Origin of the sequence: Xanthomonas sp. NCPPB 2922, assembly GCF_041520885.1 — a bacterium.
In the GTDB taxonomy this organism is placed as follows: domain Bacteria; phylum Pseudomonadota; class Gammaproteobacteria; order Xanthomonadales; family Xanthomonadaceae; genus Xanthomonas; species Xanthomonas campestris.
On the sequence record NZ_JBGOFY010000023.1, the window covers coordinates 1 to 57671 of the forward strand.

Annotated in this window: 45 protein-coding genes, 1 other RNA gene and 5 pseudogenes (1 of these 51 running past the window's edge); 24 read left to right on the forward strand and 27 right to left on the reverse strand. The window is 64.9% G+C overall.

Going from position 1 to position 57671, the window contains the following annotated elements:
* Positions 1-416: 416 nt before the first annotated feature.
* From ACD584_RS18775 to ACD584_RS18785, 3 genes and pseudogenes are all read left to right on the forward strand, one after another.
* Positions 417-824 (forward strand): hypothetical protein, encoded by a 408-nt coding sequence (locus ACD584_RS18775; RefSeq protein ID WP_228438099.1) that lies wholly within the window; start codon positions 417-419, stop codon positions 822-824.
* A 34-nt stretch (positions 825-858) separates the two neighbouring features.
* Positions 859-2013: pseudogene (locus ACD584_RS18780) on the forward strand (XVIPCD domain-containing protein).
* Positions 2014-2239: 226 nt separating this feature from the next.
* Complete coding sequence (locus ACD584_RS18785; RefSeq protein WP_139328396.1) at positions 2240-2476, forward strand: hypothetical protein; 237 nt, start codon at positions 2240-2242, stop codon at positions 2474-2476.
* Between the two features lie 189 nt (positions 2477-2665).
* On the opposite strand, the gene ACD584_RS18790 is transcribed toward ACD584_RS18785, so the two are convergent.
* Positions 2666-3091, reverse strand: coding sequence for a GFA family protein (locus ACD584_RS18790; RefSeq protein ID WP_175611702.1), 426 nt, complete (start codon positions 3089-3091; stop codon positions 2666-2668).
* A 180-nt stretch (positions 3092-3271) separates the two neighbouring features.
* Between ACD584_RS18790 and ACD584_RS18795 the strand changes: the two genes are divergently transcribed.
* The 3 genes from ACD584_RS18795 to ACD584_RS18805 all read left to right on the forward strand — a co-directional run bounded on the left by ACD584_RS18795 (position 3272) and on the right by ACD584_RS18805 (position 5462).
* Positions 3272-4045 carry a DJ-1/PfpI family protein gene (locus tag ACD584_RS18795; RefSeq protein ID WP_175611701.1) on the forward strand — a complete coding sequence of 258 codons (774 nt, stop codon included), beginning with the start codon at positions 3272-3274 and terminating at the stop codon, positions 4043-4045.
* Between the two features lie 283 nt (positions 4046-4328).
* Positions 4329-4883, forward strand: coding sequence for a hypothetical protein (locus ACD584_RS18800; protein ID WP_076037274.1), 555 nt, complete (start codon positions 4329-4331; stop codon positions 4881-4883).
* A gap of 240 nt (positions 4884-5123) precedes the next feature.
* Positions 5124-5462 carry a hypothetical protein gene (locus ACD584_RS18805; RefSeq protein WP_175611875.1) on the forward strand — a complete coding sequence of 113 codons (339 nt, stop codon included), beginning with the start codon at positions 5124-5126 and terminating at the stop codon, positions 5460-5462.
* A 141-nt stretch (positions 5463-5603) separates the two neighbouring features.
* Here the strand turns inward: ACD584_RS18805 and ACD584_RS18810 are convergent, their stop codons facing one another.
* Complete coding sequence (locus ACD584_RS18810) at positions 5604-7190, reverse strand: SDR family NAD(P)-dependent oxidoreductase (protein ID WP_076037272.1); 1587 nt, start codon at positions 7188-7190, stop codon at positions 5604-5606.
* 381 nt (positions 7191-7571) lie between these two features.
* Here ACD584_RS18810 and ACD584_RS18815 point away from each other — a divergent pair, with 381 nt between their 5' ends.
* The 3 genes from ACD584_RS18815 (at position 7572) to ACD584_RS18825 (ending at position 10355) form a co-directional block, all read left to right on the forward strand.
* On the forward strand, positions 7572-8744 hold the full coding sequence (locus ACD584_RS18815; protein ID WP_228438093.1) for a hypothetical protein: 1173 nt from the start codon (positions 7572-7574) through the stop codon (positions 8742-8744).
* A 153-nt stretch (positions 8745-8897) separates the two neighbouring features.
* A complete protein-coding gene (locus ACD584_RS18820) occupies positions 8898-9869 on the forward strand; it encodes a glutathione S-transferase family protein (RefSeq protein WP_076037270.1) in 972 nt (323 codons plus the stop codon).
* Positions 9870-9962: 93 nt separating this feature from the next.
* Entirely contained in the window at positions 9963-10355 is a 393-nt protein-coding gene (locus ACD584_RS18825; protein WP_012437278.1) for a VOC family protein, read from the forward strand.
* Between the two features lie 165 nt (positions 10356-10520).
* Here the strand turns inward: ACD584_RS18825 and ACD584_RS18830 are convergent.
* The 9 genes and pseudogenes from ACD584_RS18830 to ACD584_RS18870 form a co-directional block, all read right to left on the reverse strand.
* Positions 10521-10986, reverse strand: a pseudogene (locus tag ACD584_RS18830) (DUF4126 domain-containing protein).
* Positions 10987-11265: 279 nt separating this feature from the next.
* A complete protein-coding gene (locus ACD584_RS18835) occupies positions 11266-12141 on the reverse strand; it encodes a CPBP family intramembrane glutamic endopeptidase (protein WP_228438091.1) in 876 nt (291 codons plus the stop codon).
* Positions 12142-12219: 78 nt separating this feature from the next.
* The gene (locus tag ACD584_RS18840; RefSeq protein WP_042597187.1) at positions 12220-12705 is read right to left on the reverse strand and encodes a MarR family winged helix-turn-helix transcriptional regulator; all 486 of its coding nucleotides are present in this window, start codon (positions 12703-12705) and stop codon (positions 12220-12222) included.
* A gap of 266 nt (positions 12706-12971) precedes the next feature.
* Complete coding sequence (locus ACD584_RS18845) at positions 12972-13952, reverse strand: alpha/beta hydrolase (RefSeq protein ID WP_175611700.1); 981 nt, start codon at positions 13950-13952, stop codon at positions 12972-12974.
* A gap of 108 nt (positions 13953-14060) precedes the next feature.
* Positions 14061-14987 (reverse strand): fatty acid desaturase family protein, encoded by a 927-nt coding sequence (locus ACD584_RS18850; protein WP_175611699.1) that lies wholly within the window; start codon positions 14985-14987, stop codon positions 14061-14063.
* Positions 14984-16138: a hypothetical protein gene (locus ACD584_RS18855; RefSeq protein ID WP_076037267.1), complete on the reverse strand. Its 1155-nt coding sequence runs from the start codon at positions 16136-16138 to the stop codon at positions 14984-14986. The genes ACD584_RS18850 and ACD584_RS18855 overlap by 4 nt, the downstream gene beginning before the upstream one ends.
* Positions 16129-16872: a hypothetical protein gene (locus tag ACD584_RS18860; protein ID WP_076037266.1), complete on the reverse strand. Its 744-nt coding sequence runs from the start codon at positions 16870-16872 to the stop codon at positions 16129-16131. Before ACD584_RS18860 ends, ACD584_RS18855 begins: the two co-directional genes overlap by 10 nt.
* Complete coding sequence (locus ACD584_RS18865; RefSeq protein WP_175611698.1) at positions 16869-17888, reverse strand: glycosyltransferase family 2 protein; 1020 nt, start codon at positions 17886-17888, stop codon at positions 16869-16871. The genes ACD584_RS18860 and ACD584_RS18865 overlap by 4 nt, the downstream gene beginning before the upstream one ends.
* A 228-nt stretch (positions 17889-18116) precedes the next feature.
* Positions 18117-18743, reverse strand: coding sequence for a YiiX/YebB-like N1pC/P60 family cysteine hydrolase (locus ACD584_RS18870; protein WP_116923821.1), 627 nt, complete (start codon positions 18741-18743; stop codon positions 18117-18119).
* Positions 18744-19049: 306 nt separating this feature from the next.
* Between ACD584_RS18870 and ACD584_RS18875 the strand changes: the two genes are divergently transcribed.
* Together ACD584_RS18875 and ACD584_RS18880 are read left to right on the forward strand one after the other, a co-directional pair.
* Positions 19050-19376 carry a DUF3817 domain-containing protein gene (locus ACD584_RS18875; protein ID WP_175611697.1) on the forward strand — a complete coding sequence of 109 codons (327 nt, stop codon included), beginning with the start codon at positions 19050-19052 and terminating at the stop codon, positions 19374-19376.
* A complete protein-coding gene (locus tag ACD584_RS18880; protein ID WP_016944768.1) occupies positions 19376-19513 on the forward strand; it encodes a hypothetical protein in 138 nt (45 codons plus the stop codon). The genes ACD584_RS18875 and ACD584_RS18880 overlap by 1 nt, the downstream gene beginning before the upstream one ends.
* Before the next feature lie 119 nt (positions 19514-19632).
* Here ACD584_RS18880 and ACD584_RS18885 read toward each other — a convergent pair whose 3' ends face one another.
* Both ACD584_RS18885 and ACD584_RS18890 read right to left on the reverse strand, forming a co-directional pair.
* Positions 19633-21957, reverse strand: coding sequence for a S9 family peptidase (locus ACD584_RS18885; RefSeq protein WP_175611696.1), 2325 nt, complete (start codon positions 21955-21957; stop codon positions 19633-19635).
* A gap of 160 nt (positions 21958-22117) precedes the next feature.
* A complete protein-coding gene (locus ACD584_RS18890) occupies positions 22118-23209 on the reverse strand; it encodes a DUF1615 domain-containing protein (RefSeq protein ID WP_076037262.1) in 1092 nt (363 codons plus the stop codon).
* Positions 23210-23735: 526 nt separating this feature from the next.
* Between ACD584_RS18890 and ACD584_RS18895 the strand changes: the two genes are divergently transcribed.
* The 3 genes from ACD584_RS18895 (at position 23736) to ACD584_RS18905 (ending at position 27783) form a co-directional block, all read left to right on the forward strand.
* Positions 23736-25616, forward strand: coding sequence for a diguanylate cyclase (locus tag ACD584_RS18895; protein ID WP_175611695.1), 1881 nt, complete (start codon positions 23736-23738; stop codon positions 25614-25616).
* Positions 25617-25744: 128 nt separating this feature from the next.
* Positions 25745-26191, forward strand: a complete 447-nt coding sequence (locus tag ACD584_RS18900) for an Rrf2 family transcriptional regulator (protein WP_228438101.1) — start codon at positions 25745-25747, stop codon at positions 26189-26191.
* Between the two features lie 692 nt (positions 26192-26883).
* The gene (locus tag ACD584_RS18905; protein ID WP_076037260.1) at positions 26884-27783 is read left to right on the forward strand and encodes an NAD(P)/FAD-dependent oxidoreductase; all 900 of its coding nucleotides are present in this window, start codon (positions 26884-26886) and stop codon (positions 27781-27783) included.
* A gap of 356 nt (positions 27784-28139) precedes the next feature.
* Here the strand turns inward: ACD584_RS18905 and ACD584_RS18910 are convergent, their stop codons facing one another.
* Positions 28140-28688, reverse strand: coding sequence for a hypothetical protein (locus tag ACD584_RS18910; RefSeq protein WP_042597172.1), 549 nt, complete (start codon positions 28686-28688; stop codon positions 28140-28142).
* A gap of 443 nt (positions 28689-29131) precedes the next feature.
* Here ACD584_RS18910 and ACD584_RS18915 point away from each other — a divergent pair, with 443 nt between their 5' ends.
* Positions 29132-29332, forward strand: a complete 201-nt coding sequence (locus ACD584_RS18915) for a hypothetical protein (RefSeq protein ID WP_227971606.1) — start codon at positions 29132-29134, stop codon at positions 29330-29332.
* 189 nt (positions 29333-29521) lie between these two features.
* Here ACD584_RS18915 and ACD584_RS18920 read toward each other — a convergent pair whose 3' ends face one another.
* The gene (locus tag ACD584_RS18920; protein ID WP_175611694.1) at positions 29522-30058 is read right to left on the reverse strand and encodes a hypothetical protein; all 537 of its coding nucleotides are present in this window, start codon (positions 30056-30058) and stop codon (positions 29522-29524) included.
* A gap of 154 nt (positions 30059-30212) precedes the next feature.
* On the opposite strand from ACD584_RS18920, the gene ACD584_RS18925 reads away from it, so the two are divergent.
* A complete protein-coding gene (locus ACD584_RS18925) occupies positions 30213-30503 on the forward strand; it encodes a hypothetical protein (protein WP_076037257.1) in 291 nt (96 codons plus the stop codon).
* A gap of 22 nt (positions 30504-30525) precedes the next feature.
* On the opposite strand, the gene ACD584_RS18930 is transcribed toward ACD584_RS18925, so the two are convergent.
* Positions 30526-31377 (reverse strand): MnmC family methyltransferase, encoded by an 852-nt coding sequence (locus ACD584_RS18930; protein ID WP_372357323.1) that lies wholly within the window; start codon positions 31375-31377, stop codon positions 30526-30528.
* Positions 31378-31777: 400 nt separating this feature from the next.
* Between ACD584_RS18930 and ACD584_RS18935 the strand changes: the two genes are divergently transcribed.
* Positions 31778-32653 carry a DMT family transporter gene (locus ACD584_RS18935; protein ID WP_012437301.1) on the forward strand — a complete coding sequence of 292 codons (876 nt, stop codon included), beginning with the start codon at positions 31778-31780 and terminating at the stop codon, positions 32651-32653.
* A 148-nt stretch (positions 32654-32801) separates the two neighbouring features.
* Here the strand turns inward: ACD584_RS18935 and ACD584_RS18940 are convergent, their stop codons facing one another.
* Positions 32802-33572, reverse strand: coding sequence for a transporter substrate-binding domain-containing protein (locus tag ACD584_RS18940; RefSeq protein ID WP_042597167.1), 771 nt, complete (start codon positions 33570-33572; stop codon positions 32802-32804).
* 172 nt (positions 33573-33744) lie between these two features.
* Here ACD584_RS18940 and ACD584_RS18945 point away from each other — a divergent pair, with 172 nt between their 5' ends.
* Complete coding sequence (locus tag ACD584_RS18945; RefSeq protein ID WP_011038628.1) at positions 33745-33969, forward strand: hypothetical protein; 225 nt, start codon at positions 33745-33747, stop codon at positions 33967-33969.
* A gap of 461 nt (positions 33970-34430) precedes the next feature.
* Here the strand turns inward: ACD584_RS18945 and ACD584_RS18950 are convergent, their stop codons facing one another.
* Together ACD584_RS18950 and ACD584_RS18955 are read right to left on the reverse strand one after the other, a co-directional pair.
* Positions 34431-36203, reverse strand: coding sequence for an expansin EXLX1 family cellulose-binding protein (locus ACD584_RS18950; RefSeq protein WP_076037255.1), 1773 nt, complete (start codon positions 36201-36203; stop codon positions 34431-34433).
* A 393-nt stretch (positions 36204-36596) separates the two neighbouring features.
* Entirely contained in the window at positions 36597-38243 is a 1647-nt protein-coding gene (locus tag ACD584_RS18955; protein ID WP_175611874.1) for a glycoside hydrolase family 6 protein, read from the reverse strand.
* 173 nt (positions 38244-38416) lie between these two features.
* On the opposite strand from ACD584_RS18955, the pseudogene ACD584_RS18960 reads away from it, so the two are divergent.
* The 3 genes and pseudogenes from ACD584_RS18960 (at position 38417) to ACD584_RS18970 (ending at position 41920) form a co-directional block, all read left to right on the forward strand.
* A pseudogene (locus ACD584_RS18960) lies at positions 38417-38776 on the forward strand (hypothetical protein).
* A gap of 688 nt (positions 38777-39464) precedes the next feature.
* Positions 39465-40844: a D-serine/D-alanine/glycine transporter gene (cycA, locus tag ACD584_RS18965; protein WP_076037254.1), complete on the forward strand. Its 1380-nt coding sequence runs from the start codon at positions 39465-39467 to the stop codon at positions 40842-40844.
* Between the two features lie 159 nt (positions 40845-41003).
* Positions 41004-41920, forward strand: a pseudogene (locus ACD584_RS18970) (CorA family divalent cation transporter).
* Positions 41921-41999: 79 nt separating this feature from the next.
* On the opposite strand, the gene ACD584_RS18975 reads toward ACD584_RS18970, so the two are convergent.
* From ACD584_RS18975 to ACD584_RS18990, 4 genes and pseudogenes are all read right to left on the reverse strand, one after another.
* Positions 42000-42662, reverse strand: coding sequence for a hypothetical protein (locus ACD584_RS18975; protein ID WP_076037253.1), 663 nt, complete (start codon positions 42660-42662; stop codon positions 42000-42002).
* 152 nt (positions 42663-42814) lie between these two features.
* A complete protein-coding gene (locus tag ACD584_RS18980) occupies positions 42815-43510 on the reverse strand; it encodes an AIM24 family protein (protein WP_175611693.1) in 696 nt (231 codons plus the stop codon).
* 354 nt (positions 43511-43864) lie between these two features.
* Entirely contained in the window at positions 43865-45538 is a 1674-nt protein-coding gene (gene treA / locus ACD584_RS18985) for an alpha,alpha-trehalase TreA (RefSeq protein ID WP_076037251.1), read from the reverse strand.
* A gap of 251 nt (positions 45539-45789) precedes the next feature.
* Positions 45790-46583: pseudogene (locus tag ACD584_RS18990) on the reverse strand (DUF72 domain-containing protein).
* An 85-nt stretch (positions 46584-46668) separates the two neighbouring features.
* Here ACD584_RS18990 and ACD584_RS18995 point away from each other — a divergent pair.
* A complete protein-coding gene (locus ACD584_RS18995; RefSeq protein WP_070689603.1) occupies positions 46669-47421 on the forward strand; it encodes a DNA-formamidopyrimidine glycosylase family protein in 753 nt (250 codons plus the stop codon).
* A gap of 154 nt (positions 47422-47575) precedes the next feature.
* A complete protein-coding gene (locus ACD584_RS19000; protein WP_014509064.1) occupies positions 47576-48586 on the forward strand; it encodes a hypothetical protein in 1011 nt (336 codons plus the stop codon).
* A gap of 889 nt (positions 48587-49475) precedes the next feature.
* Here ACD584_RS19000 and ACD584_RS19005 read toward each other — a convergent pair.
* The 3 genes from ACD584_RS19005 to ACD584_RS19015 all read right to left on the reverse strand — a co-directional run bounded on the left by ACD584_RS19005 (position 49476) and on the right by ACD584_RS19015 (position 53875).
* Complete coding sequence (locus ACD584_RS19005; protein WP_175611691.1) at positions 49476-50423, reverse strand: GAF domain-containing protein; 948 nt, start codon at positions 50421-50423, stop codon at positions 49476-49478.
* A 306-nt stretch (positions 50424-50729) separates the two neighbouring features.
* Entirely contained in the window at positions 50730-53609 is a 2880-nt protein-coding gene (locus ACD584_RS19010) for a pitrilysin family protein (RefSeq protein WP_076037248.1), read from the reverse strand.
* 191 nt (positions 53610-53800) lie between these two features.
* Positions 53801-53875, reverse strand: a non-coding RNA gene (locus ACD584_RS19015) — sX9 sRNA.
* Between the two features lie 154 nt (positions 53876-54029).
* Here ACD584_RS19015 and ACD584_RS19020 point away from each other — a divergent pair.
* Positions 54030-56627 carry a PAS domain S-box protein gene (locus ACD584_RS19020; RefSeq protein WP_076037247.1) on the forward strand — a complete coding sequence of 866 codons (2598 nt, stop codon included), beginning with the start codon at positions 54030-54032 and terminating at the stop codon, positions 56625-56627.
* 707 nt (positions 56628-57334) lie between these two features.
* Here ACD584_RS19020 and ACD584_RS19025 read toward each other — a convergent pair.
* Positions 57335-57671 carry the 3' portion of a methyl-accepting chemotaxis protein gene (locus ACD584_RS19025; protein WP_175611873.1) on the reverse strand. 1790 nt of this gene lie beyond the right edge of the window, so 337 of the gene's 2127 nt are visible here — the last part of the coding sequence; its start codon lies beyond the right edge, outside the window; the stop codon is at positions 57335-57337.

The window sequence follows — 57671 nt, forward strand, 5'->3', positions numbered from 1 at the left end:
CCTGCAGTTCATCCATTTGGCCTTCTTGGCACTATTACTCAGAAGATCGTGAACAGGTTCTTAGGACGCGTCGCTAGCACCGCCGACCGCATTCAGGTGAATGCCTGTGCGCCGCTGGTCGATCTTGCAACCGCAGACCACGTGAGGCGGATTGCTGCCGCGGCCTGATCCGAGGTTATTGACGTGATAAATTTCAGCGACACTCTTAGCGCAGGATCAGAGAGATGGCCCTTCACCTTGGGAACTCCCATGGCCGGCAAGTTAACCAAGGACGTAATGCCCTCCCTTGGGCAGCGTTTTTACCAGTTGCGCTGCTGACACTATGCACTTTTCATGCGGGATGTGCCCTCAGCACTCCACGCGATCAGCCAGCCGTAGCGGCTGCAAAGTCCTCCGTTGAAACCAGGAGCAAAGACGTGACGGAACGCCTCAAGCAAGATGTGGATCGTTTGATCGCAACTGACTTCCACGATATCGCAGCACTTAACGCTCAGCTTCAAACGCAACTGGGCCCAGGTGAATCGCAAGATGTGATGGTGATACGGGCCGGTGTAAGTGGTGTGCTGGCTGGTGCAGCCTTGAAGCGCATTGAGCTTCGCAGTAATCAGGATGCCCCTTCGCATGCGACTCTTGTGCTTGACTTTTCGCCGCCTGGGCCGATGTTCGAGGGTATGCCCTCGCCAGATGCTTCCCTCTACCCACCGCGCCCAGACGCGGCCGGCTCGAGCGCTTACTGGTCGATGCAGAGAGAAACGGCAACTGTCATCTTTGGATTGAACCAAGATCAGTCTGGTCTAAGCTACATCACAATCAGCAAGAAATAAGTTGCTGAGTTGGGTTCCCGCAACGGAGTGCATGATGGAAAATATCGACGAGTCGAAGTATCCGCAGCCGCAGCAATCGGTGTCAGGAGCCGCTGCAGTGAAGCCGTCCTCTCCGCTATCGGATCCTTCGGTCACGCCTTTCTTGCAGAGGTCTCCAACACTTCAGGCAGGCCTCGCGCAGCTGAATCGGGACAACATTGGGGTGGTATGGGGGACTGCCGGTGCCGGCACCTATCTCGTTCCTCGCACGCAAGTAGTTATTGACGAAAATGCAGTTGGAAACGGTGCGCGCATCGCTCGGTCGCTATCGCATGAAATTGGACATCATCGATTTTCTGAGCAATCCGATCAGTCCTCCAAGAATGGGTACGTCACGAGCATGCTACACGGCGAAGCTGCAGCAACGCTTAGCAACGCACTAATTCGGCGTGAGATTATAAATAATAAGGGACCGGATATCGGTATCTCTGGAAGCGGTACAAGGCCACAGCAGTACCAGGCAATTGCAGATCAACAAATGTCAGGTCGCATCACGCGCGATGCTGCATTGAACCAGATTGCTCAGGTCTTCAAGACGGAAAAACCTTCTGTTGGTCCAAGTAAGACATATGAACAATATTACGGAGATTACTACGATAAACATATTGCACCGCTGCAACGCAAACAGGGGCGACCGGAACCCGGAGTCGTTGGCGACATCACTACTTCTGATGTGAAGCAGGGTGGACTTGGTCCTGAATCACCCTCGGCGTCACCGAAGACCGCGTTGTTGCCCTCACAGCCAGGCCATGCGGACCACGCGCTGTACCAGCAGATCAAAGGCGGCGTGATGCAGCTCGACGCCCAGCACGGCAAAGAGTGGGACGGGGCCAGCCAGCGCATGACCGCCAGCTTGCTTGCGTTGGCAAAAGAGGAAGGGCTGTCGCGGGTGGACCATGTTGCACTCAACAACCCCACGCCTCAGCTGGCCGGCGGCTAGAAGGTCTTCGTTGTACAAGGCGCGCTCAATGATCCGGCACACCAGCGGGCACATATGCCAACGATAGAAGCCGTGCAGACACCTGAGACCCAGTCGTTCGACCGCCTGCAGGCACTCAACCAGACTCACGCCCAGGCGCGCGAGCAGCAGCAGGCATTGGAACAGTCGCAGCAAGCCGTTTCACAGGCCGGTCCGTCGATGACGCGCTGATATTTTTCAAGAGGAATAGGCAGAGCCAGTCACCGTACCAAGCTTGGCGTGCTGAACACACCGACGGGGTAGGAAGTGTATGCGGATGATGACCGGGTTTCTTTTAGCCCTACCGTTGCTGCTTGGCATCGGCGCCGCGTCGGCTACTAAGGTGCGCCAGTCTGTTGCGTATCCACAAGAGCTTCAGGGCATATGGGACCTAGGCCCTCACGCTTGCAAGCTACCCATGAATCCTGACTCCGATACGCCGATACATATCGAGAAGACCTGGTTGCGTGGCCACGAGCACCAGCAGACGCCCATATCGATCAGGCGTGTTTCTTCTGATCCACATGCTTGGCTGGTTTCCGCTAAGTCGGATATCGCGCCAGATATCATAACTGATGACCTTTACATTCTGAAAGGCGGCTATCTGGTGATCTCTGATGGCAAATCGGTTAGCCAGTATCGTCGCTGTCAGTGAGTTGAATGACAGCACGCTCAAGATGACAGACATGAACACGGGTGACACGATCGCCAACCGATCGCGCAATCCTTGGCCAACTGCAGTAACTAAATGGGATGCAGCGAAGGAACAAACCCAGCAGTAATGGCCAGATGCTTGTGCTTGAAATTCAGCCATCTGGCTCGCGAGTGAGTGTACTCACGCACCTCAGAACCATAGATGACGCACGCAACGGCCATCGGGCGGCAGGTCGTCAAAGCTGTCCAGACCATCGAAGTGGTCGATGGCCAAGTGCGCGACGGCGTCTGGATCGGCGAGCCTGATGTTGACTGCCATGCGCCGGCTTCCGTCGACTTCGAGGCGCAGGCCGCGCCAGCAGATCACGCAGGCGCAGGCAGGGCAGAAGTGAATCTCTAGCGTCGGGTCTTGCTTCCCGGCGCGGACATAGGTTTGCGTTGGCCCGTGTAGCGTTATGCGCCCGTGTTCAATGTCGTACGCCCAGAGTGCGCCGTAGCGCCGGCACAGCGTGCAGTTGCAAGCCGTGACCGCGCCTGGATCACCGGAGAGATGCCAGCCCGCGCTGCCGCAATGGTAGCTACCGCTGAGTGTGTCTGGTGTCACCTCGAATCCCATGTCCGTGCGCAATCGCCGCAATCTAGCAGGTTGGAATCCAGGCGTGCCTGCCCGTCACATCGCACTTCTTCCGGGTGAATACAGTGATTTGCGCCGTGAGACCCGCTGGGCTACGTCGCCAATACGAGCTCATCCGGCAGGCGCGCCGGCCCGCACCCACTGAATCATCAAGGAGCAGCCATGTCTATCGAAGTGGATCAGACACACACAGAGCGTGCGCGTCGCACTCTACTGCGCAATGCCCTACTGACGGGCGCGGCAATGATGGCGCCGGGCACGGCTGCGATGGCGAAAGACGTGCGCCCGGCCAGCGGGGTGCGCGGTGATGTATCCAAAGGCACCGCCCAGTTGACGTTGGGAATGGTGGTGTTCGATGGCTTCCAGCTACTGGATGTGTTCGGTCCGCTGGATATGTTCGGCAATCTTGAGGGCAAGGTCAGAATCGTCATCCTGGGTGAGCGCGCTGGCATGGTCGCCAGCAGCGCCGGTCCTGCGGTTGCCGTTGACCATGCGTTGGACGCGGCGCCGCACATCGACATCCTGATGGTTCCGGGCGGCATGGGCACACGGCGCGAGGTGGGCAACACCGCACTCATCGCCGGCATCACGCGCCTGGCGCGCTCGGCGCCACACGTCGCCAGCATCTGCACCGGGGCGGCCCTTCTGGCGCGCACCGGTCTGCTGGATGGGCGGCGTGTCACGACCAACAAGCACGCCTTCAACTGGGTAACGACGCAGGGGCCAAAAGTAGAGTGGGTGAAGCAAGCGCGCTGGGTGGAGGACGGCCATGTGTTCACCTCCTCCGGCGTCTCCGCGGGTACGGACATGGCGCTGGCCCTGATCGCAAAACTGTTCGGCCCCGATGCCGCCAAGCAGGCCGCCGACATCGCGGAGTACCGCTGGAATGCGGATTCCACCAACGATCCGTTTACTGCCGCGATCGACGCTGGGTGAGCAAAGCAGTGTTGCTGGTTCGGTGCCCATCACGCGCCGGCCAGCGTTACCGCGTGCAGCTGCAAGACATCTGTGTCTGCAAGCACTGCAGTTACGTACCGTCTGGGCGCCTATGGCCGGCGATAGAAGCGTTGCGGTTCTTTGTCTATAGATTTTCGTCCGGCTCTACGCAATGCACAGACAGTCGTCCGTAAATGAAAGGCGCCATTGACCACCGTCTTGGGCGCAGTTAGCGTCTCACTCAGCCTGGTACAAACGAGTAATCCATCCTTGCGCGCCATCTATGAATTTTTCGCTCCCTTTGCGAGCCACGCCAATAATCCTTAAAAAAAAAGAGCAAGGAGCCTCCGTGCAAGTAACTAAGCTTGGTTGCCTGACACTCATGTCCCTCGCAGCAACAGGATGTTTGTCAGCTTCCGCTGGCAGTGAAACGGGTGCCATGTCCGGTGGCTCGCTCTGTGACGAGTCTCGTCGCTGGGGACGTATCGGCGCAACGCACGCGCTGCAAGTGGTTCCACAGGTCTTCGAAGACGAGAATGGGCGCCTTTATCATTTTGACCTCAAAGGGCGAGGTGGCTTGGACTACCTGGATGCTCGCTGTGGCGTTGGGACCTATGCTGAGTGCGCTTTCACTGCAACGCGTTCAACAGGGGAGCGTTTCCAGTTTTCGGATATTTCGACATTTGGTCTTTGGGAAACCCAGTATGCGTATTATCTGCTTTACAGCGTCGTGACACCGAAGAGCGCGTCTGAAAGACGACAGCGAAGAGTCGTGCAGCTGGGCGATCCACCGGTGGAGATATGCAATCAAATTGGCGACTATTCGAATCTCATGTAATTGCTTGAGCAGATCTCAATGAATTCTTACGCACACTAATTTCGTAGGTCTATAGGAGGGACGTGCATCTTTCTTCAGCGAAGACAGAGGGTCTTCCAGGGGGGGGGGCAAGCGCTGCTTACTTCTGGTAAAAAAGCCGATTGCCGCAGCGAGGAGCCGCGCCGGATGCCATTCGCTATCTTCCGTCCCCACGTTTCAATAGCGGCCGCAGTGGTGTTTGCTACCTTTGCAGGATGCGCCGTGACGGAGGCGCCGATGGCGCAGAAGCAGTTCTCCGATCATGTCGCGACGCTGCTGGCAGGCAAGGATTCGGCGGTGGTTGAGGCGGGCAAGCTCACCGACTTCCAATGGGCGACGCTGTGCTTCGAGCGCGATGACAGCCTGGTGCTGAAGTTCGATCAGGGTGGGAAGAAATCAGTTCTGCGCTTACCGTACGAAGCGTTCTTCGTGGACGAGGGGCATGTGGAGCATTCTCTTGAGGGCGGCTGTGTCACGCCCTCCGATCACATCTTGATCAAAAAGAAGTATCCAGGTGATCACGGGCCGATCGAGTTTCAGAAGGCAGCGCACGGCGCCTGAGTCTGGCTGTATCGACTCACCCCAAGCGCTATGCCGGCGATCCCAGCGCGGCGAACACGTAGTTCGCCTGCTGCATGATTCAACAGCGTCCGTTCTGCACCGCTGGCAGCGCCGGCCGATGCGCTCCGCTACTGACCCGCCTCACCAATCCGTCGGCGCATAGTCCTTCAGGAACTGCCCCCAGACGTGCTCGCCGGTGTTGAAGCCGTGGATGATCGGGTCGACGATGCGGGCGGCGCCGTCCACGATGTCCAGCGGCGGGTGGAAGCGTTCTTGCTGCACCTTGAGCGCGGCGATGTCGGCCGGATCTTCGTCGGTGACCCAGCCGGTGTCGACGCTGTTCATGTGGATGCCGTCGTTTTGATAATCGGCCGCCGAAGTGCGCGTCATCATGTTCAACGCGGCCTTGGCCATGTTGGTGTGCGGGTGACGGGTGGTCTTGAAGTTGCGGTAGAACTGGCCTTCCATCGCCGAGACGTTGACGATGTGCTTGTCGCGCTCGGGCGTGCGCAGCATCAGCGGCTTGAGGCGCGCATTGATGATGAAAGGCGCGATGGCATTGACCAGTTGCGTCTCCAGCAATTCCACCGACGGCACTTCGGCCAGCAGCAGGCGCCAGGAATTGCGGCCGCGCAAGTCGACCTGCTGCAGATCCTGGTCGAGACGGCCTTCGGGAAACAGGTGCTCCTGGCCCACCAGCTCGTCGTCCAGCAGCGCGACCTGCGACAGCTCGGCGGCGCGGGTGAGGCCGTCGGCGCCGTCCAGGCCGCGTCCGTGCACGGCCGGCAGCGCAGTGGCCGAGGCGTCGCGCAGCAGTTCGGGTGTACGCAGGCCTTCGTAATGGCCCACCAGCTTGCGTACCGTCTCGGGCAGGTCATGCAGCGCGGCGGTCTCGCCGGCCATCATGTGCGCGTAGAACTGCGGCGGGCGGCGCACGGTCTGGCAGGCATTGTTGATGATGAAGTCCAACCGCGTGCGCGTGGCCAGCAACTGGCTGCAGAACGCTTCCACGCTGGGCGTGTGGCGCAGATCCAGGCCGAACACCTGCAGGCGGTGGCCCCACTCGGCAAAGTCGGGTTCTTCCGCATAACGCGCGGCCGAGTCGCGCGGGAAGCGCGTGGTGACGATGAGTTCGGCGCCGGCACGCAGCAGCTTCAATCCGGCCTGATACCCGATCTTGACCCGGCCGCCGGTGAGCAGCGCCACGCGCCCGCGCAGGTCGGTGGTTTCGGTGCGCTTGAAGAAGTTCAGCTCCGCACAGGCCGGGCACATCTGGTCGTAGAAGTGATGCAGCTGGGTGAACTTCTGCTTGCACACATAGCAGTGCCGCAGTTCCGGCGATTGCTGTGGCGCCTCGGCAGCGGTAACGCCTTCGCCATTGTGTGCATCGTGCAGGCCGGCGGCGTGCGGCGGGAAATAGTTCGGCGTGCTGAACACCGGTTTGCGTCGCAACGCGCGGATGCCGGTCTGCTCGAGCAAGGCCTCGGCCTTGCGGACCTTTTCCTGATGGCGTTCGCGCTCGCGCTGCTTGAGCAGTTGGCGGCGCGCCTTGGGCTCGGGGTGGTAGACCTTGGCCACCACCTGATGCAGCCGCACGCGGTCGGCCTCGGAGAGCGTATCGAGCACGCTGCGGTCCGCGTCGATGGCCTCCAGCACATCCAGCGCGGCGCGCAGGCGGTCGGTGAGCGGCAGGTCGTCGGCGGGCAGGGGTGAGGCGGTGGTATTCAAGGCAGATCCGGGCAGAAGCGGCTGAAAGCCGTGGGTGTGGCGGCAGGCGGCCGGTGGGCAAGACGGTGCTGAGCCCTTAGAAAACGCGGGCGTTGCCAGTGAGTTTCCAGGCTGGGCGCCATTTTCGCCGATTGGCGGCGGCAGCGCCAATCCGGGGCCCGGGGTGGTGTCCGAGCGCCCGAGGCGGCCGGCGTGTTGTGGCGTTGGCGGTCCGCTTCGGCGGAACACACGGGCGGGCATTTGCACCTGCTGCCGTGCAGCTGCAACAGCACTGAAAGGTCGATGCGCTTCGCGTGGATCCTGTGCGAGTCAAGACTAACAACGGGGCCAGTCAGAGGTGGGTTACCCTCATAGTCAGTTTTGCTACCGGAAATGCTGCTCATGCAGTCCGCAGTCGACAAGGATCAGTCATTCGCAGGTGCATTAGGGCGCCTGCTGCTTGATGCGGTTCTGGTGTTGGCGCCATTGGCTCTACCGCTTTTGCTGTCGCCACCGCTGGCATGGCTATACCTGAGCGGGACGCTGCTGTTTGAGTGGGCTGAAGAGCGCGTCTTTGGTCGTGTCGAGTGGATGCCGCTCTACAGATTGGGGGCCTGCATTGGCGTCAGTTATGCCGTCGCTCAGGCTGCTCCATCGCGCACCGTCGCGCTGCTGGCGGGGGTGGCCATTTTCGCGGTTCTTGTGGCGCTGCGAAAGGCATGGGAGAAGCTTGCTGGGCTTTCAATCGAACGCCCAAGCAAGGGCCCAAAATTTACGCGCATCGCAGGGCCCGGGCGGCCATCCGGACGCGCCGCTGACGATCCGGCACCGCTGACGCCGGAGGGTGGACAAATACGCATGATCGGTTGCCACGAAGTGCGCAATAGTGCTCCGCTGCAATACGATTATCTGTTTCCCGATGGCAGCGTGCTGTTTGGAGCGGGCGCGGCGCTGATGTTTTCTCCAGATGGCCGCTATTGCGTTTCACCGATGCCAACCACGGGTTTCTGGGGACTGCTGATCTATGACCGGCAGGCACGCATCCTGTACCGTTTCACGCAGCGCGAAAGTTTTGTTGCACTTCATGCCGTCACCGCGACCGAGATCCACGGCTGGGGTAGTCGCGTGCATAAGGATGGAACCATGCTGTGCGTGTTGATCGACGACGTGATCGCACATGCCCGTGCAGTTCCGATGGTGAACATCGGTGATCTCCTGGTGCCAGCGTACTATTTGGAACAGGTGCGTCAATTAGAAACGGGCGAATTTCCTCCTGCACCGGTTGGCGGACCGGTACTGACCGTGGCGCCCTACCTTCCGCAGCGCCTGATGGCGTTGGCCGATCCAGTGGCGCCGCTTGCAGACCCGTGGGTGGAGTTGATCATCAATGGCGCAGCAAGTGGCTTGATTGTTTCGCGCCGTTATCCCCGCTTGCTCTGGAGCAGCGATGCACGCGGGCTGGTGTGCATTGCCAAGCGCAAGGACTGCGACGAAGCGGCCAGCTTCTGGTACTGGAACGAAGTGGCGGGCTGGAGCTCGGTGGGCGGAGGCGGCCGCGTTATACCGATGCAGTAGCAACGTCATGCAGCGGATCGCAAGGCGCGGTTGGAGCAATGCGACCGCTCCGTGTGCTGCGGTGTTCAGTTGCGCCGCCGTTGTGTTCGCCGATCACATGTCTTTGGAATGGCGTGCGCTACGGTAAGTGCTGACCTATTTCCGGGAGACATCATGGGCCTGCTGGTCGAGGGCAAGTGGCAAGACCGTTGGTATGACACCGACAAGAGCGATGGGCGGTTCGAGCGTTCGCAGTCGCAGTTTCGGCATTGGGTGACGGCCGATGGGCGTGCTGGGCCGCATGGCGAAGGCGGCTTTCAGGCTGCGCCTGGGCGGTACCACCTGTACGTGTCGCTGGCCTGCCCGTGGGCGCATCGCACATTGATCTTCCGGCAGCTGAAGGGCCTGGAATCACTGATCGATGTGTCGGTGGTGCATTGGCTGATGGGCACGCAGGGCTGGACCTTCGAACATGGCCCCGGCGTGGTGAGCGATCCCATCCACCATTCCAAATACGTGTATGAGGTCTATCTCAAGGCCGATCCGCAGTACTCCGGCCGCGTAACGGTGCCGGTGTTGTGGGATCGCGAGCGCAATACGGTGGTGAGCAACGAATCCGCCGACATCATCCGTATGTTCAACAGTGCGTTCGATGCGGTGGGCGCGGCAGAGGGCGACTACTATCCGGAACCGCTGCGTGCGCAGATTGATGCGATCAATGAACGGGTCTACGACACCGTCAATAACGGCGTGTACAAGGCGGGCTTTGCGACCACGCAGGCGGCGTACGAAGAAGCCGTGGTGCCGTTGTTCGACACACTGGATTGGCTGGACAGGCGCCTGAGCACGCAGCGCTATCTGTGCGGTGATTACCTAACCGAAGCAGACTGGCGCCTGTTTACCACGCTGATTCGGTTCGATGCGGTGTACGTCGGGCATTTCAAATGCAATTTGCGGCGCATTGCCGACTACCCGCAATTGTCGGGCTTCCTGCGCGAGCTCTATCAGATGCCGGGCATCGCAGAGACGGTGAATTTCCAGCACATCAAGGGCCATTACTACCAGAGCCACGCCATGATCAATCCCACCGGGATCGTGCCGATGGGGCCGGTGCTGGACCTGGATGCGCCGCACGGCCGGGGATGATGGCGGCCAGGGTCGCTCGCGGTGGATGGGCGGTTTACCGTTGCGCGCGGGTTGCCCTATGCTGCGCGCCCTGCGAATACACCGGAGTGCTGCATGCTGAGTCACGTCATGGTCGGGTCCAACGACATCGCCCGCTCGAAAACCTTTTACGACACGCTGTTGGGAAGCGTGTTCGGCGCGCCGGCGGCGTTCGTCAACCAGGCCAACTCCGGACATACGCGGCTGTTCTATCGGCACGCGGGCAGCAGCTTTTGCGTCAGCGAGCCCATCGACGACGCGCCGGCCAGCCCGGGCAATGGCACCACGGTCGGGTTCGTCTGCGACTCACCCGAGCAGGTGCGGGCATTTCATGATGCAGCGGTCGCCGCAGGTGCCACCAGTATCGAAGAGCCGCCTGGCCTGCGTGACAGCACCATGGGGCCGACCTGGCTGGCGTATGTGCGCGACCCGGATGGCAACAAACTCTGCGCCATCCATCGGCCGTAGGCCCTCATGCAACGCGGGCCGCGTGACGCGCTGATGCGGCGCGGCCCTTGAGACAGGTGTTACGCAGGCAGGGCGGGGAAACGCATTCGGATCGACCGCGCGCTCGGCACCGGCCCCGCGCAGTCCCTCGCTAAATGATGCTTGCCGACTTGGCCTATCGGCCACTCACTCTTCAGCAGCGCTGCGCACGATCAATGTGGCCGCACCCACCGAGATGGCATCCTCAACCGCACCGGTGCTGGTCTGCCCGTAGCGTTCGATCGCGCGCATCCGCGCATTGAAGGTGAGGTAGGCCGCCGCGACCGCGGTGCTCGCGCCCAGCAGGGCTGCAATGCCGCGCTGATGGCGCGGCGCCAAGGCGGCGCCGGCAATGGCACCGGTGGCGACGCGGGCCATCATGCCGGCCAGCACGATGCGGTCTGGCGCGGTCTTCATCTTGTCGCCCGCCCGCCCGCTCGCCGCCTGCCAGCGCCAGCATGCCGGCAGACGCCAGTGGGTTGGCGAGCAGCCGCGGAGCGCCATTGTCGCGTGGCAGGGTGCCGGTGCGTGCCGCATTGGCGACCGCGGCAAGCGGGGTCATCGAGCGCATGCCAGCGACGGCGCCCATCAAAATCGAATGAATCAGAGCCATGTGCACCTCTGCAGGTACGCGTCGACGTGCTCCGCCATGGAGCCCGCAGGCGCGCATCAGGTTATTGGTGCTCAGAGCCTAGGAGGTCAGATGTGTGCGAGATGGCAAGGCAGTGCCAGGGCGATGCGACACAGGTGATGTAGGACAACGCTGTGTCCGCCTGGCCGCTGATGTCTGCCGCACCATGGTGATGCCGTGCAGGCACCGCGCCATTGTCATGCGTGGCAGGCGCCACCACGCTGCATCACCTTGTGGGCGCTGCAGCGTGGCGGATGCGTATCAGGGCTGCTTCGCAAACCGGCCTGCGCGCCACGCCATTGCCATCACGGCAAGGCCGACCGCCAGGCAGACCAGCACGCCAGGCAACGACGCCTCCGGGCCGAACGCACCGCCGGTGAGCCATTCGGGAAATCCCGGGCGGGCCGTGCTACGCGCGATGGCCGGGCCCATGTCGGTGCCGGAGACGGCTGCGCCAAACAGATAGCCCTGGGTGAAATTCCAGGCGATATGCACACCGATCGACATCCACACGCGGCCGGTCAGGGCATAGAACGCGCCCAGCAAAATGCCGGCTTCCAGCGCGATGCAGATCGCTGCGAATGCCGTGGCGTGCGGATTGGCGATATGGCCGAAACCGAACAGCGCGGCGGACGCGGCGAAGGCGATCCACGGTCCGAACGCACGCCAGACCAGGCGCAGGAAAATCGCGCGGAACATCAGCTCTTCGATCACGCCCGCCTGCAATGCCTTGCGCACCGCAGTCCATGCCGGCGCCAGGCCCAAGGACTGGATGTCGTACAGCCCGAACACCGCCATGATGCCCATGACCGAGGCGAACATCGCCGCGCCGATCAGCAGGCCGAGGAGCACGTGCGGCACCATCGGCCGCACCGCGAGCTCGCTAGCGCGTCGCCCTTCGGCCAGGCGCACCGCAAGCACGTACACGCCCAGGCCCACCGCGATGCCTATCAGGCTGGCCAGCAACTGCAGCGGGCCGGACTCCTTGGGCAGCAGGCCGCTGACGAACCGGCCGCTCATGGGTGCCAGCGTGGCGACCACCACCAGCAACACCACCGCCCAGGCGATGGCGCGGAGCCAGCGCAGGCGCCCGGGATGCAGGAACTTGCGCTCACCCAGTTCGATCGGGCGGCTCATCTGTCTGGTCGTGGCCAAGGACTGTCCGGCAACCGATTGCGTTGATGCGTGCATGTATGACTCCATGTGGTGTGGTTGCTACCGGGTGGTGGAGCGGGATAACGCGTTGGATGCGTCTGCAATCCGGGTGGAAAACGCACGCTGGTTCAGCGCGTCGATGGCCTCGCTGAGAATGCGGGACAGTGGGACGGACAACTCTGCATCGAGTTGCGCGGCGGCGGCATTGGTCGCGGCCCATTGCCGCTCCAGCGCGGGAATCATCTTTTTCGCCTTGGGCGTCAACACGACGATGCGTTCGCGCGCATCCGTGCCTGGTTTCAAGGCAACGAGACGGTGCGTGGTCATCTGCGCCACCGTCTGGCTGGCGGCCGAATGGCTGATGCCGATCTCCTGCGCGAGCACCTTGATGGGAACCGGGCCCACACGCAGCAGGGCGCGCAACACGGGGGTGTAGCGTGGCCGCCAGGTTAGCCCCGCAGCCGCGTAGACACCTTCCAGATCACCATCGAGTCGCTCGATGAGTTGCCGGACCAGGGTGCCAAGGGTAGGTGCAGGTGGGGTCATGACCGAAATGTATAAGCGCTGTTGTAATTGCGCCTGTGCCAGAAGTATTGGCATCTGCAAGCGCTAGCGGCGGCTAAGGCTTCGGCGCTGCCGCTGCATGACATTGCGGGATGGCGCGAAACCAATGGGGGCGAGTCGATGGACCGGCTAATCGGTCATGGACTACCAGCTGCGGAGAGGGCTGGCGCGTCGCGCGCATCACATGCTGGCGGCTCCGCACCACGTGGCTCAGCAGCGATGCAACGATCCAGTGAGTCCCCGATGTGTCACTGCTTGCTCCGATCAGCCGTCTTGATCCCGAGCAAGACCTTCAAGCCGTGGGTGGTGCCGCGTGGCCCGATGGTCAGGTGGTCCTCGTCATTGAGAACGTCCAGCGTGAGATGCAACGACGGATAGTGCCGCGCGCGTAGTGCCTGCGCCATGTTCTGTGTGTCGACGACCATGTCGTGATTCTGGTGGTAACGCACTTGCTCGTACTCGCCAACGTATAGATAGACGAGCGCTGGCAGGTCTGTATGCGAGGCGGCAAAGGTTTTTTCCTGCGCCACCATCGCGTGCTCGCCATACCAATACGATGGGCTGCCCAGGATGTAGCCGGCAAACATGTCCGGTGTGCTCAACAGGATCTGCGTGCCCAGCAGGCCACCGTACGAATGCCCGAGATACAGACGCCGCTGCTCGTCGGTTCGGTAGCGGCTGGCAACGAACGGCAGCACGCGATCGCGCAGGTAGCGGATGTAGTCGGCGCTCTTGCCATGGGTCGCAACCGGTGCCGCGCCTGGGCCATCTTCCGGTGTGGGCGTGTAATCGCGCCGCCGGCTGGGCATGGGCTCGTCGCCGACGGCGTAGGACAGGCCGACCAGGATGAAGTCCTCGATCGCCGGGCCTTCGCCATTCAAGCGCCGCGCGATCTGCTTGACCAGGGGAAACGCATAGTCGCCATCGGTGGCGTACAGCACCGGGTAGCGGCGTTGCGGATTGTCTGCATAGCCACGTGGCAGGGCGACGAAGACTTGATACGTGCGACCCGTTGCCGGGTCGGGCACGTCCCAGACCTCGCTGTCGACCAATTCATAGGGCTTGCCGCCACCACGTTGCCCGCCCAGCGGCGTAGCCTGTGCCGGCGCTGCAATGGCCTGACTGGTGACTGCAGGTGCTGTTGCGGCGGGCGGCGCCTTGGCGGTGTTTTCGCACGCACTCAGCAACAGCACGAACAACCCGATCAATCCGATTCGATTCAAAGACATTCCCAGCCTGACGTTGCGTGTGGTCCGTCGTACGGACATGGAGTGATGATTGCATGCGTGCAGATCATGATGGGATCGCCAGCGCAGCGCGTTGAGGAGGCTGCATCGTCAACGCTGATTTTCATTGCGCGCACCCCGGCTCACCTCCCTGAGTACGGCGCCGTAGCCATGGTAGAGATTCGCGGCGGGCAGCTGGTTTTGCGCGTGCATCCAGCGATGCAAGGCCGGCAGTTGGTAGAACGGCACGCGCACATGCTGGTGGTGTTCGATGTGGTAGTGGATGCCATGCGGGCCGCAAAAAAAGGTTTGCCAGCTGCGTGCGACGATGGTGCGCGCGCTGTGGCGCTGGTCCTCGCAGGCGGCGTAGCCGGCATGCTCGGTGATGGCACGGATGCGGGCGAACAGCTGCAGCAGCGTCAGCGCCGGCAGCAGCCACAGGCCCAGGTACAGCAGCGGGTGACCAAGGGCGGCGAGAACCCCGAACAGCAGCCCGTTGCTGAGCAGGATCGTGCCGGCAACCAGCCCCGCGCGCTGCGGCACGGTACGGGTGTGCGCATTGGCTGGTTGTGTACGGCGCCTGCGTAGCGCACCACGGATGGCGAGTACGTAGCCGATGCCGGTCACATCGCGGAGCAATCGCAGCGTCAGCTCGCGGCGCGAGACAGGGTAGTCGGCAATGCCGAACATGATGGCCACCGGATCATCCGGCGACATCGGTGCGCGGTGATGCTGCAAATGCCCTTGCCGGTAGGCGAACAGCGACAGGAACAGCGGGCCGGCGGCCAGCGCCTGCGCGACCAGGTCATTACGTGACTGGCGATGCGCCAGCAGGCGGTGGGCGCCCTCGTGCATCATCACCGCGAGCGCAAGCTGGGTGCGGGCAATCACCACGATCGCCAATGCATAGATCGCCGGATGCGGATACAGCATGGCGGCGCCAAAGCACAGCGCGATCACGGCCCAGTCGGTGGCCAGTGCCATGCCGCTGCGCCAGGGCTGCAGACGGGCAAGCGTGATCGGCACCGTGGCGCTCATGCGTGCTGCCCGGTGGCTGTGAGTGCCACCCACGCGTGTGCAGGTGCGCCGCGTGCCAAGGCCAGGATCAGGCTGACCCACAGCTGCAGCCGCTGTGGCGCATCCAGCGTGGATGCGTCGTGCCCGGCGACGGGCGGGGTTGTGCGCAACGCGTCGCAGGCGCGGTGGATGGCGTGCGCGAAGGCGTCTGCATCGCCCGTCCACGCAACGATTTGATGCGCCAGGCCGCAGGTTGCGGCATGCGCGGCATTGCGTTGTTGCTCCGGCTGCCCGGTGACGATCAGCAGGATGGGCCGCCGGTATACCTGTGCAATCGATAGCGCGGCCATGCCGGGTGCCGAGATCAGCAGCGTGCTGGTTGCGGCGTGGTCGATCCACTGTGGGTGGTCGGCCTGCCAGCCGGGGCGCTGCGCATAGCCCTCGCCGACACACAGGCTGCCCAATCCCGCGCGTCTCAGTCCTAGCTCCAGTGCCTGCGCGAGCGCGGGGTCACGGAAGTGCGGGTTGAGGTAGACCGCGGCCGTCGGCGCCGTGGCGGTGGCAGATGGGGATGCAATCGCTACCGGGGTTGGCAGCCGCATGCGTCGTCCGCTGGCGTGCGGTTGGGCTTGCGCGAAGTCGTGTTCCAGTTGCGCGGCGGCGCGGTCGATCTGCCAGCCGATGGCGCGTGAGAACAGCGCAGCCAGCACGCGCGGCAGCCGGCCTTCGAAATTGCCCTGCAGGGCGGCGCGCAAGCTGCCGCCATAGACGTGCACGATCTTGTGCCGCCAGACCGGCAGCATGCCCATCACCAGCAGCGCCGGATGAAAGGAATCGTTGAGGACCAGGTCGACCTCGCGCAGGCGCCGCTGCAGTTGCAGGACATCGCGCAGCAGCCGCGCCGGATGCAGCAGATAAGCTGCCACGTTGGCATCGGTGGCGGCCGCGCGCATGTTCTGGCGCGCATCGAACTGCACGGCGTAATGCGGCGACAACACGCTTGCCTGGATGCCAAAGGTGTGGAGAAACCGTGCGCCGGCTGCCGAGGTGGTGATGACCTCGACCGCGGCGCCCTGCGCATGCAACGCATGCGTCAGCAGCTGTGCGCGCATCAGGTGGCCGCGTGCGTCGGCCGTGGCCAGGTACAGCAGGCGCGGGCGCTTCACCGCCACAGATAAGCCCGTACACGCAGCACCACACCGGCGGCATACATGCCGAGCGCACCACTGATGCCGAATGCACGGTCGATCCGCCGCACCTTCGCCAGCAGTGCCTGCAGTGCTGCCTGCTCATCTGCAGGCACCAGCCGCTGCAGGATCCTCTGGCACTGTTGCACGTGGCGTTGCTCATCGCCGAGCACGCGCGTGAGCAGCGGCTGCAGCGCGTGGCCGTCAGGCAACACGCCGCAGTGCCGCTGCAAGACGCGCGACGCCATCTGTTCGGCACACAGCCCGATTGCAAACGCAGGCACCAGCAGGCCCTGCCGGAATTCACCCGCATGATGTGTTGCCAGCCGATGCCACTGCGCAATCTTGCGCCTGCTCAGGGCATCGGGCTGCGCGGAGGGCCGTGCGGCACCGCGTGCGGCCAGTGCGGCGGCGAACGCCTGTGCATGCCATTGCTCTTCCTGCAGATGCTGGTCCATCAGCGGCACCAGCCACGCAGGCCGCTGCACCGGCACCTCGCGCTGCAAGGCCAGCTCGGTGGCCTCTTCGCCAACCAGATACATCCGCAGCAGCAGGCACTCGCCGGCGACGCTGGCATGCAGCTGACGTAATGCGGCCGCCTTGATCCGATCGACCAGCCACGCCTGGGTGTGCGCCCAGCCATGCAGGGGCGGTGGCTGCAGCGCCAGGAGCGGCACGCCGCCACCGGTGCCGGGGTCAGCTGGCAGCGTGCTGCTCACTGCGAGGAGTGGTGGTAAGACAGCGCCTGCGCATCGGCGCGGCGGCGGCGCCAGCCCAGGCCGGCGGCCAGGCTGCCGAGCATGTCCACCGCGGAGAACGCGGCGATCAGTGCCAGCGCGGCGCCCCGGCGCAGCCCGCGGACGGGCGGCAGGTCCTGTGTGTTCAAGGCGCGCGCGCTGAACCACAGACGCGATGCCAGCACGCACAGCGGCCCGACCGGCCCGCTGCGCGCCAGCCAGTGCAGCGATGCCGGCAGATACGCCTTGACCAGGTGCGGGGTCAGGCCCAGCGTGTCCTGGCCGCGCCACCAGCGCAGCTGCAATGCTTCGCCACGGGTGTCGGGCAGCTTGTGCACCGTGTGCGCACGGGGTGCGTAGTGCACCGCGATGCCGCAGGCCTGCAGATGCAGCCCCAGCACCTGGCAGTGCGCGCGGTACACGCCATCCAATGGCTGGTAGGCATGCGCGGCGAAGATCTCGCGCCGGAACACCACGTTGTTCGCATAGAAGTTGCGCGTGGCCTGCGGCTGCAAAGGGCTGGGGAAATACATGAAATCCAGCGTGGTCAGTGCGGTGCCCACCAGCGTGGCGGCGTAGCTGGTACGCCCGGCAACCGCTGCCAGCTGCGGCTGTGTGCTGAAGGGCAGCAACAGTTCGGCCAACCAGTCCGCCGCCGGCAGGCAGTCGGCATCGGCAAAGATCACGTAGTCGCACAGCGCCGGATCGGTGGCGGCAAAGCCACTGTTCTTCGCATCGTAATAGCCGGTGGTGGGCGCAATGCGGACAAAGGTCACCGGCCGCCCGGCGATGCCGCTGAGCGCGGCGCAGGCGGTTTCGCTCAGGCCGTCGTGGGTCACGATCAGCTGCGCCAGCGCGGTGAGCGGAACCGTTTGCGCGGCCAGTGCGGCCACTGCACGCTGCAGGCTCTCCAGCACAGCGTTGTGTGCTGCGTCGCCACCGCGCAGGTTGTTGGTCTCCAGGACCAGGGCGCAGCGCGGTGCAATCGGCGTGGACATCGTACGGATCCCTGTGACGTCGTGATCTCCCGGCAGCTGCGCCGTTGGACGGAGCGCAGATGCCATCAAGTGCCGAGAGTTGCGCGACTATACCGGGAAAGCGCGGGTTGGGACGGCTGGCGGGTCCTGGCGCCGAGTCACGGCGTTCGACGTGCAGCCTGGTGTGCAAGTAGCCGCGACGCCAGCGTGCCGCATCAGTGCGACCGCAACGGTTGCGCTGTGGTCAGCTCAATCCAGTGGCCCAAGCGCCTGCAACGCTGGTGCGCGCGCCATATCGTTGGGGTTGGTGCCGGGCAGGCCTTGTGGCACCTCCATGCCCTTGCTGCGGTAAAACTCTGTCCAATATGCAGACATCTGCCCGCTCTGCGGGTTCTTGAAGTTCATCGGCTGCAGCGCGAAGACCTGATGCGCGCGGAAGGCGCGCTCGATGAAGTCCGAGCAGTAATAGCTGTTGTCGTCCTGCACGTAGGTCAGGTTGTAGGGCTTGCCGAGCATGCGCCGCGCCTGTGCGATGGCATCGGGAATCGCCGCACGCTGCGCGGCGTTGAGCCGGTACACGAAGATCTGCCGCTGTTTGGCACGCGCCTGCCGGATGAAGTCGGCAAGCGGTTGCTGGCGCGAGCCTTCCTCATCGGCATGCAGCACCGCGCGCGCGCGGCCGTCATGGGCCACCAGGCCCACATGGTCGAAGCTCGGTGCGCCCTGGGTGGCGGTGGCATCGTCGATGGCGCCGCTCAGGCCGCTGCGCGCGGCGGTGACGAACAGCAGATCGCCATCGTGCAGCCGCACGGCCAGCGCCGAGGTCGGCAGCAAGGCCAGCAGGAGCAGGGACAACAACAGCCGGAACGTGTGCATGTGTGGATGCTTGGCGGTGGCAGGACGTGCCGATTATGGACAACAACGCCTGTCTCGGCGCGTGTGCCGAGGACGGCGCGGTCTGGGGCGAGGGCAGCGGCTGTTGGCCGCGTGGTGCACGCAGCGATGCGTCTGCTCTGCTGACGATCGGGAGTTCCAGCCGCACGGCTTGCAAGAAGCGGTGGCTTGCCCTGGACCGCAACAACGAAAGCCCAAGCCTGGCCCGTGTTTTGTAGACTACGCAGGCCAGCGGGCGTCGCCGTCGCCATCGTGTCGCGGCATTGCCTTGGTCGCCTGGAGTGTTGCATGCGTTCGTCTGCTGCGTTGTCGCCGATCGGCCGGCTGTTTGCCGTGGCCGCTCTGATCGAAGAAATCACCTGGGCCGGTCTGCTGATCGGCATGTGGCTCAAATATGGCCTGCAGACCACCGAGACGGTGGTCTGGCTGTTTGGCCGCCTGCACGGCGGTGCCTTTCTGTTCTATGTGGTGGTGAGCGTGCTGGCCGCGCTGCGGCTGCGTTGGCCGTGGTGGGCCTGGGCGCTGAGCCTGCTGGCCGCACTGCCGCCACTGGTGACGGTGCCGTTGGAACTTTGGTTCCGGCGCATTGGTTTGTTGGGTGTGCGGATGCGTTGATGCGGTTCGTCAGCGAGAGAGTGCGTTTCCCCAACGAAAGCCACGGCTTCTACACCGAAGCGCATCGGCGCGAGTACTACACGCGCTTGCTGGCGTTCTTGAGCAAGCAGCTGGGTGGCAGCACTGCGGACCAGTAGCTGTGCTGGTCATGCGCTGGCGCGCGGCGCGGACGTGAGTGCAGTACCGTGCCGCGGCGCCATCGCGCAACGCATGAACCATCTGCGTTGCGCGATGACATCAGCTGCGACTGGTGTGCTCAGTGCTTCGGCACTGGCTGCATCTGGTATTGGACTGGCGGCGTAGCACCGAGCAGATACTGCACGAAGTAGTCCCAACGGCGGCGGGTGACGTACGGGGTCAGGTCGCCATAGCCATGCTTGGCATTGGGCAGCATCAGCATGTCGAAGTTCTTGTTGGCCTTGATCAGCGCGTCGGCCACCAGCAGGGTGAGATACGGCGGCACGTTGTCGTCGAGCGTGCCGTGCACCAGCATCAGCCGGCCTTGCAGCTTGCTTGCATGCGTCGCGTTGGCCTGGTCGTCGTAATTGGAGGTGCCGTCCTTGTTGACGATGTGCTCGCCGTGGTACTTCTCGGCCCAGTCGTCTTCGTAGCCGCGGTTGTCGTGGTTGCCGCTTTCCGACCAGGCCACCTTGAACAGTTCGGGGTAGCGCAGCATCGCGCCGGTGGACGCATTGCCGCCACCGGAGTGGCCCCAGATGCCGACGCGGGTGGTGTCGAACCACGGGTAGCGCTGGCCGAGTTCCTTCACCGCAGCCACCTGGTCGGGCAGGGTGTTGTCGCCCATGTTGGCGTACCAGGTGTCGTGGAAGGTCTTGGAGCGCCAGGGCGTGCCCATGCCGTCGATGGCGATGACGATGAAGCCCAGTTCCGCCAGCGATTGATTGTCGCCATGGCCGGCGTAGAAGCCGCGCCCGCGCACCGAGCCGGTCTGCGGGCCGGGGTAGATGTAATCGATCACCGGATATTTGCGTGCCGGGTCGAAGTGGGTGGGCTTGAACAGCAAGCCGTACAAGGTGGTCTTGCCGTCGCGCGCCTTCACCGTGATCGGTTCCGGCGGGACCCAGCCGGCGGCCTTCAGGCGGGTGATGTCGGCGGTGGCGACGGTGCTGAGCGTGCGCCCATCGGCTGCGTCGCGCAGCACGCTGACCGGTGGGGTGAGCGTGGTGGAATAGGTGTCGACGAAGCGCGCGCCATCGGGTGAGAGTGCAATGCTGTGATCGGCTGCTTCCGGCGTCAGCAGCACCGGTGCGCCGCCGTCCAGGCTCACCTTCCACAGTTGCTGGTAGTACGGGTCCACGCCCGGCACCTTGCCCACGCCGACAAACCACGCGGTGCGGCTCACCGGGTCCACGCGCAGCAGCTCGGTGACATTGCCTTCGCCGCTGGTTATCGCGCGTTTGGGCTTGCCGGTCTGCAGGTCGTACAGATACAGCTGACCCCAGTCGCTGCGTTCGGAGAACCACACCGCTTCGTTGCTGCCGGGCAGATAGGCCCAGTTCGCGGCGACCTGGCCGCTTTCGTAATAGGTCTTGGCGGTTTCGTCGAAGGCGGTGCGCACGGCGCCGGTGCCGGCATCGGCGATGCGCAGCCAGACCTGCTTGTGGAAGCGCGAGGTCGAGGCGAACGCCAGGGTCTTGCTGTCCGGCGCCCATTTCACGTCGTCCCACAGACCCGGCGAGCAGCTGACGTCGTCGCACAGGGTGGAGCGGTGCTGGTCCGGCGGCAGCTTCAGGCGCACCACGCTGGCGGTGGGCACGTCGATGATGACGCGCTCGATCATGGTCACGTCCTTGTCGCCGGCCAGCGGGTATTTCCACGACTGCAGTTGCGGATGCCCAAGCTTGGTGCTGACCAGATACATGTCGCCGGTCTTGCGCTGGTCCTGCTGGAAGGTGGCGATCTTGCGCGAGTCCGGCGACCACGCAACGATGGCGTTATCGCTGTGCTGCCAGCCGGCGTTGTCGGTGGCGTAGCCGAAGTTTTCCACGCCATCGCGGGTCAGCTGGGTCTCCTTGCCGGTGGCCAGTTCACGCACCCACAGGTTCCAGTTGCGGATGAAGGCCTCGCGGGTCTTGTCGGGCGAGAGCACGCCCGGTTCTGCCTTGTCGCTGGCGTAGACCTTGCTGCAGGCGGCGCGTGCATCGCAGATCACGTCGGTGTCGCGGATCTCGAAACGGTAGCGGCCATCGGCGGTGAGGCGGACCTTGGGCGCCAGCGTGGCGGCCTTGAGCGGTTTGTCGCCGGTCTTGAGCAAGCTGTTGAGCGCGGTGGCCAGCCGGGCAGGCTTGAACAGTGGCGCGGTCTTGCCGGTGGCGGTGTCCAGCTGCAGCAGGCGGTCGCCCTTGGCGTCATGGTCCACATACACCACATGCGTGGGGTCCAGCCAGGTCACCTGCGTGGCAGCGTGGTCCACCAGCGGCTGCGCCAGATAGCTGACCAGGCGTTCGGCGCGCGCGTAATCGGCATCGGTCACGCTGGGCGCCTGCGCGCTGGCCAGTGCGGGCAGCAGGGCAACGGCCAGGGCGGTGAGCAGGTGGCGCATCGGCAACGGTGTGGGCATGTGGACCTCATCAAAAGGACGCGCGCCGAGCAGAGTGGCGCAACCCGGCAATGCTACGTGCACGGGCAGGGCCTGCGACCCTGCCATACGTCGTGCTTTGCCACGGCGCGCAGCTGCGGGCGTGGTGCCAGACGCGGCGCGCGCCGCGCAGCGGGTGCTGCTACTTGCCCATGCAGCGCTTCCAACGGTCGTTGACGCGTTGGGCGAACCAGGCGGTGGTGAGGGTGCGGGTGATCTTGGGGCTCTCCAGGGTGATGCCCGGCAGCACCGCGCGTGGCAGCGCCGCGTGGCCGTCGCGCTCGGCCACCGCGAAGACCTGGCGATACAGTGTGCTGTCGCCGAAATCGGCGCGGTTGCCGTCTTCGAGTGCGGCGCGGATCTGGCGGTCAGTCATGCCCAGCTGGCTGGCCAGCGCCCGTGCGGCGCGTTCGGTGCCGCCGGGTGCGTCCAGGCTGGCGCCCGGGGTGAGCAGGTCGCCATCCAGCGCCAGCGCGATGCCGCTGGCCTTGCTCAGCGCGGCCTGGAACGCAGCATTGCGGCTGGCGTACCAACCGGCATTGAAGTCGGCAAAGCGGTAAAGCAGCGCGTCGTAGCGGGCGGGGTAGCCCAGCAAATGCCGGGTGCCGAACCACAGCCCGCCGCGGCGGCTGAACACCTCATGCCGGATGGAGTCGTCAGGCGGGTAGGGGTAGCGGTCGGCATGCTTCTCGGCGAAGGCGATGCTCACCTGCATCGGCCCGCCGGTACGCACCGGATTGAGCCCGCCAAACAAGCGCCCACCCAGCGGCACGCTGCCGGCGAAGTCTTCGAAGATGCCGCTCAGCTCCTGCTCGGTGCGCGCAGCGGCAATGCGGGTGGCATAGCTGCGGCCATCGGGCGAGGTGATGCGCAGCGCGGCATCGACCATGAAGCCGGGCAGGTGGTGGGCGCTGGCGCGGCGGTCGATCTCCGCGCGCGAAATCTTGCCCAGGTTCGGCAGCGGCGGATTGGCCTGATAGGTGGACTCCTGCTCGGTGACCGCCAGCACCGCACAGATGTGTTCGGGCGTGGTGGCGATGTCCTGCGAGGCAAGCGCCACGTAGACGTCGGTGGCCCAGCCGGCGCGGTCGCTGAGCGATGCCGGCAGGCGGCGCGCGATATCGGCCTGCACGGCCTGTGGCGAGCGTTGCGGCGCGCGGGGCGCCTGCGTCGCACAGGCCGACAACAGGGCGAGCACGCCAAGCGCCAACAGGCGCGGAATCGAACGGGTCACGGCGTCTCCGGGAAAGGCGAGGGGTACTGCCGGGTGGCAGTTTACGTGGCGCGGTGTTGGTGGGCTGCGGAGGGCAGATGGCGGTCGTCTGCACGGCTTGCGAATTGCCTGGCGTGGTTCACCGGGACAGCGCGTTTGCTACTGGCCATTTGGCCTGTCACACGGGCGCCGATGGCCGCGGCGATGCGCTGCGTGCGGGGACAGGTGCAGGACCGGCGCGCGCCACAGCTCGAGCGGCGCTTCGTAGAACACGCATCGTAGAGCGCGGATCGCTGCCACGTTCAGCGGGCGCCATTCAAGACCCTGGCCACCCGGCCGATAACGAGCTCGACCATCTGCGCGATCGCCTGGTCGGGTACTGCGCGCGACCACCATCGTGCGCCGTGCCGCTATCGCGCGCGACTGCAGCATCGGTTCCATCACCTACGACGGAGGACTGCGCCATGCCACAGCAATCAGTACCTCCTCACCCAGGGCCACCTGCGTGCCATGGCCGCGATGCCATGGTGATTGCGATGCGTGTGCGATGAAGCGTCAGCGCACGGCGTGGTGGCTTCCGCATCTGTGCACTGCACTGCTGTGGGTCAGTGGCGCGGCCTGGAGCCAGCCGCAACCCTGGGCCAAGACCGAAGCCATGCTGCTCGACGACCCCACCGCCGCGCTGCAGGCCACCGAGCGACAGCTGCGCCAGGCGCGCGCAAGCGGGCAGGCCGATGCCACGTTCTGGGCGGCCTTGGCACAGGCGCGGGTGCTGACTTCGCTGGAAGACAGTGCACGCCGCACACAGGCGCTGACGCAGGCACGCGACGTGCTGGACCAGCTGCATGGCAGCGGCGCACAGGCGCGGCTGTGGCTGGACACGGTGCAGGCACTGAGCGATGTGCGCGAAAACCCCAATCGCTCCATGGTGGCGCGGCTGGAAGAGTTGCGCCGACAGGCGCGCGCGCTGGGCCGTCGTGACCTGCTGTGCGAAGTCGACGCGGTGGACATGTGGAGCATGCTGGCGTCGGGCAGCAGCGATGAGGCCTGGAATGCCGCGCAGGCCAGCTACCAATGTGCGGTGCGCGAAGGATCGCTGTCGCTGGAGCTGGATGCGTTGACACAACTCGGGTCACTGGCCAGCCGCGTGGGCGGGCGCACCGCCAAGGAAAACGAAGCCGAAGCGTATCTGCTGCGCGCATTGACGCGCCTGGGTGACCTGCCGGCACGCTTCCAGCGCAGCCTGATCGAATACGAATACGGTGCCTCGTTGGCGCTGCAGCAGCCGGACGCGGCGTTGGTGCATTTCCGCCGCGCACTGGCCTTGAGCCGCGCGCTGGGCGATCAGGCCGGCGTGGCAGCGGCACTGACCAGTGCCAGCGAAGCCTTGATCGAGACCGGCGATGCCGCCGCGGCGCTGGTCACCGCCAACGAAGCGCTGCCGCTGATGCAGGCGCAGGGCAACATCGGCCGCGTCGCGGCCTGCCACGCGGTGTTGTTGAAGGCGATGACCGCGCTGAAGGATGCGCGCCTGGGCGAGGAGATCGCCGCGGCCAGGCGCGCCGATGGCCCGCAGCTGGCATCGAGCCGCCGTGTGGACCTGGCCGATGCCATTGCCGCGGCGCTGGCCTCGATGGGCCAGCACGCGCAGGCCTATGCCGAACTGCAACGTGCCAACGCCTTGCGTGAGCGTAGCCAGGAGGGCCAGCGCGACACGGTGATGCTGCGGCTGCATGCGCGCTACGAAGATGCACGCCGCAGTGCGGAAACCGCGGAATTGCGCCGCCGCAGCGAAACCGCGCAGTTGGCGCTGCAGGCGCGCGAAGCTGGTCAGCGCACCTTGTGGATCGCGCTGTGTGCGGCCTGCCTGTTGCTGATCGCCGCGCTGGTGGTGGTGGCGGTGGGCTGGCGCCATCGCCGCCAGCTCTCCACTCTGGCCATGCGCGACGAACTGACCGGCCTGCCCAACCGTCGCGCGATCCGTACCGAGGCGCAGCAGCAGATCGAGCATGCGCTGCGTACACGCACCTCCTGCATGCTGGCCTTGATCGACCTGGACCACTTCAAGCAGATCAACGACGTGCACGGCCATGCCACCGGCGACGCGGTGCTCAAGGCGCTGGCTGCCGCGTCCCGGCGCGCCCTGCGCGAGCGCGACCAGCTCGGCCGGTTGGGCGGCGAGGAATTTCTGCTGGTGTTGCCGGGCTGCACCGCTGACGAAATCGGCAACGTGTTCGCGCGTCTGCGCAGTGCGGTGGCGGCGATTGCCATCGCAGGCCTGCCGGCAGATGCGCCGGTGCGCTTCTGCCTGGGCGCGGTGCGCGTCACCCCGGCGACCGGGCTGGACGTGCTGCTGAGTCAGGCCGACCTGGCGCTGTACGCCGCCAAGACCGCCGGCCGCGACCAATGGGCCGTGTACGGCGCGTAGTGCAAGTGCGCACGCTGGTGGAGTGCGACAATGGCGCCGCAGTGCGGCACACTTTGCGCGCGGCGCTGCCGCACCTCTTGCCTGCTCAGCGATGCCATTCCGTGCGAACCGATAGCCGCCTTTCCCGCATGCTGCATGTGCTGTTGCACATGGCCAGAAGTGCGCAGCCGATGACCTCCGAACAGATCGCCCGCATGCTGTCGACCAATGCGGTGGTGGTGCGGCGGACCATGGCCGGCCTGCGCGAGGCCGGCTATGTGCAATCGTCCAAGGGCCACCACGGTGGCTGGCAGTTGGCGCGCGATCTTGCTCAAGTCACATTGCTGGATGTGCACCGCGCTGTCGGTGGCCCGCATCTGTTCGCAATCGGCACCGACCAGGACCACCCGCAATGCGGTGTGGAGCGTGTGGTCAATGCCGCCATCGCCGACGCGCTCACCGCCGCCGAAACCTTGCTGTTGGAGCGCCTGGGAACGGTGACCCTGGCGGACCTGGCCAGTGACTTCGATGCCTTGTGCAAGACCGCCACACCCGTGCAAGCCGCGGGAAAAGCCAAGCGCGCAAAGCGCGACTGAGTGGTTCGGCAGTGCCGGTGGCCTTGTGGTGGGTGCGCTCGGTTGCCGGGGTCCTTGCTTGCCAGCGATGGTTGACTGATCTGTCTGCTTGCATGCAGCCTGATGCTGCTTCAACGCAATGAGTAGTTCAATCGCTGCGCGTCGAATGAGGTGACGGGCGACGCATGCACTTGTGGTCTCTGTAAGCCTTGCTCATCGCAGTGCTACGCATTGCAGGCAATCACGCGTCAGGCTGCACGCTGTGCGTGGCGCGGCGTTGGCCATGTGATCAGCGCGGTGCGCGCAGTCGCCTCGCAACCTCCGCAATCTCGCAGTGCTTAGCGTTGCAGGGCATGACAGATCGACGCCGTGGATCACCAGCTCGCCGGCACGCGTGTTGAGGTTGGCCACGTGCTGCACCGCCTTGATCATCCACGAATAGCGCGCATTGCCGGCGTCGTCCAGCACCTTGAAGCCATAGAGCTGCGTCCCCGGCTGGCTGCACTCCAGGCTGTCGCCCTGCAGTGGCCATGCGATCAACGCGGCACGCACAGTCGCTTCAAGTGCTGACTCCAGTCTCGACAAAAACGCAGCTGCTGAGCTCGCTGATAAGCGCATGCACAATCACATAGCCCTCCGGTAACCGCTTGAACCGCTGCCCCAATCATGTAACATCTAAAAGTGCATAAAGAAGCAAAAGGCAAGGCAGCGCAATGCACTACGACGTGATCATCATCGGTGGCAGCTACGCGGGACTCTCGGCCGGCTTGCAGCTCGCGCGTGCACGCCGCCGCGTTCTGGTGGTGGACAGTGGTCTGCGCCGCAATCGCTTTGCCGCAACCTCGCATGGTTTTTTGAGCCGCGACGGCGAGTCTCCTGCGCAGATTGCCGCGCACGGGCGCACGCAGGTGCGCGCGTATCCCGATGTGCACTGGGCCGATGCCGAGGTGACGCAGGTGGACGGCACCGCAGAGGCATTCCGCGTGACGCTTGGCAATGGTGGGGCCCACACGGCGCGCCGTCTCATCATTGCCACGGGTGTGGTGGACCGCCTGCCGGATATCCCGGGCCTGGCCGAACGCTGGGGCAAGCAGATCTTCGTTTGCCCGTATTGCCATGGCTACGAACTGGAGCAGGGACAAATTGGCGTGCTGGCCACTTCTGCGTTTGCGGTGCACCAGGCCGCGATGCTGCAGGATTGGGGCGCCACCCGCTTGTTCTTGAACGACGCGCTGGCCTTGGACGCCACGCAGAACGCCCAACTACAGGCACGCGGCGTGACCCTGGTGCCAGGCGCGGTGGCCCGCATCCAGGGCGACGACGCGCATGTGGAGGTGGTGCTGCGCGATGGGCAAACCACACAATTGGACGGCCTGTTCATCACCACGCAAACCCACATCAGCCCTGTGGTGACGGCAATGGGGTGCGCCCTGGCGGACGGGCCACTGGGCAGCCATGTAGCGGTGGATGCAATGCAGGCGACTTCGGTTCCCGGGGTCTTTGCATGCGGCGACATTGCCAGCCCCGCAGCCTCGGTGACCTTCGCGGTGGCCAGCGGCGCCATGGCCGGCGTGGCTGCGCATCGCTCGCTGATCTTTGGCTTGCCGGCGTGAACTGAGCTGGCGCGGTGACCGCGAAGCGGCGAAGAGAGAACTCGCGCGCGTAATCGGTGTTATCGCCGCCATTTTGCACCGGATCCAGCTAATGAATGTTGGTCGGCGGTAACAGCCATGTACCGCGATCTATGCCGAAGCGTGCGCTCGCCCTCTGCATTTACTGACGAGTGCGCGCAGCATTGCGTCAGCCGCTGCAGTGGTTTGCGAATCGCCCGCAGCAACACCGTTGCGCCTGCGCATCGGCCGCATACAAATACGCCCGGTGCAGGGAGATCGGCAGCAAACCGTAGTGTCTGCCGATCTCCCTGCACCAGGCGCGTGGAGACGACTGCAGTGCGCAGTCGTCTCTGCTGTTACTGCTGCACTTCCTGGAACGGCACGTTATGTTCCTTGGAATACGCGCGCTGCGCCGTGTTCAGGGCCTGGATGTCGGCCACCAGGCCGTTGGCGGTGGTCTGCAGCTGCTTGCCCAGCGGTGCCAGGGTCTCGTTGGTGTAGCCATCCGGCAACGCGGCAATCTGCTCCATCGCGGCCATGGTGGCGTCGGCGCTCTTGAGCGTGGCGACCAGCTTGGCATCCAGCTCCTTGGCGTTATCGGGCACGCCCGAGGCCATCATCGTGTTGGCCTGCGTATTGGCGGCCAGGGCCTTGCGCTGGCCGGCCAGTGCAATCTTGTACTGCTCCAGCGGCTTGTGCGCGATGGCATCGGCCATCAGCGACTGCCCGCGCTCGCCCGACACCCATGGGTCGACGATTTGGACCACGCCGTTCCAGACCGAGATGTTATGCAGGAGATAGTCGCTGGAGGACATCTTGGCGGCGCCGCTGGCGATATCGCTTCCGCCACAGGCAGACAGCAGCAGGCTGAAAGAAAGCACGACAAACGCGGTGAAAGTCTTCAAAGCAGAGTCCTTGGTACGGGTTTTCCGCGGCAGGGCCGCAGCGAACAGGAGAACACCAAGGAAGCGCCAACGGCCTGCAGCATCGCGACCGATGCGGACGATCTTCCTTGATACGAAGCAGCGCTTGGGTCCATCCCGCGATGCGGGTGCGCTACGGCACGTAGTATAGCGGCCGTCGTCAGATGCATGCGGCATTGCCCGCTCAAGCGCGATCTGCACGCGCTCAGCCACGCATCGCGCGCTGTGCAGCAGGTGTTGCTATTAGCGGCGTGGAGCTGTGTGAGCATGCGACATCGGTAAACTGGCGAACTATTCGTTGCAGTGGCACTACGTTGAAACCACCCCGTCGCCGTGCAGTTGTACCAGCACCCAACTCACGCAAGGAGCGCATCGCTGCGGTGCTGCAAGGTGCAGGCATGCTACTGGTGGCGGCAGCCTGCTGCATGCGGCTGGCGCTGCTGGTCGAGGCCGTGGTGAAGGGGCGTTATGTCAGCGTCATCCGTGGGCGGCCGACACGCATTTTCCTGCTGGAGGCGGATCCGCAGCGTTACTGGATCGCCATTGGCTGGGATGCGGCGTTGACAGGTGGCTTGTTGGTGCTGCTGCTGGTGATCGCCCGCATGTGGTGGCTGCAGCGGCGCTGATGCCGCGTGTAGCCGACTGTTGTGCAGCGGTGCGTCTTGCGCATCGCAGCGCTCTACCAGCGCTACGCATTAACGCAGCGCTGTTCTGAGACGTGACGTGCATTGCGCATTCCGGCGCGGCATGACGCTGCATCGAGCGTATGGCTTGATGATCAAGCGCCATCACGGCTGCAGTTCGGCCGCCCCCGCTCAGCGTGCGGGCTGCCCGGCCGCTGGCTTCTTCGGTTTGAGATTCGGCCAGGTGTCGTAGCCGTAGACTAAGTTCTTCTGGTCGGTGCCCTCGGTGGGGTCGCAGCGTGGCGAACTTCCGCTAGCGGCCATGCCGGGTTCCAGCTTCCCGCCCACATCGCGCACGGCCTGCGCGGCGTAGTCGCAGATCGGGCCGTCGGTTGCCACGTTCCAATCGGTGCGCGTACTGGGCTTGGCATGCTGGATCAACACGATTGGCGTGCCGTTGAACACATGCACTTGTGCAGCGTGATCGCGCCCGGTGCTGAAATAGCAGGGCGCCGGAATGCCCAGCGGCAGGGTCTCGGCATCGCGCTGGACCACGCATTGCCCATCGCGTTCGCCCAACTGCAGGACCCGGCCCGCCAGGGTGGCGGTGGTCACCGGATGGCGCGTGGTCACCGGTGACGATGCGGCGGCGGAAGTCTGTGCGTCTGCCGGCAGGCAGGCGAGCATCAAACCGAGTGCAAGGGTGCTGGCGGCAACTGGCAGGTGCATGCAACGTCCGTGTCGATGGCGCCGCAGTATGGCAGATGCGCCGGCTGCTCCTTCCTTTAGATCATCCAGCCCAGGGATGCAGCGGCCCACGTGTTGGGCCGCGCGCCTGCATTGCTAGACTCGTGGCACTGCAAACGGAGCGCACCGCGTGGAGATGGAAACCCTGAAGGCCGCGCGGCGGCCGCCGGTGTTCGGTGGGCTGTCGTTGCTGGCGGTGCCGGTGGGTGGTGGTGTGGGGATCATCGCCGCCGCCGGCTACGGCGGTTACGGCGCGGCGATTGCCGGGCTGATGGTCGCGGTCTGCGTGGCGGCCGTCATCGGGCTGGCGTGCCTGATGCTGTCGCGGCTCAACAATGAGCGCTATGCGCCGCTCGCTTGGGCCGGTGCGGTGCTCAGCGTCATTCCCCGCGTGATGCTGCTGGTTGTCATCGTGCTGCGAGGTTGACGCTGATTGCATCAGGCCTGCATCACCGCCGTGGCGGCAGCACCGCCAGCACGCCATCGAGCGCCAGCTGGGTACGAAACCCGGCCTTGCTCAGCCGCTTGCTCACTTCGTTGGGCACGTCGCGGCCGCTGGTGAGCTTGTTGGGCGCGCCGGTGTAATGGAACAGGCGCCCACCCGGACGCAGCACGCGCGCCAGCTGGTCGTAGAACACTTGCGAATACAGCTCCCCGGCGATGCCGAAGCGTGGCGGGTCGTGCAGGATGGCATCGAATGCTGCATCGGCCAGCGTGGTGATGTGCTGCGCCACATCGCCATGGGTCAGGTGCAGGCGGCCGGCCGCTGCTGCCGCGTCCGGATCCGGCGACCAGGGATTGAGCGTGCGCAGCCACAGCACGTCGGCGTTCTTCTCGAACGACTGCAACTGCGCGACGCCGGCCTCCAGGCAGCAGGCCGCGAAGTAGCCGAGGCCGCCGCAGGTGTCGAGCACGGTCTTGCCGTGCGGCTCCACCAGCGCCACCTTGCGTTGCGCATCCTCGAACGGCGAGAGCTGCGCGGAGGGCAGCATCTTGATGCCATCGATCTCGAAGGTGGGCGGGCCCCAGTCGGTGGGCACCAGCTTGATCAAGCTGCCGCCGAAGCGCGAGATGGGTTCAAAGTCGTCGCCATCCCAGAAATACAGCGTGCGGTCCTTGAGCTTGCCCGGATACGGGTAGCCCTTGCCCCGCCACTGCCAGGTCTGCGCATCGAGCTCGGCGGTGGCCGTGGTGCGGCCCAGGTCCAGCGAGCCGGTCCAGCGTGGGAGCCCCTTATCGCGCGCGGCAAGCAGGGCGAGGGCGTCGGAGCGGGTCAGCAGGGGGCCGGAGTAATGGGGCACGATGGCGGTCTGCACCGGGCCGCGCCACACGCACGACCAGGCTGAAGGGGAGGGACCGGCATCGTACCTGAGCCATTGCGCCGCGGCATCGGGGCAGTGCGTACGTGTTGGAGGCCGTTGTGCTGGCGTAGCGCTGGCGGCTTGGCCACCCTTGGGTGCGCGCGGCCGACGACCCGGTATGCAAGATGCGCTTGTGCACTGCGTGGCATGCACATTTCGAAGCGACTGCGCTCCGCAAGCGGGCCGCGCTGGGCCAACACACCGCCGTGTCGCTGCTATCGCGGTACTACCGTGCCCGGATTCACCGCGCGCCAATTCCGCTTGAGCGCATCGCACCGCATACTTGGCCATGCCGGCATCGACACCGCGTCGGATGCAGCGCCACTGCGGAGTGCGGTCCATGCTGAAGGGTGTGTTGTTGGGGTTTGCGTGCTACGCGGCCTATTCGATCAGCGATGCGTTTGTGAAGCTGCTGGAAGGCACGCTGCCGGCCTATGAAGTGCTGTGCCTGGGCGCACTGCTGATGCTGGTGGCGGTGCCGTTCCTGAAGAAGCCCGAAGACCGCTTGCGCGAGCTGGTGATGGCCAAGCAGCCGGCGCTGTGGCTGTTGCGCGCGCTGACCGGCGCCATCGGCAACCTGACCTCGGTGATCGCCTTCACCACCTTGCCGATGGCCGAAGCGTTCGCGCTGATCTTCCTGATGCCGATCTTTGTCACGGTGCTGTCGGTGGTGTTCCTCAAGGAGGAAGTGCGCTGGCGGCGCTGGTCGGCGGTGATCGTCGGCTTTATCGGTGTGCTGATCGTGCTGCGGCCGGGCTTCCGTCACCTCACCCATGGGCATGTGGCCGCGATCGTGTGTGGCCTGGTCGGTGCGATTTCGGTGATCACCTTGCGCATGGCCGGGCACAGCGAAAAACGCCTCACCCTGTACGGTGCCGGCGTGATCGGCCCGCTGGTGATGGGCGCGATCTTGATGCTGCCGACCTTCGTGTGGCCCACGCTGTACCAATGGGGACTGCTGGCGGGCTACGGCCTGTTGGCGGGCCTGGCGGCGATCTGCCTGATGTACGCCACGCGCATGGCCCCGGTCAGCGTGGTGGCGCCCACCCAGTACAGCCAGATGCTGTGGGCGATCGCTTTCGGCTACCTGTTGTTCCACGACCACCTGGATTGGCCAATGGCGGTCGGCATTGCGCTGATCCTGGGCGCCGGGCTGTTCACCCTGGTGCGCGAGGAGCAGGTATCGCGTTGGTGGCGACGCACCAAGATTGTGTGAGGTGCGGCGTGTAGTGCCGCTGGGAATGGGGAATCGGGAATGGGGAATCGCAAGAGCAGCTGCTGGCGCTGATCATTACGGCGCAGCGCCTTTGCGATTCCCGATTCCCGATTCCCCATTCCCCATTCCCGACATCACAGCGTGATCGTCAGCGCCCCCGCCAGTGCTCGACGATGCGCGCATAGTCGCCACTGGCCTTGCTCAGATGCAGCCATTGATCCACGTACGCCTTCCATGCCGCGTCGTCGCGTGGGAGCAGGAAGGCTTTTTCGCTGTATTGCAGGGGCTGCTCGGGTGCGACCGCGCACAGGCCGGGCAGGCGCGCCTGCTGGAACGTGGCTTCGGAGGCGTCGGTAATCATCACGTCGGCGCGGCCCTGCCGGAGTTCTTCGAAGATGGTGGTGTTGTCTGCAAACAACCGCAGGTTCGCCTGCGGCAGTTGACGCCGTGCGAACGCCTCGTTGGTGCCGCCGGGCGGTTCGATCACACGCACCTCCGGGCGATTGATCTGGGCGACGCTGCGATAGCGCGCCTGATCGGCGCAGCGCACCAGCGGAATCTTGCCGTCGACATCCAGCACGCTGCTGAAACTGGCCTGGCGCTGCCGTTGCAAGGTCACCGAAATGCCGCCCACCGCCAGGTCGCAGCGATCGGCCAGCAGGTCGTGCATCAGCTGTGGCCAACTGGTACGGACGAACTGCACCCGCGCATCCAGGCTGTCTGCCAACGCCTGTGCCAGCGCGATATCGCTGCCCTCGAACTGCCCATCGGCGCGCAACAGCGAATACGGGCGGTAGTCGCCGGTGGTGCAGACGCGCAGCACGCCGGCGCGCACCACCGCATCCAGGCGCGAGGCCGGCGCTGCTGCCGTAGCGGTGCCGCACAGGAGCAGCAGCATGATCAGAAGACGTGGGCGCATGACAGCGGCCTGGAGGGCGGAGCCCCATGATAGCCACTGACCCGCAGGCAACCGCAGCGCAGCAGTGCGCGCCCAGCGTCAACGGCAGGTCAGCGCGCACGCGTTGCGGCTCACGGCCTGCTAGCACTGCGCACCCTAGCGTCGGGTACAGATTCCCAGCCGGAGATGTCGCATGATCCTGTATTCGCTCAACACCGATCCGCCTGCATCGGTTGTCTCGCAGTTTCGCTTGCACGGCACGCCGGGGCCGCAGCGCGACGACGACTTGCCGCCCTCGAACGACCCCTCGCCACGGCGCGGCGGTATCGACGATGAAGTGGGCGATCTCGACAACCCCGAGAACGACGACGATCAGGCATTGCCCGGGCGTGTTGGTGGTGGCCTGGCGGGTGGTTGATGCACCTGGATCACACCGGCGAAACTACGCAAGTAGATGCCGGTGCGACGTTGCTTAGAGGCTGCGCCGCCGCTCGCGGCGGGAAGCGCGTGGTGAATAACCGCATGCCTGACTGCTGCTTACAACAGCGCCAGTTCGCGCATGCCGCTGTTTGGTCGGTATTGCTGGCGATTCACGGTGCTCTACTCGAGCGGCCAAGCGCTGGCCACACGCGCGCAACTGCGTAAGGCTCGCTCGCTGAAGCTGATGACTGTGTCTCTGGCAATGCATGCGTGAAGCACTTGCACGCGCCGTAATTTGCGCGGCGACGGCCGGTGCGTGCAGCCGGTGTGTGACAGCGACCCGCACGCACCGGACTGACCCGGCGAGATCAACTAGCGGCGCTGAAAGCGCTTGTCGCTCTAAACAAGCAAACGAGCTAAACAAGCCCACGCCCAGTTCAGGCAAACCTCCTGCTCGCGCTACGGAAACTGCACATGCCCCGGTTCGAAATACGCCGGCTTGCTGCCGTCCTCCGGTAGGCGTGGCAACGTATCGGTGAGGACCTTGCCGCGAATGTCGGTAATGCGCAGGGTTAGCGGTTGGTCGCCCAGTTGCTCGCCCAGGAAATGGTTGTAGTCCATCTTCTGCAGGTTCTTCCAGGTGCTGCCTTGCTTCACTTCCAGCTTCACCACCGGATAGGCGTGGTTGCGCACCTGGATCGCCGCCCACCAGCGTGAGCTGCCTTCCTTGATGCGGTATTGCAGATTGCCGGTGACCGGCGCGCGTACCACTTTCCAGCTGATCGGGATGCGCCCCTGCACCATGTCGCCGATCGCCGCGAACGCGTTGTGCGATAGATCCAGGCCGCCGGATGCGCCCTCCGGATATAGATCGGTCACGTAGACCGTGGTGGTGCCCTTGGGGCCGGTCACCTTCAGGTACGCGCCGGCAAGGGCAGCCTTGACGCCACCGAAGTTCAGCTGCACCGGGTTGAGCGCGGTGATGAAGGCATCACTCGGAATGGGGTCCAGCAGGAGCGCGCCGCCAGAGTAGCCGGAGCCGGTCACGGTGGCGGTGCCGGTGAAAGTACTATTCCACGGCTTCTTCCCACTCGCATTCTTCGTGCTGTCGCCGGTTGCTGTCGCAATGGCGGGCATCACGGGTAACCTGCCCCAGGCATGACGCAAGATCAGCAGTTTGTCTGCGCGGGGGCTGCCATCCGGCGCCAACAGGCCGCCGTTGTTGGCATTGCCCGTTTCCCAACTGCCGAGAAATGCGCTGCGTATTCCTGCGTTTGCCAAATAACCGCTCAATGCGGTTTGCCATGCCGGGTCACGCGGGTCGCCATCGCCCAGTCCACCGCCGAGGCTGACGGGTACCACTGCATGGTCGATTGCGAATTGGCCGAAGTCGCGTTGCCACATGGCGGGCAGTGCCTGCGCAAATCCGGGTGCGGCGAAGGCATCGGTCGTATCGCGATCCGGGCCCGCCAACTTCGGCATCAACACCAAGTGTCGGCGAGCGATGTCCAGCGGCACGCACGCGAACGGCTGAAGATTGCTGCCAGGCGCCTTGCGCTCTGGGTCACTGCACACCGCATTGCTGCCCACACCTTCCACACCGACGACCCAGCGCGGTGCCTGCGCCAGCACCCTTGCAACTGCGCGCGACGCTACCCGGTTCCAATCCTGATCCGCCGCGTTTCCTGCCCAGCTGGCATTGCGATAGCCGCTGCTGCCAAGGTCGATGCCCAGGACATTGGCGTTGCCGCCATAGCGGCGTGCCAGCGTAACCAGGCCGCGCGTCCATGCTTGCTGCTGTGCGCCCAGGAGCGGTGCGCGGTCATCGCAGCCTCCATCTGCAAACGCGAACATCACCTGCATCCCGCGCTGGCTTGCGGCATGCACCACTGCGTCGAGCAGTTGCAAGGAATCTAATCCGCGCAGCGTGGAATCGCCGGCAACTTCTGCAGCTGCCACAGGGGCGCGTTGCAGAACAGCGGCGCAGACCGGCACACGTACGGCATTGATGTCTGACGCCTGCATCCGATCCAGCAGTTGCGCCAGTGTGTTGTTGCGCATGCCGACGGCCGCCAACCCGGCGCGATCGAAGCCGGGCCAGGTGACCCCGCGAATGTGCAGCGTCTGACCTGTTGCATCGACAAGGGGAGCTTGCGTACTGACCTGCATCGCCGGCGCGGTGACCGGGATGAGCGTTGCGAGCGCGATCAAGAAATGGATATGTGATGGCATGGACGTCTTCTGGAGTGTGTTATGTACGGTTGCGTGCGAAGCGGCCTGTGCGGGTGGAGACAAAAGGGCGCAGCTCCCCGGCAACGCGCGCGATGCAGTCCCGGCATGCCACAGGCCGGGTTGGCCGTCAGCGGCACGGAGTGGACGCTGCGCCGCTTGCCGTGGCGCTACCGAGCCTGTGCCATGCAGCGCCCGTTCCGCCAGCGACGGCATCTGCTCCGATGTCATCTCATTCGAAGCGCATGCCGCGCTCCAGACAGAGGTAGAGCAGCACGACAGCGATTGAAATGGCGGGCGCAAGGCGCCGCCATCGTGGTTGCAGCGCTCCTCCCGCGGCCGAGGAGCGGTAGAGCACACTAGCCTCTACCGCTCTGTGGCAACGCAGTTATCGCATCACCGATGCGGTGTCGCGCTCACGGTGACCGAGCTCGCGTCTGCACCCGATGCGCCGTTGGCCGTTACCTTGTAGTAGTACGTGGTGCCGTTGGTGAGCGTCTGGTCCACATATGAGGGCGAGGTCAGGCCCGATGCGACGGTGATGGGAGCAGCGGTTGCGTCGGCGACACGTTGCACCGTGTAACCCGTGGCACCGGCAACGGGCGACCAGCTGAGCCTGACCTCGCCATCCGCTGCATTGGCGGTCAACCCCTTGGTCGCCGTCGGCCGACTGGCGGGCACCGCGTCGGTCGACGCCGACTGCAGCGCCGCCTTGGTCGAGGTGCCGATGGCGGGATACGCGTTGGCGACCAACTGGAGGAACTGCGCGTGGAACCAGTTACCGGCGATCGGCGCGTTCGGCAAGGCACCCGTCAACGTGCCGTCCGGCGTCGTATAGGTCGGGTCGCAGTATCTGTCGAAGCCCTTGCCCTGGTTGTTGGGGATGGACTTGCTGGCGCCGTCGGATTCGCCTGCTCCCTTACCCCACACATAGGCATGGATATGCCCGCCGGGTGCCGCGGTCGGCGGCATGCCGATCCCCGCACCACTCTGATTGCACCAGTTGCCGCGATGGAGGCGACGGTCCACGCGTCCGGAGTCCACGTAGGTGTTGATGTCATTGCCGCTGGCAGATGCAGGGCGCGCTTTGCCGCCCCAGCCGTTGCGACCGGTGTCGATCAGAAAGCCGATCTTGCTGGACCAACCCGCGCCGACGAAGCCGTTGTAGAGCGCTTCCGCATAGGTCGATTCGTCGAAGAAACTGTTCCATTGATAGAAGTTGGACGAGCGAATGGGCTGGCCACCGATCGTCAGGTCCGGATTGGGCAGGTTCGGCTCATGAAGCGGCGTGTAATTGGCGGTGTTGGTGATGAAGCCATCCGCACTGGCCAAACCGGCTGCCGTTCCCTGCACGACCCGTGTGTATAGCGAAATTGCCGGGCTACGGTTGCTATCCCACCCCAGCCAGCCGGAATGGCCGATATCCAGGTAATTGTAAAGATTGGGAGTGGCATGGAGCTTGTCGAGCGCGTACTTGATGGCGGCCTCGTAAATGCCGCTGGATGCCGCCTGGCCGCAGGCGGGCGTGCTTTGATTGGTGACAAGATTCGGAAGGCTGTCCGGCTCGATGATGTTGACGATCCGAAGATCTTTGTATTTCGGATTGGCCAACGTCGATGCGATGACGTCGATGTATTCGGTCTTGTAGCGCTGCAAGCCGGCTTGCGTCAGTGGTAGCTCGCCGTTGGAGGCCAGCGCATGGCAGTCGCGCCCCGGCATGTCGTAAATGACAAAGCCGACCGTGATAGGCGTATTGGCCTTTTTCTGGGCCAATGCCGCATCCAGGTGGCCTTGCAGACTTAGGCGGCCGGCGTTGCGCGAGCCGCCATAGATCGCGTTGATCGAATCCAGCCAGACGGAGGTCGGATAGGACTTGACGACCTGCATCTTGGCTTTCAGTTGCACATCCTTGACCTTGACGATCGACGAGTTGACTTCCTTCGAATAATCGGGATTGAGATACCCGCTCGCGCCGACAAACGGGTTGTCGACATGGCTCTGGGCGGATGCGGCAACGGGAACGAGCAGCGCGCCTGTCAGCAACGAAACGGCGAGCTTGGATGTGACGCAGGGTCGGAGGTTTGTCGAAGATGACATTGAATTTCGCCTTGAGATGGGAAATGGTGAAACGGTGTGTAATTAGTGAAATATCAAGATGTCGCGTGATTCTCCGTGACTGGTGGTTTCTCTCGATGGATGCCCGCTCGGGGTGAGTGATGCACGTGCGCAACCGAACGCGCCCCAGATGCGCGTGCATCGGTGGTCCTGCGCCGGGGGCGATCGGCGCAGGAGATGGTGCGGTATGTCGCATTCAAGCTGCTCGCCGTATTCGCGCATCGGTCGGCGCAATGCGTCGATTCCGTTGCCCGTTTGAGCGCAGCTGCAGCGGGCTGACGCCCAGGCGTACCGGGCGATTGTGTGCCGCGTCGTTGCGGCTCATGCCCGCTTTCGTCGACCCGCCTGCCGCGACCATCGACCGGCATGGCCGGCGTATTGATCGACAACGGCAGCAGGCCTTGCAGGCAAGGTGTGGCTGGAGATGCACGGGAGACTGTCTGGCGAGGCGAAGAACGTAGAAGGCCAGCATCGATGGCGCGAATCCGTGCGCGGCCTCTAGAAAGCGAACTCTACAATAAAGCAGATCCTGGAACTGTGGACGACTACGCTCACCATCTGCGAAAGGTGTGGAGTTATTGCAGATGCCGATTATGTGGAGACGCCAACGCCAACGCCAACGCCAACGCAGACGGATATCGTTTATTCGGAGATTTGATTCATAAAGATAATATCGAAAGTTATTTAATGCTGCCAGAAATGTTTTATTTTCGACTTTAGGAGTGGGGCGGAAAAGTATATTTTCCTGGATTATGTTGGATGTCAGTCTCGGTTGGCGTCGTGGTTCCGGGGCATTCCGCCACAGCTTGCGATTCCCGGTGCCTGGCAGTGAACGCGAACCAGCGCGTCTGACCTGGATGCCGGTGTCGGAAGACCTCGGGATGGTTCGATGCGAGGTCGCTACGGTCGAGATGGCGTGAGCAGGTACCGGCAGACTGAGCTGCATGCAGTGCGGATTGTCTCCGCCGGGAGCGCGGTACGGCCTGAACGCTGGTTGCGGTCTTGGGGCGGTGCAGGTCTGCGACGCGGGCCTTGCCCAGGTCGTTGCAGAGGACCTGTCCACCACAGCCTGGCATAAGGCGCGCCCCCTGGCACGCATGGGCGCGATCTCGTATTTTTGTCGGCTTGCTCACCGTTGGTGCCGTGCCCATGTCCGACCCGTCCGCGCCCGATCATCTGCAACGCAGTCTGTCCAACCGCCACCTGCAACTGATCGCCATCGGCGGCGCGATCGGCACCGGCCTGTTCATGGGCTCCGGCAGAACGATCAGCCTGGCCGGGCCGTCGATCCTGTTCGTGTACCTGATCATCGGCGTGATGCTGTTCTTCGTGATGCGCGCCATGGGCGAGCTGCTGCTGTCCAACCTGGACTACAAGTCGTTCATCGACTTCTCCACCGATCTGCTCGGGCCCTGGGCAGGATTCTTCTGCGGCTGGACATACTGGTTCTGCTGGATCATCACCGCCATTGCCGATGTCATCGCAATTGCAGCGTACGCCCAGTTCTGGTTTCCCGAACTGGCACCGTGGGTGCCGGCGGTGCTGTGCGTGCTGCTACTGCTGGCGTTGAACCTGGTCACGGTGAAGTTGTTCGGCGAGATGGAATTCTGGTTTGCGCTGATCAAGATCATCGCCATCTGCGCGTTGATCATCACCGGTGCGGGCCTGGTGATGTGGGGCTTCCGGTCGCCCTCCGGCCACGTGGCATCGCTGAGCAATCTGTGGAACGACGGCGGCATGTTCCCGATGGGAATCGGCGGGTTCTTTGCAGGGTTTCAGATCGCGGTATTCGCCTTCGTTGGCATCGAGTTGGTGGGCACCACCGCTGCGGAAACCGCCGACCCGCAGCGTAATCTGCCCAAGGCGATCAACTCGATCCCGGTGCGCATCCTCATCTTCTACGTGCTGGCGCTGATCGCGATCATGGCGGTGACGCCGTGGCGGCAGGTGGTGGCCGACAAGAGCCCGTTCGTGGAGTTGTTCGTGCTGGCCGGTGTGCCGGCGGCAGCCAGCCTGATCAATTTCGTGGTGCTCACCTCGGCCACTTCATCGGCCAATAGCGGCATCTTTTCCACCAGCCGCATGCTCTACGGCCTGGCCGAAGAACGCAACGCGCCCAGGGGTTTTGCCAAGCTGACGCGGGCAGCGGTGCCGGCGCGAGGCCTGCTGTTCTCGTGCATCTGCCTGCTGCTGGGCGCGATGCTGGTGTATCTGATTCCCGATCTGGTCACCGCATTCACGCTGGTCACCACCTTGTCGGCCGTGCTCTTCATGTTCGTGTGGTCGTTGATCCTGTGCGCCTACATCGCGTACCGGCGCAAACGCCCGGAGCAGCATGCGGCTTCGGCGTTCAAGATGCCCGGTGGCGTGTTGATGTGCTACGTGTGCCTGGCGTTCTTTGCCTTCATCATCGTGTTGCTGACCTTGCAGCCCGACACACTGCATGCACTGCTGGTGAGCCCGCTGTGGTTTCTGTTGCTGGCGATTGCCTATTGGGTGAAGAAAAACCAGTTGCCCACAGTCCGCTGAGTGTGCGCCGCCGCCGCATGCGGGCGTCGCGTCGCCGTGGCGGCGTCGCGGGCACATGGGGCAAACACGACCGCCAGCTGAGTGCGGACAGCCGGCGGCGTTGACGCGGGTGAGGCGGCACCGGATGCTCGCCAGCAGTCTTCCGCCATGGCCCGCCGCATGATCACCATCCACTCCACCTCCGCCGCCGATCACACGCAGGGATGGTGGGTGGACCTGTGCCAGCCCAGCGCGCAGGAGTTGGCCGAGGCGGCCAAGCGGGTGGGCTTTGCGCTGCCCGACCGCGCTGCGATCGGCGAGATCGAATTCAGTAGCCGGGTGCGGCACGAAGGCGATGTGCTGTTCCTCAACGTGCCGCGCTTCCAGGACGACGACGGCCCGACCGCGCCGCTGGGCTTTGCTGTCTCCCCCCACATGCTGGTCACCCAGCGCGAGCAGCCGATGGGCTCGCTGGATGCAGTGGCCGCGCGGCTGGCGCACGCCCCCTGCCGGGGCGGCGAGACCTGCTGCTGCGCATCTTCGATCAAATGGTCGGCCACCTGGCCGACCGTCTGGAAGCGCTGGAAGCAGAGATCACCGAGACCACCCGCGCGGTGTTCGACACCTCTGCCAAGACCAAGACGGGCGCGCTGGAGCGCATGCTGCACCAGGTGGGCGACATGGGGCGCCGCCTGGGTGGGCTGCACAATGCAGGCCAGGGGCTGCTGCGGCTGGTGACATATCTGGATGGCGCCGCCCCCGAGTGGTTCGGCGACGATGCCGCCAGGCGCATCGGGTTACTGCACAAGGACCTGACCACCTTGAGCGAGTTCCAGCAACACATGGACGACCGCATCGAGTTCCTGCTCGATAGCGTGCTCGGCATGATCAACATGGAGCAGAACAACGTCATGAAGGTGATGGCGGTGGCGTCGGTGGTCGGCATTCCGCCCACGGTGCTGGTCGGCATCTGGGGCATGAATTTCGCGCACATGCCCGAGCTCAAATGGCACGACGCGTACTACTGGGCGCTGGGCGTCATCGCGCTGAGCGTGGTGGTGCCGCTGGCCTGGTTCCGCAAGCGCGGATGGGTGTGAGGCGCCACCCAGGGTTGCGCGTTGCCCGTTTTCACAACGCGTTGGTGCTGGCTGGCAGCTGGTAATCGACCAGCTAGCGCTAACCAGTAGTGCCGGTTGGTTGCGCGTTTCTTGCATCGATAAATGCATGCAATGCGGATTTTTCGGCAAGGGTGAGATGCGCTGCATGATCGGCGCAGGCGCGCGCCTGCGCAAACTCATCGTTCAATGCATGCATGATGGAAATCAATTGCGGCAGGCCGTACTTGTAGTCATGAGTCAGCCCTCCCGCAAAGTTTCGATAGATGCGCGGAAGTTTTGAAAGGTGGGTGTTCGACAGTGCGCTGAGGTCGAAAATCTTCGATGCGAATGCATCGAAGATGCCCAGGTCCTCTACAAGAGCTTTGACGTGCTGATCCCCATTGCCCGATACGTCGAAATAGTAGCTGGTGTCCCTCGCGCTATTGGCTGGCGTGAACAGACGTAGGTTTCCCCAGAGCGTGGCCGGGTTGACCGCTGGAGGAGCGAAAAGCGTCTCGCCAATGCGATTGACCTCGGGCAGGTCGACAAAGACCAACACATCGGCCGAGACGATATTCTTTGGATAGCCGGCGGCGGTGATGTCGTAACCGATTCTGGCCTCGCAGGCGGCGGTCTGTTTGACGAACGCGGCCCGACTCCTGTTGTAGCTGTATCCCAGCTCACCAAGTGCGGCGTCGATCCGATGCTGAAGCTGCTTTTTGAATTCGGCTTTTGTCGTCATTGTCGTCGCTCACGCGTGTGGCGCCAGAACCGTTGCACTCGACACGGCGTTGTCGAAGCAACGTGCATCGCCGCCGATTACGGCTGGCGATAACGTGGCCGACATGGAGGTGTGTTGCCCAGCCACGCAATACGCAGCTGGGCAACGGGGCATCAGCCCTTGGCCTGGAAGCTGGCTTCTTCGTACGGCTGCACCACCACCCAGCCTTCGCCGGCGAAGCGCATCTGCAGGCTTTCGCCCGAGCCGCGGCCGAACAGCGTGCCGATCGAGACATCGGTCACCAGCTCCGGGGCCAGCGTACCGGACCAGGCCACCGTGGCATTCGGGTCGGTGAACACCGGGCCGCTGGCGGCGGTGACCGGCAGCGTCAGCGGTTCGTAATGCGAGGTGATCGCCACGATGCCGTGGCCGCTCAGGCGCACGTTGAACAGGCCGCCGGACAGCATGCCGGCCACTTTGCGCATCATCGTGATCTTGTGTTCAATGCCCGACTCGAACGCCAGCACGTCGTTGCCATTGACGAAGATCGCCTCGCCGTTCAAGCGCAGCAGCGTCACCAGCTTGCCGAGGTCGGCCAGATACACCCGGCCCTGGCCTTCGGCCTTCATCAGCTGCATGCCTTCACCGCTGACTGCCTTTTTCAGCAGGTTGCCCAGCCCTTGTTCCAGCAGGCCCTCGCGGGTGAACTTGACGTTGCCGGTGCGCGCGACCATGGCGCCGGCCTTGGACCAGACCATGCCGTCCAGGCGCACCTCGAGCAGATGCGGGTTTTCCAGTTCGAACGGATCGGGGCTGACGTCCTTTTCCTTGGAATGGGCGAGAAATTCGTTGAGCGTGCGTACGGCCATGGGTCCGTCCTGGAAGTGAAAGAGTGCGCATGATACCCGCCGCCCGCATACCTGGCGGCAGGCAGGGCGATGCATGCGCTGCCCGCAGGCTTCCGTGCGCGTGGCCGATTGCCTGAGGTGCAGTTCCCTTCACAGCTGCGCCGTTGTCGCACACGTCGCATGTGCTGGCCGGTGGCCAGTTGCGATGCGTGACGAAGGCCACGAGCTGCGTCGTAGGAGAGCGCGCTTGCGCGCGATGCGGCGCTCTCGGTCAAGCGCCATCGCGCGCAAGCGCGCTCCTGCCAACAGCCGTCGTCGATCAGGCTGCAATGCTGCTGGCGCTGCTGGCATGGCATGCGCCAACCACCGCCACGCTCAGGGCGCGGCGGGCTCGGGCTTGCGCTTGGTCTTGGCCGGCGCCTGGATGGCGCCCTGTGAGGGGTACAGGTTCAACAGCATCAACGTGACGCCATTGGTCCAGCCAAAGCCGTCCTGCAGGGCGTATTCGCCACCGCCGCCGCCGGCTGCATCGGCGTCCAGGCCGTATTTTTCGACCAGCTTGTGCTCGCGCGCGAACAGCGCCTGCACCTGGGTGAGAAAGCGCTCGCCGATGGTGCGGGCCAGGCCGTCTTCGCCGTAGCGACGCAGGCCGTCCACGGCCACCCATTGCAATGGCGCCCAGCCGTTGGGTTCGTCCCACTGCTGGCCGGTCTTCAACGCGGTGGTGGCCAGGCCGCCGGGGCGCAGCAGGCGGGCGCGCACGCTGGTGGCGGTGCGCTTGGCGTGGTCGTCCGAGGCCAGGCCGGCGAACAGCGGGTACAGCGCCGCCGCGGTGACCTGGTTGCTCAGCGTGCGGGTCTGCCAGTCGTAGTCGGCGTAGTAGCCGGCCGCATTCCACAGGTGCGCGTCGATGGCCTGCTTGCGCTGCTGCGCGAGCGCAGCGTAGTCCTGGCTGCAGGCGGTGCCGGTGTGCGCGCAGGCCTGCGCCAGGGTGCGTTCCAGGTGATAGAGCAGGCTGTTGAGATCAATCGGCACAATCGCGGTGGTGCGGATGGTGCTCAGCGTCTTGCCGTCGGCCAGCCAGCGGCTGGTGTAGTCCCAGCCACTTTCGGCGCCGGCGCGCAGGTCGCGGTAGACATCGGCGGCCGGGCGGTCACGTGCCTCGGCAGCGGTGCGGGTGTCGTGCAGCCAGGCTTCCGGGCGCGGGGTATCGCGCTCGTCCCAATAGCGATTGAGCACGCTGCCATCGGCCAGGCGCACCACATGGCGTGCGGCCTGGCCGGGTTGCAGATCGTCGCCGCCCTGCATCCAGTACGCGTATTCCTTCTGCAGCTGCGGCAGGTAGCGCTGGTACACCGCCTCACCTTCCACGCCGGCCTGCAGTTCCACCATGTAGGAGAAGAACGGCGGCTGCGAGCGGCTCAGGTAGTAGGTGCGGTTGCCGTTGGGGATGTGCCCGTAGGTGTCGATCAGGTAGGCGAAGTTGTCCAGCATCTGCCGGCTCAGCGTGGTTTCGCCACTTTTCACCAGCCCCAGCATGGTGAAGTACGAATCCCAGTAATACACCTCGCGGAAGCGCCCGCCCGGCACCACGTACGGGTGCGGCAACGCCAGCAGGCTGCTGTGTGCGGGCACGTTGGTCTGGCTGCGCACCAGCTTGGGCCACAGCGCGTCGATGTGCTCGCGTAGCGCGGTGTCCTGGCGGATCGCATCGGTCTGAACCGGCGGCGATTCCTCGAAGTTGGCATCCACGAACTTGCGCAGGTCAAAGCCGGCATGCTCGTGCTGCGCCAGATAGTCGGCGTTGATCAGGGCCGGGTCGCGCAGCGGCAGAAAGTCGACGAAGTGCTTCTGGTCGTCGAACAGCTCCCCGCGCTGCACGGCCTGGAACAGCTCCGGATACGCCAGATCGGGCGTGGGCGGCGTGGGCGCGGGCGCGCTGACCACCGCACCTTCCAGCGGCGTGGCCGCCAGGGCGCAGGGCGCAACGAACATGCTCAGCGACAGACCAAGCAACGAGGTGCAGCACGGGGGCGCAGCAGCGCTCATGGCATCTCCAGAACGGGCGGGGCGTGCGGCATGGTAAACGACCGAAGTGGCGGGTGGAGCCGCAGGCGCTGTGTCGGGGGACCGGCACGCCGCAGGCGGCAAACGGGGTTCAGCAACGTGATCTCGCGCAATGCCGCATGGTGCAAGGCCACACTGCCGATTCAGGCCTATCGGCCCGTGCCAGCGCAGCTTGAGCACACGGCGGTGCGTGTCACACGTCAGGGCTGCTGCAAGATGCGCGCCACCGCGCGCTAGCGGCCGATTCCCAACAGCTGTTGCAGCTGCAAGGCATTGGGCACGGCCAGCCCGGCAGCGGTGTTGTCGAAGATCACCCACTGCTCGCTCGCCGCATGCCCGGCCATGCCGCTGCGGACCGCGGCATGGCCGGGCGCTGCAAGGCCGCGGTGTCGTACCCGCTGTAATAGACCTTGGGGGTGCCGTGCCAGCGCCAATACGCTGGCGCGCCGGGCATCCCTGGTGCGTCGGGCAGCGCGGCGGCAGGCACCGGTGCCGGGTCGGTCGCACACCGCGCGATGCGGTGGCGGTGCAGCAGCGCCTGCGCCTGGGCGGTGAACCAGCTGGGATGGCGCGGCTCGCATACCACTGCGCCGTCCCAGCGTCGGCGCAGGACGGCAAAGAAGTTGGCCGCCACGCGTGCATCGAACACCGCACTGGGCGGCAACTGCAGCAGCAGGCAGCCCAGGCGCTCGCCCAGCGCGCCCGCCTGCGCCAAAAACGCGTCCAGCAATGGACCGGCCTGGTGCAGGCGCGCATCGTGGCTGATGCTGCGCGGCAGCTTGACCGAGAAGCGGAAGTGCGTCGGCACGTTGTCGGCCCAACGCGCGTAGGTCGACGTGCGATGCGGGCGATAGAACGAGGAGTTGATCTCCACTGCATTCAGGCGCGTGGCATAGCGCTGCAGCACGCTGCTGCCGGCGCCGAACTGTGCGCGCTCGGCTGCGGGAATCGACCAGCCTGCGCAGCCGCAGTACACCCGTGGCAAGGCGGTGGCAGCTGGCTGCGAAGGCGGTGCGGAGGTGGACACGCCGCACTGTATGCAGGCAGGCGCGTCTGCACGATGTCTGCACTGCCCTCACGGCCGACTCACGCCGCGCTTCGATACTGATGGCATGCCTGAAGGTCCCTCCCTTGTCATCCTGCGCGAAGAAGCCGCGGCGTTTGTCGGGCGCAAGATCCTGCGCGTGCAGGGCAACAGCAAGCAGGACATCGCGCGCCTGCAACAGCAAAAAGTGCTGGCGCTGCGCAGCTGGGGCAAGCATCTGTTGATCGAATGCGCGCAGTTCAGCGTGCGCATCCACTTCCTGCTGTTCGGCAGTTACCGCATCAACGAAGACAAACCCAACGCCGTGCCGCGGCTGAGGCTGGAATTTTCCAAGGGCGAGACACTCAATTTCTACGCCTGCTCGGTGCAGTTCATCGAGCGCCCGCTGGATGAGGTGTACGACTGGAGCGCGGATGTGATGAATCCGCTGTGGGATGCCGCGCAGGCGCGGCGCAAGTTGCGTGCCGCCCCGCAGCTGCTGGCCGCCGATGCGCTGCTGGACCAGAGCATTTTTTCCGGCGTGGGCAACATCATCAAGAACGAAGTGCTGCACCGCATCCGCGTGCATCCGGAAAGCCAGGTCGGCGCCTTGCCGGCGCGCAAGCTGGGCGAACTGGTCACGCAGGCGCGCGAGTACAGTTTTGATTTCTACACCTGGAAAAAGGCCTTCGTACTGAAGAAGCACTACCAGGTGCACACCAAAACCACCTGCCCGCGCGATGGCGCGCTGCTGCAATACCGCAAGCATCTGGGCAAGGCCGGCCGGCGGGCGTTCTTCTGCGAGGTGTGCCAGCGCCGCTACCGGCTGGAGGAAGCGTGACCGCCGTCGCAACGTGAATGGCGGCTGGCCCGATGCCGACAGACAACGAATTCCAAACGCGCCCGTCCGCGTGGCCCGCTAGATTTGCGCGTTGCGCGGCGCCCCAAGGCGTCGACGCCCGCTTATCACCCCCCTTTTGGTCTGCCGCATTGTGATGACTCGCAAGCAGGAATCGCTTATCCCGCATGTTGCCGCGGCCGCATGCACGGGCGCGATTCTGTTCTTTCTTGCCTGTCTGTTGCTGTACATGCCGCCGCCGCGCGACAGCGTGCGACACGACGACAGCTTGCAGGTGTACTTCGTGCCACGCGCGCTGCCGACCCTGCCGCAGGCCGTGCAGCCGCCCACACCGCAACAGCGTGCGCAACGCCCGCGTGCCGCCACGGCCGCGGCCCGCGCCGCGCCGCCGCCCACACGCACGCCGCCGCCGCCCCGGCAGGTGGCCGCATCCACCGCAACCGCACCCGCCGAGGCGTCGATGGCCGCCCAGCTGTACACCCGCGAAGGGCGCCTGCGCATGCCGCCTGGCGCGCAGATCGATCCGCTGGCGCAGGCCGGTGCGGTGCCGCCGGGCATGGACGACGCCCGCGTGGCAGCCAAAACGCGCAGCGTGATGGAGCGGGTCAACCCGGTGCAGTACCAGGAAACGCGCTTTGCCAAGGACTGGAAGAGCGACGGCACGCTGGGCGATGTGGCGATGCAGGAACTCAATCGCGGCATGAAGAAGCTCAACGACAAGATCAACGGGCCGCAGACGCAGGTGGCCAAGGCACGGCCGCCGCCGGAGGTGCGCTTCAACCCGGCGCTGGCCGGCAACCAGGCCGAGATGGGCAGCGCCGCCACCGGCGATGCCTACAAGGCCGCGCCAATCGCGCACGAGAGCCTGCCCGATCTCAAGGGCGAGGCCAGCCGGCGCATCCGCGATGCATTGGCGGCGCTGGAGCAACGCAGCGCGCGTTGCGAAGCAGCCACGCGCACGCCGTTGCTCAGCACGGTCCGCGGCCACCTGGCCGACCTGGAGCGCGCCGAGCATGCCTTGAACAACGGCGCCGATCCGGTCCTGGCCGCGCAGTTGCTGCCGCGGCAGGCCGACAGCGCCTACGACCTGGCGCGCCGCGCGCTGTGGTACGCGGATCGCCAACTCAAGCAGTGCGCGGCTGGCTGATCCGCGTGCACATCGCATAGGGTTCGTTGCGAAGGCTATGGTTCGCGTGACCTGTCGCGGGGCATTGCGTTGAGTGCGCTGGTGGTCGCGGTTTTGTGTGGTGCGCTTGTTTCGGTGCGCGTCGTCGTTGCGAATGGGGGCGCCGATGCCGCGCGTGGATTACGTAGGCGTGGCGTCTTACACCTTCTCGCCAACGCCAACGCCAACGCCAAGGCCAAGGCCAAGGCCAAGGCCAAGGCCAAGGCCAAGGCCAAGGCCAAGGCCAAGGCCAGGCACGCACCTTGCCGGCGCTGCGAAGGTCCTTGGTCATCGATCCGTGCAACGCAGCAGCGCATCTCAGCTGCTTGCGGGCGCTTAAGTGTGCGCATTTCGACTGGACGACGGCGTGGCGGTGCAGGGTGATCGCTGCATCAGCGCATCAGCGCATCAATACAACTGCGCTTGCGTCGTTAAAAGTGCGGTTGCTGTCTGGCGTAATTGCCGAGCAAGGACGTGCGCAAGGGACGTCCATTTTTTTAAAGTTGCGCGACACCTGAGACGACGTAGTTCCAGTCGGATGGACGACGGCGTGGCAGTGCAGGGTGATCGCTGCATCAGCGCATCAATACAACTGCGCTTGCGTCGTTAAGAGTGCAGTTGCGGTCTGGTGTGAGTGCCGGGCAAGGACGTGCGCAAGGGACGTCCATTTTTTCTGAAGACTAAGCGATACCTGAGACGGCGCAGATCCTGGTCTGCAGCGCATCTGCAAATGCGGATGCGTCAGCGCTTCGACGGGACGCGTTGTTCAAACCGATGCAGCGTTACGCCTGGCTGAGAACAAACACCCCAGTCGCCAGTACCACCACACACATCCACAACGCTGCGGATGCGTGCCTGCGTTCCTCTGGCGTTACTGCGCCAGTCCCTGCCGGTAGCGATCCTTCTCCGCGCTCAGCGCCACTTCGGCGCGCAGGAAGACCTGGCCAATCGGCTCGTCGGCGCGCGCGGCGTAAGCCTCGCCTACCAGCACGGTCAGGCCATGCGCATGCTGCTGCTCGGCGATCTCGCGCAGCCCCTGCAACTTGCGTTCGGCATCGTTGCCGCGCAGCACCGCGATGAACTCGGCGCTGTCGGTGACCCGGTCCACGCTGTCGCCGCTGGCCTGCAGAAAGCTGGCCAGGGTCTGGTCGAGCTGTTGCAACGCACGTCCGAGCAGGCGCTCGCTTTGCTGCTGGGCCAGGGCGGCCAGTTCCTGCACTTCCAGAATCACCAGGTGATAGCCGGTGTCGGCATCGGTAATGGTCGCGGTGCCTGCCGCCGCCGCAGGAGCGGCCGGTTGCAGGATGGCGTCACGTTCGCGCTGCAGTTCGCGCTGGCGTTCGTCCAGCAGGCGCATGGCGACGCGGGCCAGCGCTTGCAGCCCGGTGCGCTGGGCCTCGTTGAGGGCGCGCGGTTCGGTGTCCAGCACGCAGACCGTGCCCAGCGCCACGCCCTCGGAGGTCACCAGCGGCATGCCCGCGTAGAAACGCGCGCCCACCTCGCCGGTGACCACCGAAATATCGGTGAAGCGCGGGTCCTTGGTCAGGTCCGGCACTTCCATCAAGTGGTCCGGGCTGCGGATCGCGTGGTCGCATACCGCCTGGCTGCGGTCGGTCTGTTGCAGGTCCAGCCCTAAGCGGGCCTTGAACCACTGGCGGTCGCGGTCCACCAGCGACATCAGGGCAATCGGCGTCTCGCACAGCGAGGCGGCCACCTGCACGATGTCCTGGTAGGTGTCTTCGGGCAGGCTGTCGACGATGCGATAGCCGTCCAACACCTGTTGGCGCGACGCTTCGTCTGCCATCGGCATGTCTTTCATTGAATGCGCCATGTCAGCAAAAGGAAGGACGCCACGCTAGCGGGCAGGCCGATAACGTGGCGTGGATATCGCCTGCGCGCACGCAGGCAGTGAACGCGATCATGCACTAACGGTAACGCGCGCTGCCCTGCGCGTTGCCATGTGGCTGCAAGGCTTCAGCGTTCTAACGGCTGCCGAGATCCAGCAGGCCACCGTCTGGACGCGTGCGGACGGCTCGCAGAACCGCCGCCTACGTTGTGCCTATCGGTTCCCACGGATCGGCCGCGCCTGCCTTTGGGGGCTGCGCGGCCGTGCCGGTCATTGCGATCAGCGCTTGACCGGCTTGCCGTCGGTGTCCAGCACCTGCACCTCGCCCAGCTTGAGCGCGCGCACCGGGGCTTCGATCTTCTTCAGGTCGCCCACGATCACCCAGGTCATCGCATTGGGCGCGATGATGTCCTTGATGGCGGCTTGCGCGGCCGGCTGATCGATCGCTTCCAGGCGCGGCTTGAGCGTTTGCACGTAGTTGTCCGGGCGGTCGAACTGCACGATGCCTTCGATCGCACCGAGCACTGCACCGGTGGTTTCGAAGCTGCCGGGCAGGGCGCGGATGCGCTGGTTCTTGATCTTCTCGATCTCCTCGCCGGTCAACGGCTTGTCGCCGATGATGGCCGTGGCTTCCTTGAAGATTTCATTGGCGGACTCGGCGGTCTTGTCGGTCTGCACCGGCGCGGAGAACATGTACGGCCGCTGGCCCTGCGCATCCACCAGTTGGGTGCGTGCACCGTAGGCCCAGCGCTTGTTCTCACGCAGGTTCATGTTCAAGCGCGAGGTGAAGGTGCCGCCGAAGGCGCCATTGGCCACCGTGATTGCCAGGTTGTCCGGCGCCTTGGTCGACGGTGCCAGCAGGCCGGCCAGAATCACCGATTGCGGTGCGTCCGGGCGGTTGATCAGGTAGACGCGCGGCTTGGGCTGCGCGGCCACGTTGACCAGGTTCTTCTTCGGCAACGGTGCGGCCGGGGCCTTCCAGTCGCCGAAGGCGGCATCCAGCTGCGGGATGATCTGCGCCAGCGTGGTATCGCCGGCTACCAGGATGCGCAGGTTGTCCGGACGCAGCCACAGGCTGTGGAAGGCCTGCAGGTCCTTGGCATTGAGGCTTTTGATCGCCGCCTCGGTGCCGCTGCCGGTGAGCGGGATACCGTACGGATGCTTGTCGCCGTACATGAGCGGCGGCAGCGCCCGCAGGCCAAGGCTGTTGGGCTGGGTCTTTTCCTGCGCGATCCCTGCCAGCCACTGGCCACGGATGCGCTCGATGTCTGCCGCCTTGAAGGCCGGGTTGCGCACGATGTCGGAGAACAATTGCAGCGACGGCTGCAGCTGGTCGTTGAGGGCATTCAGCGAGGCGCTGCAGCTGTCCAGATCGCAGCCCACCTCGGTGATGGCGCCCAGGCGCTGGCGGCGCTGCGCCACTTCCACCGAATCCAGCGACGCGGTGCTCTCGTTCATCAGCGCGGCGCTGAAGCTGGCGGTGCCAAGCTTCTTGCCCTGGTCGGCGGCGTAGCCGGCGTCGAACAACAGCTCCACCTGGGTGACCGGGATGGTGTGGCGTTCGGCCAGGATCACTTCCACGCCGTTCTTCAGCTTGCCGCGCTGCAGCTGCGGGAAGCTCAGGTCCGGGAAGCTGGCGGTGTCGGGCACGCCCTTGCTGCGATCGAGCTTGCTGGCGGTAACCTTGTACTTCGCCGCCGCCGGCAGCTTGGGCGCAGGCTTGCCCGGCTCGGTGCCACGCGCGACCACCGCCTTGTCTTCGGCGGCGGGGTCGAAGTCCTTGCCGGCCGGCAGTACGGTGAGCAGGTAGTCGCCCTTGCCGAACCAGGTCGATGCGGCCTGCTTGACGCTGCCAATGGTGGCGGCCTGGCCGCGCTGCAGATCCTGCTTGTAGGCACCCGGGTCGCCGCGATAGACCTGGCCCTCGGCCAGGATCACCGCCTTGCCACCAAAGCCGCCCACCTTCTCCAGGCCGCGCACGAAGCCGGCGCGGTAGGCTACCTGGGCGCGTTGCAGTTCGTCGGCGGTGGGGCCTTCGGCGAGGAACTTCTTCAGCTCTTCATCGATGATGGCCTCGACCTTGGCCGGGTCCACGCCGTCCTTCACGTCGGCCTGGATCTGCATCTGGCTGGCCAGCGCGAACGGCTGGATCGCCGCGGAGACGTCATCCACCAGCTGGTCCTGATAGACCAGGCGCTGGTACAGCCGCGAGGTCTTGCCGCCGCCCAGCACGGTGGTGGCCAGATCCAGCTGGATCATGTCGTCGGTGCCCAGCTGCGGCGCGGCCCAGGTGCGGTAGATGCGCGGCTGCGACACATGGTCGTGCTGCACTCCGCGCTTCTGTGCGGCCAGCGGGGTCACCCACGGCTGCTGACGCGCCACCGGCTTGCCGGACGGGATATCGCCAAAGTACTGCTCGGCCTTGGCGCGGGCCTGCGCCACGGTGATGTCGCCGGCCAGCACCAGGGTGGTGTTGGCCGCGCCGTAGTTATCGTTGAACCACTGTTTGACATCCGCCAGCGAGGCGGCGTCCAGGTCTTCCATCGAGCCGATGGCGTCGTGCTGATACGGATGGTTGGCCGGGAACAGGTTGGACAGGATGTTCTGGTCCACGCGGCCGTATGGGCGGTTCTCGCCCTGGCGTTTTTCGTTCTGCACCACGCCACGCTGGGTGTCGAGTTCTTCCTGGCCGATGGCGCCGAGCAGGTGGCCCATCCGGTCCGATTCCAGCCACAGCGCGGTATCCAGCGCGGTGGTGGGCACGGTTTCGAAGTAGTTGGTGCGGTCGAACCAGGTGGTGCCGTTCATGTCGGTGGTGCCGACCTTTTCCAGCGGCGCGAAGAAGCTGCCCTTGTTGTTTTCCGAGCCGGAGAACATCAGGTGCTCGAACAGGTGCGCGAAGCCGGTCTTGCCGGCCGGCTCATCGCCGGAACCGATGTGGTACCAGATGCTCACCGCCACCACCGGCGCCTTGTGGTCTTCGTGCACCACCACGGTCAGGCCGTTGGGCAGGGTGAAACGGGTGTAGGCGATGTCGGGAATGGCGCTGCTGTTCGCAGTCTTGGACAGGCTGGCCGGGGCGGCCTGTGCGGCGGGCGGAACGGTACCGGCAGCAACGCCGAGCACGCCGGCGATCAACAAGGACAACGGACGCAGCATGTGACACTCCAAGGGGCAGGACAATCGGCCGAGGGTAGTGGCTGCCTGGCGGCGTCGCAAATGCCGGTGGTCAGGGTAGGGCTGGCTGGCCGGATGCCTGGCAAACCCGCGGCACCGCAGCAAGCGATGGGCGTGCATCGAGGCAATGCCGGCCACGTGGGCAAGGCGGCAATGGCCACGGGACTAAGCGCGGCTAACAAAACGTAGCGAGCAGTCGTCAGGTGGGTGCGCACGGCGCGGAGGAACCGGAATGTACGTGGGTACATGCCGATTCCGAGCACCGGCCGCGCCCGCCTGGCGGCTGCGCAGTCGTTTTGATAGCTGCTCCAAGCGGCCCCCGCCGCGCCGGCTCAAGTTGCCCGTCGCCTTGCCGTTACCTGGGGCGACCTACCGTCATTCGACCTGTCAGCCGAGTCCTTCATGACCGCCCTGTCGCCGCCCGTCCCGATCCCCGCCAACGACGCCTTGCGCGTGGACGCGGTGCGCCGGCTGGGGGTGCTGGACACCGCGGCCGAAGCCGAATTCGACGACCTCGCCTGGCTGGCCGCGCATATCAGCGGTTCGCCGATGGCGCTGATTTCCCTGCTGGACGCCGACCGTCAGTGGTTCAAGGCGCGCTGCGGCACCGATCTGGAAGGCACGCCGCGCAGCGTGTCGTTCTGCTCGTACACGGTGATGGGCACCGACCTGCTGGAAGTGCCCGACGCCATCGCCGACCCACGGTTCACGCACAACCCGTTGGTGACCGCCGCGCCGGGCATCCGCTCCTATGTGGGCGTGCCGCTGATCGGCCGCGAGGGCTATGCCTACGGCACCTTGTGCATGCTCAGCACCAGGCCGCGTGTGCTCGACGAGAACCAGAAACAGGCCTTGATCCGGCTGGCGCGCCAGGCCGTCAATCAGCTGGAGGCGCGCCGCGACCGCCTGGACGCGCAGGCGCAGCGGCAGACCTTGAGCCTGTTGCTGGAAGCCATGCCCGATGGCGTGGTGGCCTGCGGCACCGACGGCCTGCTGCGCGAATTCAATCATGCCGCGCGGCAATGGCACGGCACCGACCCGCGCGTGCTGCCACCGGCGCAATGGGCACAGCACTTCGATCTCTACGCCGCCGATGGCAGCACCGCGCTGCCCACCGACGCGATCCCGCTGGTACGCGCCTGGCGCGGCGAGCATGTGCGCAACGCCGAGCTAGTGATCCGTGCCACCGGCCAGCCGCCACGCAGCGTGCTGTGCAACGCCGACCCCATCGATGGCGACCACGGCGTGGCCCTGGGCGCGGTGTGCGTGATGCACGACATCACCCAGCTCAAGGATGCCTCCGCCGCGTTGGCAGCCGAGCGCGCGCGCCTGCAGGCCCTGGTGGACGCCTCGCGCGATGTGGCCATCATCGTGTTCGACCCGCTCGGGCACATCGAGGTGTTCAACCCGGGGGCCGAACGCTTGCTGGGCTACACCGCCGCCGAGGTCATGGGGCAGTGCCCGACACAATTCCATCTGCCCGAAGAACTCGCACGCCACCGCGCCACGCTGGCGGTGCCCGCACCTTCGTATGTGGCATTGGCTGCCGCCGCAGCCGGTGACCTGCTGGAGCAGGAAGTGTGGACGCTGGTGCGCAAGGACGGCAGCCACCGCCGCGTGCGCTTGAGTTTCAACGTGATCCAGGACGCGCAGCAGGGCCTGACCGGCTACCTGGCAATGGCCATCGACGTCACCGCCGAACTGCAGGCGCAGGCCGCCGCCCAGCTGGCCGCCAAGCGCTTCAGTGGCGCGTTCGACACCGCGCCGCAGGGCATGGCCATCGTTTCGCTGGAAGGCCGCTGGAGCGAGATCAACTCTGCGCTCTGCAACCTGTTGGGCTACTCACGCACGCAGCTGCTGGGCATGACCTTCCAGGACGTCACCCACCCGGACGATCTGGAAGTGGATCTGGCCTTGCTCGGTGAGTTGCTGGACGGCAAGCGCAACAGCTACACCTTGTCCAAGCGCTATGTCAGCCGGCAGGGCGCGGTGCTATGGACGCTGCTGTCGGTGTCGCTGGTGCGCGATAGCGACGGCGCGCCGGTGCATTTCGTCTCGCAGGTGCTGGACGTGACAGAGCAGCATGTCGCCGCCGAACGGCTTGCCGAAAGCGAAGCGCGGCTGCGGGCGATCAGCGATGCCACGCCCACGCTCGTCAGCCAGTTCGACGCCGCGCAGCGCTGCCTGTTCGCCAACGAGGCACACCGCAGCTGGTTGGGCGTGGACCCGGCCAGTCTGGTCGGCTGTCACATCACCCGCCTGTTGGGCGATGAGCTGGGCGAGCCGGTGTACGCCGCGCTCGCTGCGGCCGCCCGCGGCGAGCGCGCCACCTTCGATTACGTGCTGCAGGCCGGTGCGAGCGCACGTGATGTGGAGATCACCCTGGTGCCGGCAACCAAGGGCACGCAGGCGCAAGTGCAAGGGTTTTTCCTGATGGCGCAGGATGTCACCGCGCACAAGACCCTGCACCGCTTGATGCACGAGCGCGCCACCCGCGACGCGCTCACCGGCCTGCCCAATCGTCACGCCTGGTCGGAAGCATTGCAGACCGCGGTGACGCATGCACAGCAGCAGCACACCGCGGTGGCGGTGATGTTCCTGGACCTGGATGGCTTCAAGCGGATCAACGACGTGCACGGCCATCGCGCCGGCGACGCCGTGCTGGTGGCGTTCGGCCGCTGCCTGCAGCAGGCAGTGGGCACGCGCTATCTGGTGGCACGCCTGGCCGGCGACGAATTCGTGGTGCTGCTGGACGACCTGCACGCCCCGGAGCGCGAATGCGCCGCCGTGGCCGAGCGCATCCGCAACGCCGTGGTCGCAGGTACCACCTTCGGCGAGCAATGGCTGCCGATCCAGCCCAGCATCGGCGTGGCCTGGCAACGCGGCACCACCGCCGACACCGCCAGCCTGATGCACGCCGCCGATGAAGCGATGTATGCCGCCAAGCGTGCGCGCTGCGGCGATGGCGAGACACCCACTGGGCGTGACGCGGCGCGCTGAGCTTCTGTGTGCGGTTGTACCGACGATGTCTGCATGCCGCGTCCCCTTTTCTCATCGGGAAAATGGGGCCGCAGAGCGGATGAGGGGGCGGCGCTGGATCAATCAAATCGTTGATGCGCTGCCAGCCGGTCAATGCGTTGTACGCATGAGTCGCGGCACTACACAGCAGCCATCAATTGCGTCACTACATGGCGAAACGCAGTCACCAGCAGCCACTTAGAAGCAAGCCGATCAACCCACTCCTTCTCCCATCGGGAGAAGGTGCCCGCAGGGCGGATGAGGGTACGGGCGCCAGAGTAATCGAATGGCAAGTCGAATGCACATAGAACGACTGCATTGCAAAAAGCAGCAATCAAACACGTAAGCGCATGCGAGGCGCGGCGGTTGGCCGTTACTTCAACGCAACCGAACATCTGCGTCCATCTCACCTGGAGAAGATGGCAGAAGAGGGTTACCAAGCGCGTTGAGGGTACAGCCTCCGCACGCGGTATGGATCGTCAATGTTTCGCAGTTAGCAGAGGCAGCTGGCGAACCTGGCCTGACACTGCAGGACGCAATACGAGACACCAACGCTCAACCACAAGCGCTTCCGAAACCCTGCACTTCATTACGAGTCTGCTAGCGCATTAGCCTGAAACTTACCACGCAACGGCTAGCGCACTGCACACCAACATCCGCGGTGTGCAGTGCCTGCCTGATACAGAACGTCAGGCGGCCTGTACGTGCCGCTGCCGCTGCTCGGCCTGCGCCGGCGCCAGACGGAACACCGACACCGCACGCGTCAGCTCGGCCGCCTGATCTTCCAGGCTGCGCGCTGCGGCGGTGGCTTCTTCCACCAGCGCGGCATTTTGCTGGGTCATTTCGTCCAGCTGCATCACCGTGGTGCTGACCTGCTCGATGCCGGCACTTTGCTCGGTACTGGCGGCGGTGATCTCGGCCATGATGTCGGTCACCCGCTTCACCGAACTCACCACCTCGGTCATGGTGCTACCGGCCTGTTCCACCAGGCCCGAGCCTTGCTCGACCTTTTCTACCGAGTCGGAG

What these genes read in the sequence shown, in the direction of transcription:
- ACD584_RS18905 (WP_076037260.1), top strand. Translation starts at nt 26,884, where the DNA reads ATGCACTACGACGTGATCATCATCGGTGGCAGCTACGCGGGACTCTCG.
- ACD584_RS18875 (WP_175611697.1), top strand. Translation starts at nt 19,050, where the DNA reads ATGCGTTCGTCTGCTGCGTTGTCGCCGATCGGCCGGCTGTTTGCCGTG.
- ACD584_RS18870 (WP_116923821.1), bottom strand. Translation starts at nt 18,743, where the DNA reads ATGCACACGTTCCGGCTGTTGTTGTCCCTGCTCCTGCTGGCCTTGCTG.
- ACD584_RS18920 (WP_175611694.1), bottom strand. Translation starts at nt 30,058, where the DNA reads ATGCACCTGCCAGTTGCCGCCAGCACCCTTGCACTCGGTTTGATGCTC.
- ACD584_RS18845 (WP_175611700.1), bottom strand. Translation starts at nt 13,952, where the DNA reads ATGTCTTTGAATCGAATCGGATTGATCGGGTTGTTCGTGCTGTTGCTG.
- ACD584_RS18940 (WP_042597167.1), bottom strand. Translation starts at nt 33,572, where the DNA reads ATGCGCCCACGTCTTCTGATCATGCTGCTGCTCCTGTGCGGCACCGCT.
- ACD584_RS18815 (WP_228438093.1), top strand. Translation starts at nt 7,572, where the DNA reads ATGCAGTCCGCAGTCGACAAGGATCAGTCATTCGCAGGTGCATTAGGG.
- ACD584_RS18900 (WP_228438101.1), top strand. Translation starts at nt 25,745, where the DNA reads ATGCTGCATGTGCTGTTGCACATGGCCAGAAGTGCGCAGCCGATGACC.
- ACD584_RS19020 (WP_076037247.1), top strand. Translation starts at nt 54,030, where the DNA reads ATGACCGCCCTGTCGCCGCCCGTCCCGATCCCCGCCAACGACGCCTTG.
- ACD584_RS19005 (WP_175611691.1), bottom strand. Translation starts at nt 50,423, where the DNA reads ATGAAAGACATGCCGATGGCAGACGAAGCGTCGCGCCAACAGGTGTTG.
- ACD584_RS18785 (WP_139328396.1), top strand. Translation starts at nt 2,240, where the DNA reads ATGAATCCTGACTCCGATACGCCGATACATATCGAGAAGACCTGGTTG.
- ACD584_RS18820 (WP_076037270.1), top strand. Translation starts at nt 8,898, where the DNA reads ATGGGCCTGCTGGTCGAGGGCAAGTGGCAAGACCGTTGGTATGACACC.
- ACD584_RS18975 (WP_076037253.1), bottom strand. Translation starts at nt 42,662, where the DNA reads ATGACGACAAAAGCCGAATTCAAAAAGCAGCTTCAGCATCGGATCGAC.
- ACD584_RS18825 (WP_012437278.1), top strand. Translation starts at nt 9,963, where the DNA reads ATGCTGAGTCACGTCATGGTCGGGTCCAACGACATCGCCCGCTCGAAA.
- ACD584_RS18895 (WP_175611695.1), top strand. Translation starts at nt 23,736, where the DNA reads ATGAAGCGTCAGCGCACGGCGTGGTGGCTTCCGCATCTGTGCACTGCA.
- ACD584_RS18865 (WP_175611698.1), bottom strand. Translation starts at nt 17,888, where the DNA reads ATGTCCACGCCGATTGCACCGCGCTGCGCCCTGGTCCTGGAGACCAAC.
- ACD584_RS18885 (WP_175611696.1), bottom strand. Translation starts at nt 21,957, where the DNA reads ATGCCCACACCGTTGCCGATGCGCCACCTGCTCACCGCCCTGGCCGTT.
- ACD584_RS18835 (WP_228438091.1), bottom strand. Translation starts at nt 12,141, where the DNA reads ATGAGCCGCCCGATCGAACTGGGTGAGCGCAAGTTCCTGCATCCCGGG.
- ACD584_RS18935 (WP_012437301.1), top strand. Translation starts at nt 31,778, where the DNA reads ATGCTGAAGGGTGTGTTGTTGGGGTTTGCGTGCTACGCGGCCTATTCG.
- ACD584_RS18850 (WP_175611699.1), bottom strand. Translation starts at nt 14,987, where the DNA reads ATGAGCGCCACGGTGCCGATCACGCTTGCCCGTCTGCAGCCCTGGCGC.
- ACD584_RS18840 (WP_042597187.1), bottom strand. Translation starts at nt 12,705, where the DNA reads ATGACCCCACCTGCACCTACCCTTGGCACCCTGGTCCGGCAACTCATC.
- ACD584_RS19010 (WP_076037248.1), bottom strand. Translation starts at nt 53,609, where the DNA reads ATGCTGCGTCCGTTGTCCTTGTTGATCGCCGGCGTGCTCGGCGTTGCT.
- ACD584_RS19000 (WP_014509064.1), top strand. Translation starts at nt 47,576, where the DNA reads ATGACTCGCAAGCAGGAATCGCTTATCCCGCATGTTGCCGCGGCCGCA.
- ACD584_RS18915 (WP_227971606.1), top strand. Translation starts at nt 29,132, where the DNA reads ATGCGGCTGGCGCTGCTGGTCGAGGCCGTGGTGAAGGGGCGTTATGTC.
- ACD584_RS18800 (WP_076037274.1), top strand. Translation starts at nt 4,329, where the DNA reads ATGAATTTTTCGCTCCCTTTGCGAGCCACGCCAATAATCCTTAAAAAA.
- ACD584_RS18950 (WP_076037255.1), bottom strand. Translation starts at nt 36,203, where the DNA reads ATGCCATCACATATCCATTTCTTGATCGCGCTCGCAACGCTCATCCCG.
- ACD584_RS18880 (WP_016944768.1), top strand. Translation starts at nt 19,376, where the DNA reads ATGCGGTTCGTCAGCGAGAGAGTGCGTTTCCCCAACGAAAGCCACGGC.
- ACD584_RS18945 (WP_011038628.1), top strand. Translation starts at nt 33,745, where the DNA reads ATGATCCTGTATTCGCTCAACACCGATCCGCCTGCATCGGTTGTCTCG.
- ACD584_RS18980 (WP_175611693.1), bottom strand. Translation starts at nt 43,510, where the DNA reads ATGGCCGTACGCACGCTCAACGAATTTCTCGCCCATTCCAAGGAAAAG.
- ACD584_RS18790 (WP_175611702.1), bottom strand. Translation starts at nt 3,091, where the DNA reads ATGGGATTCGAGGTGACACCAGACACACTCAGCGGTAGCTACCATTGC.
- cycA (WP_076037254.1), top strand. Translation starts at nt 39,465, where the DNA reads ATGTCCGACCCGTCCGCGCCCGATCATCTGCAACGCAGTCTGTCCAAC.
- ACD584_RS18795 (WP_175611701.1), top strand. Translation starts at nt 3,272, where the DNA reads ATGTCTATCGAAGTGGATCAGACACACACAGAGCGTGCGCGTCGCACT.
- ACD584_RS18995 (WP_070689603.1), top strand. Translation starts at nt 46,669, where the DNA reads ATGCCTGAAGGTCCCTCCCTTGTCATCCTGCGCGAAGAAGCCGCGGCG.
- treA (WP_076037251.1), bottom strand. Translation starts at nt 45,538, where the DNA reads ATGAGCGCTGCTGCGCCCCCGTGCTGCACCTCGTTGCTTGGTCTGTCG.
- ACD584_RS18925 (WP_076037257.1), top strand. Translation starts at nt 30,213, where the DNA reads ATGGAAACCCTGAAGGCCGCGCGGCGGCCGCCGGTGTTCGGTGGGCTG.